This is a genomic window from Neobacillus niacini, from assembly GCF_036961885.1.
GTDB lineage: Bacteria > Bacillota > Bacilli > Bacillales > Cytobacillaceae > Neobacillus > Neobacillus niacini_H.
In genome coordinates this window covers 9,408-67,078 of record NZ_JBALNQ010000055.1, presented here as the reverse complement: position 1 = coordinate 67,078, position 57,671 = coordinate 9,408, and the positions used below count along the sequence as shown (strand labels likewise).

The window sequence follows — 57,671 nt, the reverse complement described above, 5'->3', positions numbered from 1 at the left end:
GAAATGCTCTTTCTTTAGGATTTAATGATTAAAGTTTTTAATTATCTTTTCCTGGCTCGTAGTAATAAGGATCATTTTTATGATTTTGTAGCTCATTATCGTCTATAAATAACTTTCCATTTTCTGAATAGGTGGCTAACAAAATATTTTCAACATTATTACCTGTTTTTCCCACCTCATTCATGAGCCAGCTTTGCTCTAATTGTAGATATTTTAAATTATGGTAAATGATTTGACCATCCATTATCAGTGGAATTGGAACATATTCTTTCTGTATCCTTAAATTTAAATCATTGGGCTGAACTGGACGATATTCTGACTTGGGGATAACGCTAATACTCCCCGTTTCCTCCATAGTTGCCATGGCAATATTTTGCGTATCTGTAAATCCTTTAACCCTTAAATGTGACAATAATTCATTCATAGGCATCCGCACTTTTTTAAGCCCTTTTCGGTCAATATCCCCATTGCGAATTAACACTGTAGGTCTTTCATATAGAATCCATCTTAATTTATTATGTAAGGATAAACGAATTAAAATTTTATAAAAAATTACAATTATAACAGCATAAGTTAATGCTTTTCCCATTTTACTATCCTCTACGGGCGTACTGATAATATTGGTTAAGACAAATATATACAATAAATCGAAAGAATGCATTTGGGATACAGCCTTTTTTCCTGTTACTCTTAACAACAAATATCCTGCTGTAAAAACAATAAATGGACGATATAACATTTCCAAATTTGCATCTCCCCCTAATAATACATTGTTACTACTGAACTATTCTGTCTTGACGAAACAAATATGAATTAATAACTTATACAAAAGCTGATTACTAGCTAAGACCTTTTTCATCATTTTCACTTAGTTTCTTGTTATTATCCTGCCCCGTTAGCCTAATAAGAATATGCAATAATTCATAATTAATGCAAGTGGTTATACTCATAATCTTACTGAGGGGCTCTTTTTTTTAAAACCTGATATTTAATGATCTACAGGAATGCTAAACTGCTAGGTACTTGAATTAGAAAAACGTTCCTTCCTTATTGAAGAATCGCAATTGCTGGCTGAATAAGGATATTATTTATTATAGAAACCATTCACCCTGAGCAATTTTTTCTACTTTTCCTCCAACAAATACGGTGATTTCCCCGGTATCTTCACTTGCTTTTAAAAACAATAAGGATGGTCTTTTAATTTCATATCCTTGTTCTACACTAATATTTATTTCACTTTTTCCAAAATATCGATATTTAACCAAGTAAGATGCTAAACATCCATTAGAACTACCAGTAGCTGCATCTTCGGGAATACCATAGTACTCTGCAAAGTCTCGAACATTTAAATCATTTTCCGAATTATATACTTCTGGACAAAAAACCAGAATAGCTTTTGCATCCGTATGTTCAATTAACTTAAAATATTTTTCTCTATTTATGTTTACTTTCTTTACAGCCTCTAACGATTTTAAAGGTACAATAATCACCGAAAGTCCAGTTGAAACCTCTTGGATAGGAAATCTATCATCTATGTATTCTTTATCTATATTTAAAACCTCGAAAACCTTATTTGTATCGAAAATCCGACCAAAAGTAGGTTTGTATTGTTTCATCCATAGTATTTCTTCTTGATTATCAAATGAGACCAGAATCTGTCCACCTTTAAAATTTAATTTAAGCTTATCAGATGGTTCGTTTAATATTTCATTTCGAATAATATATGCAGTCCCTAAAGTTGGATGCCCAGCAAAAGGAACTTCTTCGTTAGGTGTAAAGATACGAACGTCGTAACCGCCAGCTTTTTCTTTGTCAGATAAGATAAAAGTGGTCTCTGAGAAATTAATTTCCTTAGCTATTTGTTGCATCTCATTATCAGAAATGTTTCCTGCATTTTTGAAAACAGCAAGTTGATTTCCCGTATATTTACCTTGTGAAAAAACATCAACAATTGAATAATTAATTTTCCCCATAGTTCTCTCCCTATTTATGTTTATAATATTATATATAACATACCATTTATTTCAATTTAACCTGATAACTTTAGTGGAACAATTGTACATTTCTCTTATTTAATAAACGCACCCGTTTTTAAAAATGGATGATTATTAATATAGCATTCTTAAATGGTCGCTTTCATTCAAAAAGCATCAATCTTAAAGAGTAGGTTATATACAACATTTTATTAATAGTTTAAATATAATCCGCATTTTTTAAGCAAAAAACATTGTTCAATCCGAAAAACTTATTTACTATATATCCAAAGGAAGGCAACTCCCCCTGTGTACTGCACCCCCGAAAGTTAGAGTGAAATCTAATCTTTGGGGGTCACCTCCCTGTGGGCGTTGCCTTTTCATGCTTCTTGTTTGGAACGGGTCATACTTCGACAAAGTTGAAGCAATATTAAATGATAGTTTTGGATTTAAACCATTTGCTCTTTCTGTTGGCGAAGTTTCCGTGTAGCTGCCACCATGTTTTTTAGAGATGCAATGGTTTCATCTTCATGACGTGTTTTTAAACCACAGTCCGGATTCACCCAGAATTGGTCCTTTGGAATAATTTCTAAGCAGTCGTTTACTATTTTTTCAATCTCTTCAACACTTGGTACCCGTGGACTATGAATATCATACACACCCAATCCAATACCTAATCCATATGGATGATGTTTTAATGAGTGAATCAATTCCCCATGACTTCTAGACGTTTCAATTGAAATTACATCTGCGTCAAGAGCACTGATTGGATCAATAAAGTCATTAAACTCGCAATAGCACATGTGTGTATGAATTTGTGTTTCATTCTTCACACTGGAAGTGGCTAGTTTGAATGCATTAACGGCCCATGCTAAATAATCATTCCAGTTTTCTTTCCGTAGTGGCAACCCTTCCCGTAATGCTGGTTCATCCACTTGAATAATCGCAATCCCTGCATCTTCTAGTGCCTGAATCTCCTCCCTAAGTGCTAAGGCAATTTGGTTGGCTACTTGTTCACGAGAAAGATCATCACGAACAAAAGACCAATTTAAAATGGTAACAGGACCTGTCAACATCCCTTTAACATATTTTGACGTTAATTGCTGTGCCTCTTCTACTTCCTTCACTGTCATTGGCGATGTCCACTCGACATCACCATAGATAATTGGCGGTTTTACACAGCGTGAACCGTATGATACAACCCATGCTTTTTCTGTGAAGGCAAAACCTTTCAGTTTTTCGCCAAAGTACTCGACCATATCCGTCCGCTCAAATTCACCATGGACGAACACATCAAGGCCAATCTCTTCTTGAATTTGAATCCAGCGGGCTGTTTCATTTTTTACAAATTCAGCATAGGAAGTGTCCGTAATTTCTTTTTTGCGCCATGCTGACCGTGTTCGTTTTACTTTCTCGGATTGAGGGAAGCTGCCAATCGTGGTTGTTGGATAATCCGGTAATTGCAATGCCTCTCGCTGCAAGGATTGACGTTCTTTATAAGCCATTTGGCGTTTGAAATCCTCTGGCTTCATTCGTGATACAAACTCTTTCACACGGGGATTATTCCTCGCCTGATGTTGTGCTAATGCTTGAATCGCCAGCATACTTTGTGACACACTACTATTTCCTGTCCATTTATAGATAGAAAGATAGGATGTTATATGGGTTAACTCGATAATTTTCTCATCGGCAAAAGACAAAGCATTTAATAACGTGGCCTCTAGCTTCGTTTCAGATTTCGTGGTTACAGGTACGTGCTGTAAACTACACGACGACTGAATCCAGGCTTCTTTTACCCCGCTTAAAGAAATAATCGCTTTTGTATTCATAGCTTTTTCTGCCAAATGAGCCCGCCAAACATCACGTCCATTAACGATACCAATCCCTAATACTTTATCTTTTGGGAAACCGAATTTACGAAGTGAGGACATATTCTCTTCTATACCATGGATAAAATCAAGACCAATCCCTGCAACAGGTAATTGTGATAACTCCTCATATGCCGACAATCCGTCAAAATAGGTTTGTAACATGATTTGAGCTGCAGGTACTTCTTCCGCTATTTGTTTATATATTTGTTGTACTAGTTTTACATCTTCTTTGGCAAGTGACAGGACTAATGCTGGTTCTTCCACTTGAATCCACTGTGCCCCTGCATCGACAAGCTGCTGGAATACTTTTACATAAAGCGGTAAAAGTTTTAAAATAAACGATGCTTTCGATATGGCATCATATCCTTTAGATAATTGAACAAAAGTATATGGACCAATAATGGTAGGCTTAGTAATAATACCTAAATCTTCTTTCGCTTCTGTAAAATAATCTAAAATGTAGTTATGAGTTAATTGTAGTGTTTGTCCCTCATACTCCGGTACGATGTAGTGATAGTTTGTGTTAAACCATTTTGTCATCTCACAGGCCACAACATCGTTTGCCCCTCGTGCCATAGTGTAATACGTTTTTAAGTCTACTTTTTTCCCTGACCATTTATAACGAGCTGGAACTAGACCAAACATTGCCGAAAGGTCAAGCATGCGGTCATAAAAAGTAAAATCACCTACCGTTAGTAAGTCTAAGCCTAATGATTGCTGTCGCTTAAGTTGATTCAAGCGATTCGTTTTCATCTCTAAAATAAATGGATCCTCTGATTTTTCACCCTTCCAAAAGGCTTCTACACAACGTTTCCACTCCCGATTATCACCAATGTATGGATAACCGATTGCTGTACTAACTAAATTCATTTATGACTCCTCCTTTTACATTTACATATTTCCAAATACAAAAAGCCACTTCCACATAAGGAAATGGCTTTACAGTCAAGTTAATAGTAATCGAGAATACAAAAGCATTCCTAATTCATAACTCGTCTGTCGTACAAATGATTGTCACCACCTATTTCCACGTAGGTATCTGGTGTGTACTAGAGATTGGCAGGTCTCCTGGCTTATCATCAATGCTCCTCACCCCTTCCCGTCCATGACAGTGGTATTTTGTGATTTGCTCCGATTTACAGTTGCGGGACAGCGACGGAATTGCACCGTCTTCCCTATTAAGCCAAGCCGTAGCTTGGCACCAACTCTTACACGATATGTAATTTCCAACTACTATAGCATATTAAGAATCCGGAGTACATAATTTTCTGAAAAAAATATTATTGCTCATAAAGGGGGGTTGTCAAAATGAATATTGTATATTATATTTTGTGGTATACCATATTTAGTATTTGAATTTATTTAAAAACACTAAATATAGATAACAACCAATAATGATGGTGTCTTAATAGACTTAATAGGGAATCTGGTGAAAATCCAGAACTGTACCCGCAACTGTATGTGCTGACGAAATAAAGGATATCCACTGTCTTTCGGACGGGAAGGGATTAGAGTAGGGAGAAGCACAAGTCAGGAGACCTGCCATTTTTATCGAGTATGTTCTTCTTCGGGAGTTGGGAAGAAATAACGAGGGTATCCTACTATTACAGTAAAAGTGTACTGTTTATTAGATTATTCTACGTTATCAACCCATCTGTGATGATGGGTTTTTTGTTTTTAAAAATTATTCCACTCTCGAAGTTTTGTAAGTTAATTTACTACATTTAGAGGAGAATGAATGATGGGTATTAAACACCACACAGAAATGGATTCCGTTTTAGCAACAATCAAAGCCGCTTCGGAAAAATATAGCTTGGATACAAAAGAATTATTAGAAAAGATAGATAACCTAGAAGAGTTATCAGCATATGAACAATCCCTTTTTTATGCATTAAATCAAATTTCAATGGCTGACCCTGACTGGACCTTTCTGGCAGCAAATCTATATTTACATAAACTTTATCAGAATGCTTCAAATAGCAGAGGGTATGAGCCTGAAAAAAAATACGGAGATTTTTACACTCTTATTACGGAATTGACTAGCATTGGAATCTATTCTCAGGATTTATTACAAAGTTACACAAAAGATGAGATTGATAGATTAGGAGCGGAAATTGATTCTGAACGGGACCATTTGTTTAATTATATAGGGTTATTTTTATTAGCCGATCGTTATTTGGCTAAAGATTTTGAAGGGAATCTTTACGAGCTGCCTCAAGAACGGTTTCTCATCATTGCTATGACATTAATGAGAAATGAACCTAAGGCTACCAGATTGTGCTTTGTAAAAGAAGCATACTGGGCACTAAGCAACTTGTATATGACGGTTGCCACACCGACTTTGTCAAATGCCGGAAAAAGCTTCGGGCAGCTCTCTTCGTGTTTTATTGATACCGTTGAAGATTCTTTGGATGGTATATATTTGAATAATTGGGATATTGCCAGATTGAGTAAAGACGGTGGCGGGATTGGTATTTATCTAGGAAAAGTACGTGCCTTAGGTTCAGATATTAAGAAATTCAAAGGCAATTCATCGGGTGTTGTACCTTGGATTCGTCTTATTAATGATACGGCTGTGAGTGTAGACCAATTAGGCCAAAGACAAGGGGCTGTAGCCGTTTATTTGGATGTATTTCATAAGGATATTATGGATGGCTTTCTAGATTTAAAAACCAATAACGGAGACGAAAGACGGAAGGCTCATGATATTTTTACGGGAGTTTCAATACCTGACTTGTTTATGAAAAAATTACAAGAAGTAGATGAAAACGGTAGAAGTGTTGGAGAGTGGCATACCTTTTGTCCTCATCAAGTAAAACAAATCATGGGCTGGAAGGATGAACATGGATTATCTCTTGGTCTGGAAGATTTTTATGATGAAGACGAGGAAAAGTTTTTTTCTGTAAAGTATGAAGAAGCGGTCAAACATCCTCTTCTCCCTCGTAAAACCTACCGGGCAATGGATATCTTGGCAAGGATTATGATTTCTCAATTGGAAACAGGGACACCTTATATGTTTTATCGAGATGAAGTAAATCGCCAAAATCCTAATAAACACATTAGAGGAAAAGGACACACGTCCATTTATGGCAGTAATTTGTGTACAGAAATTACTCAAAATATGTCAGCGACGACGATTGTGAAAGAATATCAAGATGAAGATGGAAACATTGTCATTGTCCGTAAACCAGGTGAATTTGTTGTCTGTAATTTATCATCGATTAATCTGCCAAAAGCGGTAAGAGGAAATGTTCTAGAACGATTGATCCCGATTCAATTGAGAATGCTAGACAATGTGATTGATTTGAATACCATTTCCGTTGGACAAGCCGAAGTAACAAATAAGAACTATCGGCCAGTAGGATTAGGTACTTTTGGCTGGCACCATCTGCTTGCTTTAGAGGGGATTTTCTGGGAATCGGACCAAGCTGTTTCATTTGCAGATAGACTATATGAAGATATAGCTTATCTTACGATTAAATCGTCGATGGAATTAGCTAAGGAAAAAGGCAGCTATATGAAGTTTGAAGGTTCAGAGTGGCAAACCGGCAGGTATTTTGAGCGCAAGGGATATAAAACAAACCGATGGAACCAATTAATAGAGGATGTTGCAAAGTATGGGGTCCGAAATGGCTGGATGATGGCGATTGCTCCTAACTCATCCACGGCAAAGATTGGCGGGTCGACAGATGGAATTGATCCTTTGTATGCGGTTGAATACGCAGAGGAGAAGAAAAACTTTAAATTCAAAGTAACGGCACCTGATTTGAATCATGTCACGTACAACTATTACCGCCGGGCAAGACATGAGTTGGATCAAGTGTGGAGTATTAAACAGAATGCGGCTAGGCAAAGGCATATCGACCAGGCTATTAGTTTTAATCTCTATGTCAGACACGACATTAAAGCGAAAGACCTGCTTCAGCTCCATATGGAATCATGGAAAAATGGTTTGAAGACAACCTACTATGTTCGCAGTACTTCTCAAGCCGAAATTGCAGATTGCGCAGCGTGTCATAGCTAATGGCTGAAGGCAGCATTTATTTTAAGGAGGGTTTTATCATGGTACAAACATTAAAAAAGACAAAACTACTTGCTCCTGAGCATCCTAATAAATCAACCGGAATTATAAACGGGCAGTTTTCAGGAATCTTAAATTGGAACGATATTGCCTATCCGCAAATGTATGATTTGTATCAAACGCTTTTATCAAACTTTTGGAAAGCACAGGAAATCAATATGCAGGATGATATTAAACAATGGGATTCATTAAGTCCTAGAGAAAAAGATGTTTTCCTTCGCATTAATACACAACTGGCTTCACTCGATAGCCTGCAGACACCGACAATGAGTCAAGTCATGGATTATGTGACTGATTCCAGCTTTAAAGCGATTTTTGCGGTGATATCACAGCAGGAAGCGGTCCATAATGAATCCTATTCCTATATATTGAGTTCCCTCGTTCCTTTAAGTGAACAAAATATGCGCTTTAATCAGGCAAAGAATGACCCGATTGTTCGAAAAAGAAATCAACTTATATTAGATGCTTATGAAAAGTTTCGATATGACCCCTCTCCTCAGCATTTATTTGAGCTTGGTGTTAATTCAATTAACCTAGAAGGAATCTATTTTTATGCAGGTTTTGCCTTTTTCTATAATTTAGCCCGTCAGCAAAAAATGCTGAAAACAAGTACGATGATCAGCTATATCCAACGGGATGAAATGCAGCATGCTTATTTTATTGCCCAGTTTATTCGTATTTTGTTAACGGAGAATCCAGAACTTCGTACAGATGACAATATTAACTATGTGTATCAAACGATTCACGAGGCTGTCACACTGGAAAAAGAATGGGCTCATTATATTTTGAATGATAGTAATGGGATTGATTTAGTTGAGTTTGGAGGGTATGTCGAATATTTGGCAAACAAGCGTTTAAGACAGCTTGGCTTGAATAATCTTTATGAGGAAAGAACCAATCCAATGCCTTGGATTCAGGTATTTGGTGATGAAATGATGAATGAGACAAAGTCTGATTTCTTTGAGCAAAAATCTAGGACCTATTCGAAAGTCTCAAGTTCAAATGGATTTGATGAATTATAAAATGAAAGTGGCCATTTTATACAGTTCCGTAACTGGAAACACGAAAGAACTAGCAGAGGAACTCTATCAAATCTTGCTAGAGGAATTAGCCCACGTTTCCATTTTTAGAATAGAAAAGTTTCCATTGTCTCATTTATGCAAATATGATGTAGTTATGATTGGAACTTACACTTGGGGAAATGGCGAAATTCCAAAGGAAATGTGGGACCTCTATCAAGCATTTGAATTACTAAATACAAAAGACATTACTACTGCAGTTTTTGGAACAGGAGATAGCTTTTATCCAAAGTTTTGTGGAGCAGTTGATCAATTCCGCGATATGCTTTACGTTCACACGAGCTTAGCTGCGACCTTAAAGGTTGAGCTTCTCCCACAAAAACAGGATTTACAGCGTTGTCGAAAGCTTGTTGAAACGCTACTAAGGCGTGCAAGTATTAGAAATCAATAAAAATTGAAAGCTATAGGTGAAAAAAGTTTAATGTTATTAACTCAATCATAACATTAAACTTTAAACACCTGATGAAATCATACTAAAGAAGATAATTACTCCTCCAATAATAATAAAAATGGTTAGAAATAAATTAATTAAACCCCATAATATTAATTTCTTTGAAATTATTAAGTAAATTGAAAAAAGAAAGCCAATTAATAAAAAAACAAGTGAGAACTGGATTGTGTAGGAACCAAAGAAGCCAGTTGTTAAAAAAAGGATTGCTAAAATCGGAAAAATAAATTGAAGAAAACTGGGTAATGCCTTCATAAAATCAACTTCCTTTACTACAGGATTTAATATTATTTTACTTCAAATTCCCTCATTTTCCCATATGATTTTCATATCCTTTTTTAACATACCTCACCCATTGATGGAACAAGAAAATCTCAAAATGACAGCCTCGTACTTAAACTCTTGCACCCGGCGTTCATTATGAATTACAACAAGTAGGGGCACTAGACAAGGTAAAATTGACAATAGATAACTCTGCTGCTATTCCATACCCCAAACCTTCGTATACCCGAACAGCAGGTAAGTTATCTGCCAATACACCCAGATAGACATCAGGGGAAAGTTTTTTACCTAGGTATGTTAATTCACTTGTCAGGTGCTTAGCTAATCCCCTTCCTCTGCAATCTAACCTGGTTACAATGTTACCAAGCTCTACAAGCTTAGAGTCATAAAAATGATAGCCGCCGACAGAAATGAAATTCTCTCCTTCCTTAACTCCCAGAAAAGGACAATTCTCTAACTCACTCTTAGTAAAGAACCTCATCCCACTATTATGTATAAAATCAATTACTGCAGAAAGTCAATTATTCTGACTTTTTCCGTTATATGTGACCTAATAAGTTTTGATTCATCCTGATGCTTCATTGTGAAAAATTGTTTTGGATTTCCTGTGATGAGACCGTAAAATTTAAAAAGTTCAAGATCCTGTTTATTGAGTATGGTGCCACAAACAGCTTTTTGATCAAGTTTTAGAGTGTCTCTTGTGAATGCAACTAGTTCTTGAAAAAAGATGTTCTTTTCTTCAAGTCGGAAAAAGGAGAAGGCGGGGAAGGAAAGTTCGCTAAAGTAAGCTAAAATGGCAGTAAGATTGGCTTCAACGAACTGGCAAATAAATAGAGCTTTTTCTTTTCGTTGAGTTAAATAACTATAAAAAAGCAAATTTTGGTCTGGATTAATGCGAGGCAATAGTTCAATAATTGTCTCGTGTGTAAGTAATTGATGTGAAATCATTTTTAGTCACCTCTTAATCATATATTTCCATTTTAAAGGAATTGATAGGGGTGGCTTGGAGATATTTCAAATGTTTTGTTACAACTTCTTGGTAAACTAACCTCCCCCTTAGTGAATCCTTCCTGGACTACCGCACCTAAAGTTGAATAAAGTATTAAAGTGGAACATTTTTGAAGTGTTCTACTGTTGGTAATGGGTCATAGAAATGATGTAGTTGTTTTTTCCATTCTTGATACTCTTTCGATTGCCTAAATCCAATTGTATGGTCTTCTAATGTTTCCCACTTCACCAACAATAAATATTTTCCCTTAACTTCTATACATCGTTGTAATTCGTGAGTTATATAACCTTTCATTGATGGTATGATTTTTGATGCTTTTCTAAATGCTTCCTCATATTCCTCTTCCATACCTGGTTTAACTTGTAGCATAACTGTTCTATAATCAACTAATCTCCCCATTTTTAAAAGTATTTTATTTTGCTTGTAAACTCAACTGCCCCAATTACTTCAATAAAGTTCAATAAAAAGAAGCGTTAATCCTTGTTGGATCAACGCTCCTGTTCATGTTTTTTCTCACAGGTAACAATCGTTTAATACAAAATTCATATTAATGACTTCACTTGTTCCAAAATCAAAATCGTTTAACCTATGTGATCTAGGATGCTACTTCGACTGTTGTGATCTCCGTATCTCCATTTGACTCTTTCAAATATTCTAGAACACGCTTGGCCATAAGTTTATAACCACTTGTGTTTGGATGGAATTCATCCTCTGCCAATAAATCGATGGTAGATTGACTAAATAGGTCTATTGTTGGGATATAGTTTGCATTCTCATATTCTTCTGTAAGTTCTTTCCCAGCGTTGTTCCAGCTATCAATGATCATACTTAGTTCTTTAATTTCGCCAAAGTGCCGTTCAAACGGATTATAAAAGCCAATTAAATATATTTGGGTATCTGGATTCAAGTCATTAATTTTATCAAAAATAGCGGTTAATCGCTTAATATATTCCACCCGTTCTTCCTGAAAGGGTTCCATTGTCACGTTCATAAAATTTGATTTTAATACTTTCATAATATCGTTCGCACCAATCGTAATGAGAACTATATCAGCTTCTTTAATGGCAGAGGATATGTCGTCTTTTTCTAGCCGTTTTAGTAATTGATCAGACCGATTGCCTTTTTTACCGAAGTTATCTAGCGTAATATTTAGGTTATGGTCTTTAAAGGTGTTATTAAGGATGCCAACGTAGCCGCCATTCTCCGATTCATCTCCAACCCCTTCGGTTAGCGAGTCACCAACAGACACAATTCGTTGATCTTTTTTAAATAAATCTAATGCACCTTCTACGACTTCCCGAACCTTCGCCTTAATTTCTTCGGTTATGGAATGATCATTCTTTTCAACCAATTCTTTTTGTGCCTCGTCTTCAGCTGCTGTTTTTTCTGCACTAGTGCCTTCTTTATGTTCTACTTGTTCATTCTTAATAGAAGCAGTCGTCTCGACACTTTCTAGACTAGCTTGATTACGGTCTGGCAGAAGTAAATATAAAACCACACCGACACATATGATACCAGTAATAATAAATATCGCTGTCTTTATTCTACGCATAATTCCATCACACCTATTATTATTCTAAAATTTTAAACTATAAACAAAACATCTTAGTTCTATAGTTTATTCATTTTACCATGGCGGCGCACATTCTAATAGACAACAAATTTTAGAAAAAACAAAAAAGTGCCCGTGGCACTTCTTCATTACTTATATAAAATATACTTTGTTAAAATAATTCACCTAAGTTTACATAATATAATTATGTATTGAAATGTCCATTTAAGTAGAGTTTACCAGAGAACCGTCACCGTAGGCTCCTTATTTGATAAATCCGTTCAAGTATTGATAAAGTTCTTCTAGTTCTTTCTCTTTTGCCACAATACAATTTGGATACTGTTTGATTTCAGCTACACTCGTTAGCTTAAAATCATTTGGAGTTGGCAGTCCCGATGCACATATAACCATATAATCTGCAAAATAAATCAAACCTGTAACAGCTGACATTTTAATAGTCATTTGACCCATTGCCCTTCCTGCAAACAAACCTTTCATTGCACTTTTACCACCAGATCTTTCAATAACAATCTGAGTCTCACCAACCATTACGATTGTTCCTGATTTCAAATCAAATGTTTTCAAATATAATCGCCTCCCACTAAACTATAATGGTTAGAATTCCCAGTATCAGTGATAATTATCATTCACACAAAAAATGCCACTAATCGGTTATTCCAATGAGATTGTTTCATTTTCTGGTATGATAGAAAAAACACAATCAATGAAAGAAGGAACGAAAATCTATGAAAAAATCTTGCAGTGAATCTAGAACGATTCAAACTGACGGTGTTCTGCCGAATGATACAAATCCTCATCTTACTCTTTTTGGAGGCGCCTTAATGAGCCGGATTGACAGAGTTGCTGGCATAGCGGCAATCAAACACTGTAGAAAACCTACAGTAACAGCGAGCACTGATTCGGTCGATTTTTTGCATCCCATCACTCTTAAAGATGCAGTTACATTAGAAGCGTTTGTAACTTGGACCGGAACTTCCTCAATGGAGGTATTTGTAAAAGTGACTGCAGACAATTTATTTACAGGGGAAAGCCGTGTCGCAGCAACATCATTTTTAACCTTTGTTTCGTTAGATGAAGACGGACGTCCAACTCCTGTTCCCTCTGTTTATCCAGAATCGGAGGAAGAACACTATTTGTTTGATACTGGAGAAACACGGGCTATTGCTCGGAAGCTCAGAAGAGAGCAAAGCAAGCATCTCGCACATACATTTGGCCAGAAATAAAAGAAGGGACCTAGGGGACGTTTCTCTGTTTGTTAATGTCCCCTCTAGTCAGGTCCACTCATCCCATCGAGTAATACAAATAGGAAACTTATTTAATTTTTATCCGTATTACCTTTCATGGAAGTTCACAAATGATGATAACGGAGTGGAAATTTTGACAAATGTAGAATCAACTGAATTTTTAAAGGAAGAATTGAAGAAGATTGAAGCTTGGGAGAATGAGCAAAAGGATTTATGGTTTTGGGAGAAAATTGGCCGATTGCCTTTCCTCCTGCTTGATAAAATAACGCCAAAATTCATTCAAGAGAAAATCGGGATGGCGATTGATGAATTAGGAAATTATATTCAAACAGGTGGGCAATATTTAGTAAACGAGGAAACTATTCTAAAAAAATTTACTCCTGAAGGATCAGAATGGAAACCTGACGAAATTCGTGCTCACCTCCGTGATATCGTTCCAATACGTAAAATGGACGAAGCTGCAAATGAAATAGGAAACTCAAGAACAAAAATGGCCGCCATTCAAGGTGCCACAACAGGGATCGGCGGAATTTTCACACTGGCTGTAGATATCCCTGTTCTTTTAGGATTATCCCTTAAAGTTTTACAGGAAATTGCCTTATGTTATGGGTATGACCCAGAGGAAAAATCAGAAAGAATTTTCATCGTAAAATGTCTGCAATTTACCTCATCTGATATTGTCGGGAAAAAGGCGATTTTAGAGGACCTTGCTTCCTACAATCAAGGCAATCAGAACAATCAGATCGTTTCACAGCTTCAAGGCTGGCGTGAAGTGGTAACAACCTACAGGGATTCGTTTGGGTGGAAAAAACTTTTTCAAATGGTCCCGATTGCCGGCATCATTTTTGGTGCATTGATTAATCGCTCATCGATGAGTGATGTAGCCGATGCAGGAAAAATGTTATATCGAAAACGAAGAATCCTTGAGCGACTCAAGGAACTGGAATCCGTTCAGGAATAAACAAAGAGCCAGGAACCTCCCAAAAAAATTGGATGGTGCCTGGCATTTTTTCTAACTTTTAGCGACCATCTCTATCAATGGTTCACTCGTTTTAATGAGTCTTTCAATCGATTCTTTTATTTTTTCAACAAGATGCCCCTGCTCCTGCCCCGGTGTCAGCTCGATCAAGCCCACCTTATAATCAGGATAATCATAGCTCCTAGCCTGACCATACCGGTTAGGATAGATGGCCCAGACCTCTTGGACGGGGCTGATTCTGCTGATAATGGGATTCTCCCCTCCGCCAAATAGATAAGGAGAATGAATATGATCGCTATAGCTGACCAGCTGCCTCATGACTTCGTTTTGCTTATTCACAAGGATTAAGCTTTCATTCCAAATGGCACTTCTTGGCCGGTATTTAAAATCAAAAATAATGGTTCCGATGAATATTTCATCCTTGTAGACATCAAGCCTGCCATCTGGACAGGTATGAGTTCCCCTTGTATAAAGAGGATTTTTCATAGTAGTCTGCTTGCTCTGTGTCGGTAGCTTTGCTTCATTTACTAAATGAACCCTAAGATTGTCCTTATTGAACACAATTTCTGTGTTTGCTGGCAGGTCAGGAGTTTTTATTTCGGCATCTTGGCTATAGATCCAGCCGCTTTCTGGTACAAAGGATAATTCTTCCCCCATCAAGCACTTAATAAATTGAATATAACCCCATATCTCATAAAGCTTGTCTGATCGTTTCCATTGATATGAGTATGTTTGATGGTTTTGTAAGTGGAACTGCTCCTTGTTGAGTTCTCGGTAAAGCTGGTAGAGAGCTCTGTATCTAGGGTCACTGTTCATCACATGCGGAATACTTGTAGTTTGGTAGACTCCGACACGGCTATACCATGGAGCGGTTTTGATCCATTGAATTGCTCCCCGCATTTTACCGGCTACCATGCTTAGTTTTTCAAGCTCCTTTAAGGTTTTTTCCTTTTCTAAACCACTCGGATTATCCCAACTTTTTTCCAAATCATCTACACGAACAATAAAATCGGTCAGCGTTTTTGAAATCGATTCTATGATTTTCTTTGCCAAGCGGTTTTCAGGCAGGTCATACGTCACTGCACTAATCGGTGCCTTAAACGTATGATTATTCTCTGGATGCTTGGCAGCATGTCTAATGGTTTTCTCATCAATTATTCTCGACTTCTCTTTTGAGACAAATGTATATTCTTTAGTAATTTGCGCGTTTGCCTTTCGATATAAATCACTAATGGCCGCCATTACGGTTGAAAAATGGTTGTTAATCACGTAAAACTGTTCCAAGAGCCCTTGTGAAATTCCTTCCATCCTGGTATTCAGCCCTGTTTTTTTCAAAAGTAAGTCCTTAGCAAGACCCTTTAATTCCCTCTCTACCTCTTGCTTCATCGTTTCCCATTGTGCCACTTCCAGCTGCTTGGGCAGTACCTTTATCAAGCTATAATAGCGCTGTCCATTTATGACAACCATAATACGATATAAATCGGGAATAAGTGGATAGTATTTCTCACTGTGATCAAACAAGGTAATCGGTTCTTCTGCTGGTGATAAATATACTTCACCTTCAACAGGGTCAACAAGCAGCCTCGGCTCTGGCAGGGTTTCGAGACCGTCCATAAAGAACTGGGCATCTGCCCGCGATGAGCGAAAGCAGATCGTTACCCCAAGATTCTCTTTAATTTCCGCAGTCAGATCCTCCTTGTTTTCATAAAAATCCTTTTCATCCGTAACATATCGCTCCACTTTGATCTGTTTTTCTATTTCCCCGAGTTTCTGTGTAAAGATGACTTCAAATCCATTAGAGGGTATAGCCATTTAACTTCAACTCTTTCGCCTTTTGAATCAAGACATTCCTTGTTTCATAAAACTCCGAAACCTCAGCGTATCGATCAAGAATTTCGCCTAATTTACTGTTCTCAATGTTCTCTGTCTTTCGATCAAAGGATCCAATAAACGGTTTCAGTTGGTCTTCTGGCCCTCTTACTTTGGTCAGGATGCGCTGAACGATTTGGATATCAAACGCTTCTTCTCTTGTCAGAAGGCTGTTTTTGGGCAGGTTTTTCAAATACATATCGATTTGGCGAACAATTCTTGGACCGGCTCCTAGGTTTTTATTCACCTTTTGCAGTTCTGTATGGATTTCCCAAAGCAATGCCAACTCACTGTCCTTCATTTGAATAGCTTGGTTCTTTGTTCGAATGCTATCCAACACTTCCATGCTAATTTTTACATTTGTCATTTTTTTGGAACCTACTGTTTGAGACAATTTTTTTAGATTCTCAAATGGCTGCACAGTTGGCGTAAGGACGTTGGCACGGTCAAGGACCTTGTCCGAGAAATGGAATGTAGATTCATCTACGTTCACGGTTCCAACAAAAATGACATTATCCCCGATTGGAATGATAGGTGGATAGATGTCTGAATTTTTCAAGCTGGGTTTTAATTCTTCATTGTATAATCGCAATACCTTATTTGGCCCTGTTTCCAACTCTAAAATAGATAGGAATTGTGAAAAATAATGTTCCACTCTGGCCAAATTCATTTCATCAAAACATATAATATGCAGCTTGTTTTTGTTTTCCTTTGCACTAAGGAGCGCATTGATCACCCCTGAATCACCAGGACGATACACATGGTTCAGTGTATCTGGATAGCCGATGACATCGGCATCATCTGTCCAAGCCGGCCTTACAGGAATGTATGTCATTTGGTATTTATCAGTTAGACCAAGTGAGTCCCCATAGACTTGTACCAGTTTCGACTTTCCAATTCCGCTCATCCCAGCCAAAATCACTAGATTTGAAGACTTCATCGCTGTGTGAAAATTATAAAGATCCTTTTCAGCATATAGTAGACCGTGTTCCGTTGTACGTTGGACAAAATCAGCTAGCAATTGTTCTTCAATGCTTTCATTCCCTATTGGTACTATTTCTGCCGGAACAGATAAGCCAGCTGCTATTTGTTCTTCTGCTTCCAGCAATAATTTAAACGTGTTATGGTCGTTGGTTTCTGGAAATTTGGTTGGTTCCGGTTCCTTTTCTTTCTCATTTTTTAGTTTTGTCATATCTGTATTCAGCTTGAGAACTAGCGCATTCAGCCTTGCAATTTCTGAATTCTTGGTTTTTACTGCTTCCATTTGGTTTTGAAGCCTTTTCTGCAAATTCTCCTTATCGGTCATAAGGGTTGCTATCTTATTATTTATCGAAGTCTGGTCCCCTTTTTGGCCTTGAATGATTTTTTCCAGATTCTTCTTTTCCAATTTCCATTGCTTACGCTCACTTTTTAATGTGGTTTGGATATGTGTTTCCAACGCCTTTAATTCTTCGTTTTTCTGTTCAAATTTCTTAAGCCTTTTATCTTGCCGCTCGATGATTTTTTGTGCATCCTTTACCTCTTTTTTCAGCTGCTTTAAAGTATCCTTTTCGTCCATTTCTTCGGATTCAGGATTATTCCCTTTTTCATCGGCTGTTTTTTCAAGTAAATCAAGTCTGTCATCCTCTTTCAAGGTTGTAAAAATTTTCTCTGCAATCAATTGATCTTCCTCATCCTCACTGGACATTAATATTCCTAGTAACATGGATGGGTGTATTTCCTCTTCCGCCATATGGAATAATTCTTCAAAACTTTTACCCCTGATTTCATCAACTCGTGTTTCTTCTTCTGCGATTGTGTCGTAAAAAAGGACCAGGTTGTGGATGTTTTTTTGATGCAAAACCTCTTGAATAATCCTTTGTCTGAGGATTTTAAATTTCTTATGTTGATGATTAATTTGACGGAATCCCGGAATTTTTATCCCGAAATTAAAAGCCATATTGGCAATTCCTTCATCTGTAAATGTTTCCAGAATCCATTTCCATATTTCCTTATCCATGCTGCAAGCCTCCATATTTCACTCAATTTATATGTAAAAAAGGCACCTTACTTTTGAAAAATGGTGCCTTTTACGTTCCTATTCCGATGATACCCAGGCACTTTGTAGCATGCCTAGGCAATAAAACAACTAGATCTTAATTACTATTTTACTATAAATATATAAAGGTTTTTGTCGATATTTGTCTAAAAACCATTGCTTTTTGTCGTAATTCAAAAAATAACTTCAAAATGGATAGATTGGCAGCATGATCTCATGGATAGAGCCATTTATAAGACCTAAGACGTAGAGAAAATTCAGTCTCCTCAAAACATTAAAAATATGGGATATTTAGGTAGCAGAAACAAGGCTACCGTGCTAGTCAAAAAGCACTAATAATTTTGAGTAAAAAGGCGGTGTTTATTTTCAGATTTTTATTAAGAAATTGTAAAACCTCCGCTATTTTATGGTAAATAATGGTTGTTTTTTCAGAAATATGTTACGATTCAATTTGGTTTTTATATCTAATTCAAAGAGGAGATGTACCTATGTCAATGTTCACGAAATGGGCTTTCCGTAATAAAGCCGCTGTATCGTTAATGACGATATTAATATTAATCATTGGGGTCGTTAGTTATTTTCGATTGCCGATGGAGTTCCTGCCTTCCGCTGATAATCCGCAAGTAACGATTATTACAATGGGTCAGGGAACCGATTCAAAAACGATGGAAAGTGATGTCACTTCTCCAGTTGAACGGGCTGTTACCGGAATTATAGGAAAAAATTCTATTTATTCCACAACAGGAGACGGCTTTTCAAAAGTAGATATATTTTTTGAAGCTGGTTCCGACATGAAACAGGCAAAAGCAGATGTTCAAGAGGCATTATCAAATGTAGCTCTCCCAGGTTACATATCAAAGCCAATCATTTCACAGCTTAATACCTCGATGATTCCCATCTCCAACATCGCTGTAACCTTTACCGATGGCCTGACAACCGAAAACCTTGATTTTGTAAAAGAAAAAATTGAACCGTTATACAAAGACATCGACGGAGTTGCCCAAGTTCAAACCTATGGTTTAGTTGATCCTGTTATTTCAGTGAAAATTGATAATCAAAAGTTAGCCGAAAACCAGGTATCCCTACAGACCGTACTCGGCATTATTCAAGGTCAAAACACCGCTCTTGCCGTCGGCGAAAAGAATATTGATGGAAAAACAAGCAATATTAAGGTGATTGGCGACTTATCAAGTCTAGAAAAACTAAAGAACTTGCCCGTCGCACCAAATGTAACACTTGAGGATATCTCATCGGTTGAGGAAACAACACAATCGAATTTTCTTAATCGGTTCGACGGAAACGAAGCTTTAAGCATCAGTATTACGAAGGACAGCAACTCAAATGCTGTAACCATTAGTAAAGAAATTGAAAAAGTCACAAAGGAAATTAACAAAAAATACGATACACAAAAATCTACGATTTATGTCGCATCAGCTGATATGGTTAAAACATCTGTTGAAACGATGATGAAAGAAGTCCTGCTTGGTGCTTTATTTGCTACAATTGTCATTATGATCTTTTTACGTAATGTCCGAACAACGTTCATTACCATTATTTCCATCCCGCTATCACTCTGTTTTACCTTGTTCTTACTATCACGTTCCGGGGTAACGTTAAACATTTTAACCCTCGGCGGTGTTGCCGTTGCTGTTGGACGGCTTGTGGATGACAGTATCGTTGTCATTGAGAATATTTACCGCAAAATGCAAACAGAGAAATTTTCCGTTCAAATGGTGATTGATGCAACGAAACAAGTGGGTGTTGCGATTACTGCCTCTACGTTAACAACAGTTGCAGTTTTCCTGCCAATGAGTTTATTAAACGGTGGCCTTCGGGAATTCCTTTTACCATTTGCTTTAACGGTTACCTATTCCCTATTAGCTTCTCTTTTGGTTGCATTAACCTTGGTACCGTTAATGAGTGCTGGTTTGTTGAAAAATACCAAACTACCGGAGCATAAACCGGCGGTACGCTTTCCAAAAGCAGTCAAATGGTCTTTAAATCATAAATGGATTGTATTTACGATTTCTATCCTTTTATTTGCCGGATCGATCGGGGCTTATTTTGTTGTACCTAAGGGTGCCGTTGACAATTCTTCAGCCGATTATGTTTCAGCCATCTTGAAATATCCAAATGAAACGCCTTTTGAAACGGTCAAAGAAAAGGCAATACAGCTTGAAAATTCGATCGCTGAAATAGATGAGGTTGAATATGTCTTTAATCAAGTGGGTTCCTCGGCTGAATCTGCACAATTTGGTCAAGTCGGTTCTCCAACCGAAGCGTACATCAGTATTCTTTTAAAAGATAAAAAAGATACCGATAAGGTTTTAAAAGAAATCGAAAAGAAAAAAGATGACTATCATGATGCGGTATTAGAAGTTGCCACTGCTTCGTTTATGATGGGTGGAGCTGGCACCTCTATTACTATCGATGTGATTGGTGAGGATATCAATCAACTGGAAAAAACAGCAAACACGTTAAAAGAAACCGTAGCTGATATTGACGGTGTTGAAAAAGTAACAACGAATCAAGATGAAAAGAAAACCGTCTATTCTCTAGTCGTAGATCCTGCAAAAGGCAATACCCAGCAGATTGCCCAACAGCTTGGTGTCATGTTAAATCAAACACCACTTGGAACCATCATGGTAAATGAAAAACAAACAATGGTTGTTCTAGAACCATTCCTTAACACAGAATCAAAAGACGATTTGAAAAATATTCCGATTATGACCGAAAGTGGAATGGTGCCGGTTTCAGAGGTAGCCTCATTACAAAAGGCTGAAAGCTCGACCAGCCAATTCCATAAGGATGGTGAAACGTACCTCCGGATCACTGCAACAGTAGATCCAGCTAAACTCTCTGACATTTCGACGAAGATGAACCTGGAAATATTTGGTGACAAAAAGAACAATAAAGGAATGGATATTCCTGAAGATGTGGAAGTTCTCGTTGGAGGAGCAAGTGCGCAGCAAATGGAGGATTTCACCGATTTATTCTTAACAATGCTGGTTTCAATTGGAATTGTGTTCTTGATCATGGTCATCACGTTTAAATCGATTAAAGCACCAATCGCGATTTTAACCTCCCTGCCACTTGCAGCTATCGGCGCGATTTTAGGCATCTTAGTTAGCCGGATCTCGGTTGATATCACTGCCCTGCTTGGAGCGCTTATGCTGATTGGAATTGTCGTAACAAATGCAATTGTTCTGATTGACCGCGTTAGACAAAATGAAGAAAAAATGACAATTCGCGAAGCACTTGTGGAGGCAACGGCTACCAGAATGCGTCCGATTATGATGACGGCAATCGCCACGATCTGTGCGATGATCCCACTCTTGTTTAAAGCATCGCAAACTGGCAGCTTGGTTTCGCAAAGCTTGGCAGTCGTCGTTATTGGCGGTCTGGCACTCGCAACACTCTTAACATTGATCGTCATTCCATGTGTATACGAATTATTGTATTTTAAAAAATCAAAGAAACAAAGAATGGCAGAAACTACAGAACAGCCAGTTCAAATGTAGTTTACAAAAAAAAGGCAGGTTGCTTAAACAGCAATCTGCCTTTTACATATTTTCATTTACCAGGTCCAGTTTGTAATGGAGAGTAACATTAAAGCTGCTGCGGCTAATGCCAGATTCTTTAGGAATTGACTCTTCTCGCCTGCCTTTGCATTTTGATCCTCAACCTTCCAGAAATTATGCATCATAAAAGCTGTAACCACCAGGAATACCACTAATAAATAGAGACCCCATTCAACCCAATATGCCGTTAGGATACTTAACCCTCCCGCAAGGAGTATTAATCCAGTAACGACTACAGAAAAACCAGGTGCTGGGATCCCCTTATAAGAGGCATACTGCTTTAAACCTTGAAATTGGATGAAATGATTAAGACCAGAATAAACAAAATAAAGACCAAAAACTGCCCGACCAACCAGCCATAGCCAATCCATACAGACATCATCCTTTCATGAGGTTTGTTACTTCCACTATACATATATACATTTTATTTCAAGAATATTCCGTCTCTTTTAAATGTTTTTTGGGTTTTGTAGAACCTGTATGGTTTTTTGTAGAAGCTGTACGGTTCTTTGTAGAAGGTGTACGCTTTTTTGTAGAACCTGTACGGTTTTTTGTAGAACCTGTACACTTTCGCTTAGAAACTGTACGCTTTTTCCAATTAATTGTTACAATTACAATATATAAACAGAAATACTCTTCAATTGATTAGGAAGTGTGAACACATATGCCAGAAATTTATTTAGATAATTGTGCAACGACGAAACCATACCCAGATGTAACGAAGAAAATAGTGAAAATGCTTACAGAAGTATACGGTAATCCTTCTTCGTTATACCGTCTAGGTAAGGAGAGTAAGTTGGAGCTTGATCAGGCACGACAAATGATTGCTGATTCACTTAAAGCAGAGTTTGATGAAATCTATTTTACTTCAGGAGGAACTGAGTCTGACAACCTTGCTATCAAGGGAGCTTGCTTAGCTAATTCTATGTATGGAAATCATATAGTGACCACCGTTGCTGAACACGCTGCTGTTACGAAAACAATCAGGGATTTATAAAAACAAGGATGGACTGTAAGCTATATTTCAGCACCTAATGGAGTATTGGACATGGAAGAGTTAAAAAATGCAATTACTGACAAAACAGCCCTGGTAAGCTCGATGCTAGTCAACAATGAAACAGGCTGTATTTTTCCGATCAATGAGATTAAACAAATTATTAGAGAAAAACAATCCCCCGCCCTGCTCCATTGTGATGCGGTCCAGGGGTATGGAAAGGTTCCATTTACCGCAGCGAGTCTTGGTGCTGATTTAATTAGTATTAGTGCCCATAAAATACATGGCCCCAAAGGTGTTGGTGCACTGTACGTGAAAAATGGAACAAAAATGCATTCTTGCATTCTTGGGGGCGGACAGGAAAACGGTTTGCGTTCGGGTACAGAAAATACTCCTTTTATCAGTGCTTTTGGTGAAGCAGTACGAATTAAATTTTCCACTATTCAAAAGGATATTTTGCATATGAAAGAGCTCAGGGATTATTGTATGGAATCGTTAGTAGATCAAATTCCGAAAGCAGTATTAAATTCAAATAAGTTAGGAGCACTACACATTATAAATTTCTCTCTACCAGGGCTACCAAATAGAAAGGTAGTAGAATTCCTTGATTCTAGGGATATCTTTATATCTAGTGCAGCAGCTTGTAAGTCTAAATCTCCTTTTTCCCGTGGACCTTCTGTGCTCGAATCACTAGGAGTTAGTCGTGCTCTTTCAGACAGCGCGCTTCGGATCAGTTTCTCCTACCTAAATACTAAAAGTGAAATTGATACCCTACTGCAAACACTAGTTGAGTGTTGTAGTCTTGAAAATGTTGAGCTTTTAAAAAATAATTAAAAAACTTTTTCCGTTTGCGTGGTACTTAATTGTGTAGCTAACATAAAATTACCATTTATGATAAAAAATAATATAACGAATAAAGCGCCTGACACCAACCACAATGTGGAAGGTAACAAGCGCTTTTTTTTAAAAATAAATTCCAACTTATTGGCGGATGCCATTCAAAGTTCAATTATTCTTTATTCTGCCATTACAAATTCAGAATTTTTCCAACCCTAGCGAATAACCGGTATAAAGTCCTCCACCCGACAAAGAATACACGCCGAAAGCTCATCTGCCAGTTTGATTGCTGCTAGAGGTCTCTCGTTTCTGGATCTAAAAGGGATGTTGTTTCTATAATATGTCCCCAGTAAAGAAGATCTCTTGATAGCTGACGGATTATTTGACGTATATAATCATCGCTTACCTCTTGTCCGCTACCATTCGTAGCTATGTCTTGTAACTCCTTATAAGTCCTAAAACTTTTCGACGTTACGATTCCATACAAAAAGTAGATTTAACGAAATCTGCTCGAAATCTTGAAAAATAATTTCCATTCCTTGGTCTGTCCGTTTTAACAGTACTTGTTTTTTAAGAAGAAAAGATTGGAGAATATGAATTTTTCAACTTTAAACCTGATTAAAGTTTTACTAATGATTTGCAACAATTCAAATTCAAAGAGTCTTTAAACCATTAGCACCGGCCCCGCGGGTTCCCACTCTTATAGAAACATACTTAAATTGATGGTCCCTAATACTGCCTGATCAGGATAGATAATACGTGAGGCAACCTTCCATTCACCATTCTCTTTTCGAATAACATCCTCACGCGCTCCAAATAACTCCTCCGAAGTAAGTGAAGAACCCCGGTTTCGTTTAAAAAGGAAGTTGCTTCGAACGAAATATTCTTCATTTCCGTCATTCATCTTCCCACTTTCAATAAAAACGTTGCTAATAAAATGACGTTGTCGAGGCCCTGAGATTTCTGCCCATGCAGAAGAAGTCGTGTCCAACCTCTTCACTCTTGTAACGAGAGATTGTTTTGTCTCTTCAAAAAATCTTGACTTGTAATCAATATTTGGAGTATCGTGTTTCCCTTCATTGGTAATTCTCGCCGGCATTTGATAGACAATATCCTCTGCTAGTAGGTCCAGCCATCCTCGATAATTTCGGCTGTCCAATAAATGGGCTTCCTTGTATAGAAACTGAGTAATTTCATTTTGAATCTCAATAGTGGTGGTTAAGCCTTTTACAGCTTCCTGTTGTTTCATTATAGCACCTCCTCTTTGACAGCGGTTTCGTTAAGCAGAAGATCGATCCATCTCTTGTGCATACTTCGCGATAACGTATCTAGGAAACAGAGCGGGTATGCCACACCAGGACCAGGAAAGTCTTCATTTGGCTGCACACGATCCATTCCCATCAAGTAATTAAGGAAACTGTTATAACTTAGGTCTTTATCCTGGGCCATGATTCCATTACTTGCTTGAGTTACCCGACTCCAAATTTCAGCGTCATCTTGTTCCAGCAGTCCAGAAGGACCAAAAGTACCTAAAAAGGTCACATATGATTTTTCTTTGTATTCTGGCGGTGCTTCTCTATCAATCATGTGCCAGCTCCAAACCTCTACTTTATCTGGTGCTATTGGTCTCCAAACCCTGAAGTTCAAAAAGTTGTATAAACCGTTATCGGAATCGAGAAGAGGAAGGCTAAATTGCAAAAATCCTAGATTAGGATATACTCCGCCAACAAAAAAGGTATCTTTTACCATATCATTTTGAGCTTTGTTTAAATTCTTTTGAAACATCGGCCACATCGAATCCGGCATTCCTTGGTATGGAATCGGGGATACCCCCGTATCATCGAACTGGACAAGATTAATACCATGACCATTGTCTAAAACGACTTGATGACCATGACCTGGGAAGAAAGGATCATTTGGAGCTAATCCGATTTCTTTCGATGATTTATGGGTAAATTGAACATGGTATGGGTCTGACTCGAAATTCTCGGCTGTAACTTTCCAGTTCGCTTCAACCACATACCTTTGTGGAGATCCCTGTACCTCCATTCCTCCATCACTTCTGCCCAACATCATGTCTAAATACCATTTCATATTTCCAAGATAATCACTGAGAGATTCTGCGTTCGGATCTAAGTTCCCAAAAATCATTCCTTGGTAACTATCAACATTAGGTACTGGACGCAGATTCCAATCCTCCTTGTTCATCTCTTCCCCGTAAACCTTATTTCCAACAGCGATTCCAACAAGATCACCTTCATTATTATACGTCCAACCATGAAATGGACAGGTAAAGGATTTTTGGTTTCCTGAGTCAGCTGTACATAACAGTGTACCTCGGTGAGCACAGGAGTTGAGGAACGCTTTAATTTCACCAGATTTTGTTTTGGTAAGGAGAATAGGGTCGTTGGCAATCCATCGAGTAACGTAGGAACCGGGTTCCTTAAATTCTGATTCATGAGCCAAAAACTGCCACGTTCGACCAAAAATCTGATTTATTTCTAAGTCATACATATCGCGATCAGCTAACACCCACTGCGGCAAGACTCCATCCTTTAGTTTCTCCTTCAAATTCAAGAGAGTTTCCTTTGTGATTCCACTGTATTTTTCCATCCTTCAACCTCCTACTATTTCAATAATTAAGTGATATCTAATCACTTATATCAGCCTGTAAACTCTTTCCCAAATACCTGTCTTGCAATAATGACTTTTTGGATTTCGTTCGTGCCTTCGTAAATCTCAGCAATCTTACTATCTCTATAGATTTCCGCGACTTTGTAGGTAGAGCCATCTGCACCCAGTTCATTCATAAATCCATATCCACCGAATGCCTGAACAGCCTCTCGAGCGATGTCACCAGCAATTTGTGTCGCATAATACTTCGCCATCGCTGATTCTGGTTCAGGAAATTCTAGACCTCCATCTCGTCTGCGAGCTGCTTTATAGGTTAAATTCCGTGCATTTTCAATAGCCGTCATCCAATCTACGATTTTAAACTGCCAATACTGGAATTGACCGAGTTTCTTTCCAAATGCTTCACGCTTTTTGAAGTATTCTACGACTTCATCTAGAGCAGACTGCGCCATTCCAACGCCAGTAGCCGCGATTCCAATTCTGCCAAATGTTAATGTAGCAAGGGCAATTCGCAGTCCACGGCCTTCATCACCTAAGCGGTTTTCATCACCAACTATTACATTGTTAAAGTAAATATCAGCTGTTAGCTGTCCTTTATTCCCTATTTTTTTATCGGGTTCTCCAACTCTAACTCCAGTTGCATCCAAATTTACAACAAATTCAGTTATACTATCGCCTGTTCGACACAATAACACAACGGAGCTGGCTACAGGTGAATTCGAAATAAATCTCTTTCTACCATTGATAATCCATTTGTCTTCGGACTTTTCAGCCGTAGTAGTCACGGTACGAACACTTAAATCTGTGCTAGCATCAGGCTCAGTCGTAGCAAAACTTCCAATTTTTTCTCCTTTAATCAATGGTCTCAAATATGTATCTTTGATGTATTCAGAACCATAAGTAAGTGCATTTCCACATAGCATACACTGAACATCGAAGATAGCAGCTAAACTATTGCTTGCATAAGCTAGTTCTTCCATCGCGACGATTGTCCCACTCACAGGATACTTAAGTCCTCGCCCGCCTACTTCTTTCGCAAATGGGATACCCAAGATTCCACTTTTCCCCATCTTTTCAATCAGCTCAAATGGGAAATTATTTTTGTCTTCTGTTCGAGCCCCAATTTCATGTGCAAGTTGCATGACTTCTTTATTAACAAACTCCCTAACTTCCATCCTTATTTGCTGCGTTTCTTCAGACATAATCATATCATGGTAAATTTTTGGCATTAGCCTTTCGGGCATATCATTTTTAGTTATTAATTTTTCAACCAATGTCCGTTCCTCCTATAATATTTTTTATAAAACAAGAACAAATATATTAATGGAATATACAGAATATTGATAACGTTTTCATTGTATTCGGTATCAAATTCTACATTTGTTAAAAACCTGATGTATACACCTATCTTAAGGGGTTAGTGAGTACCTCACAATAAGAGTGTCCCTTTACGTGGGACATTTTCTAAAAATTTAAATCATCTTCCCAAAAAAAGTCCAGCACGAATTTTCCAATCATGCTTCCAGCCAAATCATTACACTTTAAAAAAACAAGTTTAGGCTGCGTAATTTTTTCCTTTCATCATGTCCGTTTTATAAACAGATGTCCTAAAAAGATCTTGTTACGATTAATAATGACCAGTGAAGAAGGAGACTTCTAAATGGAAATGGATTCATTCATTGCGGATTGATTTGTGACAATATGGCAAATGTTAATCCATGACTGTATTACAGGCGAAAGGGGTTTTTCAAGATGTATGAGCGAAAAAGGACGGAGAGTTTTCTCCAGCAACCAAGGTTCAGATACAATGAAGGGAATTGCTGTCAAGTTTAAGAGAATAACTCGTGCAGAACCAGGTATGATACTAACACCTAATCCGGCTGTAACCATCGTTTGCATTACACCCACATTATCAATTTCCATACACACCTTCATTTCTACGTTATTTGAAGCGAAAATTGAGTTAAGGTCCTGTCTTAAGGAAGCCCTGTCAGTCATAGTTATTAGCGGAACTTCTTGCAGATCTTTTGGAGAGATAATAGAGAGATTCGATAACGGATGGTTATTTGGGCAAATAACCCATAACCGATCTACAAACAAAGTTTGGTTAATTACGAACGGTTCGTTTCTGGGTGATGAAACAAAACCAATATCAATTTTCCCTTCTAACACAAAGTCATAAATATCTTGGCTTAATCCGGTTTGAATTACCAAATCGACATTAGGCATAGTGTTCCGGAAATGCGAAATAGCCTGCTGCAAAAAAAACGAAGATATAGTGGTAAGGCTCGCGCCTATCCTTATGATCGGCTTACTTTTATTTTCGTCCCCAATAATTCTCAGAATATCAACATTTTGGAGTATTACCCTAGCTCGGCTTACAACTTGATGCCCGAATGGGGTTAATTTGAGATATCTTCCTTCCCGAACGAAAATCGGTTGCTTAAGGTCTTGTTCCAGTTTGTTTATTCTGCGGGAAAGGGCAGGCTGCGCAATTAACAATGCTTCTGCGGCTCTAGACAATGTTCCCAGTTCCACAATTTTGACCAAACCCCTTAATGTTTCAATATTCATAGCAAGGCACCCCCCCATTATCAATTACAGTGGATTTTATCAAACCTTGCTTATTTTATCAATAATTTATTAATTATTCAGTCAATTTCTCTTGTTGAAAAAATTTTCACTGTCTGATTAAAAAGAGGAGCAATGAAAAATGCTCCTCATCAATTGGATAATACTTAATTTAAAGATTTTACAGACTCTACGGTTTAATCTAAAGAGATTTGTTTATAGTAGCTTCTTCAATATGTTCGATAGGAGCTTTCTCTTGATAAGTCTTTAGTAGTTTTGTAGCAACAAAACTGATAATTGTCATCAATAAAATATAAAACCCGATTGCATAAATACTGCCAAATTTATAAATCAAGAAAGTACATATCATCGGTGCGATTCCACCGCCAATAAACGTCGAGAGCTGCGAAGATATGCTATAACCGCTATACCTTAATCTTGGAGGGAAACTTAGAGCCATTAACGCCGATTGGCTGGCTTGTTGAATATTATGCGGAAACATTGATAAGATTGTCGCGAGAAAAATAACAATCGGAATTCCGGTAGAAATTAAGGAAACGTATGGAATTGCCCACAAAAACATCAATGTAACACCAATCATGTACAGCTTCTTAATTCCGACTTTATCGGATAAGTATGCAAAAAGAGGAATGTTGATCATCATCAAAACACTGGCTACTGTAGTCGCCAATACTAGAAACTGCTTATCAATATTGAACGTTCCGACGCTATAGCTGATCATAAATGTGATAAAAATGTAAAATGGTACATTTTCAGATAATTTCACTAGTGCGCTTAAAGCCATTTCCTTCGGATGCTTTATAAAAACCTCAACAATTGGCTTTTGAGATACTTGTTTAGTTTCTTTTATTTGGCTAAATTCCGGCGATTCATCGGTTTTTGACCGAATGAACAGTCCGATCACAACCAGTACCAAACTGAGTAAAAATGGTATTCTCCACCCCCATGTAAAAAAAGCATCCCCTGAAAATTTCATAACTAGCGATAGCGTAAGTGAAGATAATAAAAGGCCCATTGAAAATCCGATAACAGGTAAGCCTGCCATAAAACCCTGATTCTTTTTGTGTCCCCATTCCATGGAAAATATCCCAGCTCCGGATTCACCGCCTACTGCAATACCTTGCAAAAAGCGCAACAGAATTAAGCCAATTGGTGCCCAAACTCCAATACTTTCATAACCGGGCATTAATCCAATCGAAAAACTACAAAAACCCATTAATATCAACGTATAAACAAGAGGTGCTTTTCTACCGAAACGATCTCCGAAATGGCTAAAGATGAGCGCGCCGATAGGTCGTGCCAGAAAACCAAACGCAAACGTTGCATAAGATTGAATTTGGCTCACAAATGGATCGTCAGATGGAAAAAAAAGATTAGGAAAAACAATAGCTGCTGCAGTGCTGTACAACAGAAAATCATACCATTCCACTAATGTTCCGATGATCGCGGCAGCTGCCGCTTTTCTGGCCTTCTTTTTATCAGGAATTTGTTCCGGTATATTGTTTTTAGTTACGTCCATATTTGGCTCCCCTACACTGTTTTATTTTTTGCTCCTAACCTATTAATCTAATTCGAAAAAATGCTAGTTCCTATCTATTTTTTCCATATTGACGTATCCTTACGGAAAAGATTCTCCTTCAATCTTTCTTGAAGTTCATTGATGTTAATTTCATGAATGCTTCCAGTACCTGCAAGATCCAATGCATGGGCTGCAGCAGCCCCCATAGCAATACACGGGCCCATTACCCTTACACTTGAAAGAGCGGCAAGATCGCCATCGATACAACGTCCTGCTGCAACCAAATTATCTACATCAGGGGGAGTAAGGCTGGAAAAAGGTACATAATGTACATGATCATTTGAAAACGGTTCCCAAACAAAGCCATTCTTTCGATTGTGCAGTTCAATAGGCCAAGAGGTTCTGGCAATGGCATCGGAAAACTGCGTACCTGTCAAAACTTCCTCTTCCGTTAATTGATGTCGGCCGACGATCCACCGCGTTTGACGAATTCCGGGAAGACCATATGAACGAATTCGCGCATTTTCAAAGGCAGAAGGATACTCTTTCTTTAAGTACTGAAATACTTTATCGGCCTGAATTTTACCTTCCAGAGCTTTTTGAGCTGCAGCCAACGGTTCGAGAGGAGTTTCCACATGAGTCATATTGACCAGCGCTGTATTCCGTCCGGGAAATGCAAAGGCAAAACCATCCTTCCTTACAAGACCGTATTCTTCAGCGCGCTGCTTAAGCCGTTCGCCCACTTCCTCCATACTTGCCGGAGCATAATCCGCATTGACTCCTTCAAGCACGAACATGTGGGTACCATAAACCTTTCCTTCCGCAGGCTCTCGGCAAGGAAGTCCGGCTTCCCAAGCAAGGGCCGCATCTCCTGAGGCATCTACAAAAGAGCTAGCGTTAACCCTTAATTTTCCATAGCGTGTAACTATTTCAATTGACCTAATACGTCTGTCTTCTACTGTTACCCCACTCAAAGATGCCCCTAGTACCAATTTGATGCCGTTTTCATATACGGCATTTTCAATCCAACGGGATAACGCTACCTCATCATACATAACTACGTTATGCTTTTCAGGGCGGAAATAAAGAGCACCCGCTCTCCCTAAATCTCGGAGAATATCATCGGCAATACCGTGGGTAAACTGATAAGGATCGGACCCTTCAGAAAAAAGTCCGCAAAAAATCCCAATAATTGAATTAACCGCCTGTCCTCCTAGCGCGGGGAGGCTATCGATTAAAGTAACATCGCGCCCTAAGCGTGCCGCCTCCAAAGCAGCAGAAACACCCGAAATACCGGCACCGACAACACATATATCCGTATTCACCTCCTGCATTGAAGTTATATTTTCCTTCTGGACAGTACGAGTAATATTTTTAATTTTCACATTATTATTCATTTAACTCTCCTGCCTTTAACTTGAATTTTTTATTTAACGATTACTCCTCCACTTTCGGGTAACGGTCTCACCAAGCGTTGATAAATCTGCAACCATCCACGTTCCTCCGAAACTAAATTGTTATCCAACCGAGAGCGTCTCTCGGTAAGTACGCTTTCTGGGACTTCAAGATTTACAACCCTTTTCTCAACATCAATCGATATGATATCCCCATTTTCTACAAGCCCTAACAGTCCACCATCGGCCGCTTCAGGAGAAACCTCATTAACTACGAGACCCTTATTTGACAATCCCGACTGCTGCCCGTCCGTCACCATTGCAACCTTATCCGATAATTCCGCTCCGTCAAGTGCAAAAACTAGTGGGGTAGCCATACCCATTCCAGGAGTACCCTTCGGTCCTACACCACTTAGAACAACTACCTGTCCGGGTTTAACCTCACCCTTAAGAACGGCACTTACAGCTTCATCACTGGAATTGTAAACATTAGCCGGACCAGAAAACTGTAGATTGCGGTCATCCGCGACTGCGAGCTTAACAATACCAGTAGCTGGAGCCAAGTTTCCACGTACTATAACGATTGAGGGCCTATGAGCAAGTGCACGATTCACCGGCCGTATAATCTCATTATCCGTAACAGTTATATCTTTGAGATTTTCCTCAAGACTCTTTCCGGTCACCGTCTTTGCGCTTGTGTATAGAAACTTTTCTAGTTGCTTCATTAGACCAATGGCTCCCCCTGCGGTATCAAATTCCTCGACCGTATACTCCCCATTTGGACGAACAGCACTTAAAAGTGGAATTTTATCCTGATATTCCTCAAAGAGTTTGTAAACATCCAAATTGCACTGAGATTCTATCGCTACTGCCTGAAGATGCTTAACGGCATTTATGGAACCGCTTACGGACAAAACCGTCATCACTGCGTTAGAGAATGCTTCTGAAGTCAAAATATCGCGAGGCTTCAAATCCTCCCATACCATTTCTACAATTCTTTCACCTGCTTGACGTACTACTTCCCACATTTTTGGGCTGTTTGCCAGTACCGGTGTGCTGCCGGGCAATGACATTCCCAATGCCTCACAAACAACATGCATGGTATTAGCAGTTCCCATACCGGCGCAAGCACCTGGTCCAAGAATCGCATTTTTGCTCATTTCTCTCATATCTGATATAGTAAATGGTTTCTGTCCAGTTTCCCTATGTGCGGCATTTAACCAAAGATCTTCTATATCAATATGTTCACCTCGAAACTTACCGCTAGGTTGATAGCCGCAAGCCATAACGATGGTCGGAATGTTAAGACGTCCGGCAGCCATAAGCATACCCGGTATCGTCTTGTCGCACGATACTAAACATACCATTCCGTCCAGCATCGCTCCTTCAACAGCGACTTCAATATCATTTACAATAAGGTCCCGGGCAGATAAAATATACCCACCACTATGTCCTAGACTAGTAACAAAATCGACGGGTGCAGCAGTTCGCACTTCGAACGGCACACCACCAGCCATCCGAATTGCCTCTTTCATCTTCAATGAGATACCATCGAGATGGGCAAAGCATGCTCCCAGATCAGACGAAGCATTTACTATTGCTATTTTGGGCTTTTCCATATCCTCTTCCGTAATTCCGAGTACTCCCCATTCCGCACGTCTAATTGCCCAAAATACACTGCCTGTTTCAACATTACTCCGAAGTTTCCTTTTAGCCACCTAAACACCCTCCTTTTCAAGATAGAAAAATTTAATAGAGATAATTTTTATAGAAGGCTTAAACACCTGAATAATTTACATAATATTCATAATNNATTCATAATATTAAATGTTTACAGAATGTTCAGGTTCTATTGTTTTAAATTATATTATTTCAGTTTTATTTATACAAATACCATTTTTTATATCCATACATAACAAAAATGTTATATGTTACTTATAAGTAGATGTGTTTCTCACTTTAACGAAGCCAAAACATACAAGAGTAGAATATTGCATGTTTTCGGTTATTTGCACGAATCCACAAAAACAGGACTCCCCAAAGAAGTCCTTAATAACTTAGGCAAGTAACCACCTTCTCCTTATTTTTCCCATGGAGTTGTAGGTAGGGAAATTTATATTTCTAATCACCCACTCCATTGACTTGTTTTAGTATATTATCGGTCTTAACAATGGTCGCAAACTCCTTATGTAATGCAGCAATTTCATGCTTATGTACTGCCTCCGGAGGAAAGAACGTACCCATATGATCAGTGATTTCAAATGCTGCTGTAGCATCTTCAACAAGGAATGTTTCAAACCCTAAATTCTTACTCATCCTTGTAGTGGTGGACACACAATGTTGAGTAGATAGCCCGGTAATTACCACCGAAGTTATCAGCTTATCACGCAAATAGGTTTCTAATTTTGTCCCAATAAATGCGCTATTAACATTTTTTTGAAAAATCACCTCTTGTGGTAAGGGCTTAATGATTTCCTTGAATTCAGTGCCCACTTTATTTTGATAATGAAGAGGTGACTTAGGCAGCAGGGATAGATGCTGTGAATAAATGATTTCCCATCCCCTAGCTCTCCATTCTGTTAAAAGCTTTAAGATATTCAACTCGGCATCTTGGTTGTTCCGCCTCCCCCAAGAGGGATCTTCAAAACCTTTTTGGACATCTAAGATTAGTAGGGCGGGTGGATTTACTAGTGTCTTCATTTTGTTCTCCTAAGTAAGTATTTATTTGCATAGGATATGTAAATTTTTGGTATTTATACAAATAAATACTTCAACAAAAATGCCACCTTCCAAAAAAAAGAGACACATTAAACCGTATCTAATGTGTCTCTTTAGAAATCTATTCGTTCAGATAGACAGACCCTGATTCTACCAATTTCTGAAACTCAATAAAATAGTGTAATGATTTTGGATTTAGTAATGAATCTGTGTTAACAGCCTGATTGATGGGAATGCCCATTAGTATTTTCTTTATTGGTACCTCAATTTTTTTGCCGTTCAACGTTTTAGGCAATTCATTTACTCTAAAAATTTCATTCGGTACATGCCTAGGTGAACAGTTTTGTCGAATTGTTTTGTTAATATGCGTTTTCAATTCATCTGAAAATGGAGTACCCTCTCTCACAACAATAAATAATGGCATGTATGATTGCTCACTATTAATCGGTATGTCCACTATTAAACTATCATGCACCTCTGGAATACTTTCTAAAGCACTGTATATTTCACTGGTCCCCATCCGAATTCCGCCCCGATTAATGGTTGCATCTGACCGGCCGTACATGATACCAGAACCTCTAGAGGTAATCTTTACAAAATCACCGTGCCTCCAAATATCTGGAAAGACATCAAAATAACTATTTTTGTAGCGTTCCCCCGTTTCATCATTCCAAAAATAAATCGGCATGGATGGCATCGGTTTTGTAACTACAAGTTCACCAATTTCATCCACTACTTCTTCTCCTGCATCATTAAAGGATTTAACAGCTACTCCTAAAGTTCGAGCTTGTAGTTCTCCGGAGTAAACGGGTAATAACAGGCTTCCTCCTAGAAAACCAGAACAAATATCCGTTCCACCAGTCGTAGAATAAAGCCAGATATCCCTTTTTACTTGGTTATAAACCCATTCAAACCCACTTTCAGGTAAAGGTGAGCCTGTAGAACCAATGCTTCTTAAGTGTGAGAGATTAAATTCCTTTGGGTTCACATTTGATTTCATATTGGCCACGATAAAGCTTGCACTAGTACCCATCATCGTCATTTTGGTAGATTCCGCAAACCCCCACAAGGTTTCATCATTGGGATAGCTTGGATTTCCATCATATAATAGGACCGTCGCGCCAGTTAGCAAACTACTAACAACAATGTTCCACATCATCCAGCCTGTTGTTGTGTACCAAAAAAATCGATCTTCGTTTGTTAAATCCATTTGAAGTCCAAGGAATTTCAATTGTTCTAGCAGGATTCCACCTTGACTTTGAACAATACCCTTTGGTTTTCCTGTGGTTCCGGATGAATATAAAATCCAAAGCGGATGATTAAATGGAACAGATTCAAAGGTTAATGGTTCATTACTATGGTCAGTTATTACCTGATTCCAAAGAACGGATTTCTTTAAACCTGCCATTTCAGGTTGATCTTGTAAGTATGGAATAATGATTGTTTCTTCCAAAGTAGGTAATTCCGCTTGAATTCTTCCTACTAATTCAAGTCGATCGTATTTCTTTCCACCATATTGGTACCCATCTGTTGCAAACATTACTTTAGGTTCGATTTGTTTAAACCTATCAATCACACTCTGGATGCCAAACTCAGGTGCACAACTTGACCAGACTGCTCCGATACTGGCACATGCCAAAAATGCTGTTACAGTTTCATGTATATTGGGTGCATATGACACAACCCGGTCACCTGGCTTAACCCCTTTAAACTTTAAATATCCTGCAATAGCAGCTGTATTCTTTTTAAGTTCAGCCCATGAAAGCTCCTGTTGTGAACGTATTTCCGATTTATAAATGATAGCAGCTTTTTCTGGAGTTTCATTCCTAAAAATATGTTCTGCATAGTTTAATGTTGCACCAGAAAACCAATTGACTTCTGGCATTTTACTTCCAGACAATACTTCATGGTAATCCGTTTTGGCGATAATCTTATAATAATCCCAAATGGCAGACCAAAATCCCTCAAGGTCTGTAACAGACCATTCCCATAATTGATTGTATTGTTCAAACGTTAGCCCACGCGTTTCATCAAGCCAGGTCATAAACTTCTTTATGTTTGATTTTTCTTGAATTTCACGTGAGGGCTCCCAGAGTAAGTTCCCACTAACATTTGCGGTCTTCAATCCTATCCCCCCTATCAAAATCAATCTAGGCTTAGGTTAAGCCTCATATGCCTAACATTGCAGAATTCATATTCGCGGCAATTAGGTAATTGAATTTGAATTATTTTGATGAAATGGTTTCTTTTAAAAAAACAGCTTCACGTTTTTCTAGAAAGGCGGTAATCCCTTCTTTTCCCTCACTACTGCTTGCCCTCTCAGCAAGGACTAAAGACTCCTTACTCATTTGAGACTCAAGTGTTTCTTGTAGCGAGTGATAAAATAGTTTTTTTGTTTCTCCAAATGCATTCATTGGTCCCTTTGCAAGGTTCTCAGCTAACTCTAGGACAACTTCTAATAATCTTTCATCGGCAACAACATGGTTGATGATCCCCCACTCGCTCGCCTCTTTTGCATCCAATGGCCGATTTGTATACATTAACTCAAGTGCCCGTTTCATCCCGACAAGTCGAGGTAAAAAATAACTCCCTGATCCATCAGGTGTTAATCCAACCCGATTATATGCCATTACAAATTTAGATTTGTCAGAAGCATAGGCCAAATCACAGGCACATACGAGACTCATTCCTGCACCTGCTGCGACTCCATTCACAGCTCCGATAAAAGGTTTATTCATTCTCGTAAAATATGAAATGGCTTGGTGCAAGTAGGCTGTAACACTTTTTAGATGAGAACTAATTTGTTCACCTTCCTCGGCAAAGCTTCTTAAATCTCCACCGACTGAAAACTTATTTCCAGACCCTGTTATAACCACAGCTCTAATTTTTTCGCTCTCCGAACAAATATTTGCAACATCCATAAGTTCCTTTGCCATTTCTAAATTAATAGAATTTCCAGCTTCCGGACGATTTAATCTGACGATACCGACATGATTTTGGATCGTTAACTGAACAAGTTTATTTTCCACAATTCACCCTTCTTTCTTTTTTATAAAAGCTTTATACCGTTTCTAAAATCATGGCAATGCCTTGACCCCCACCAATACATAAAGAGGCTAATCCATATTTTACATTTCGCTTTTTCATTTCAAGTGCTAATGAATATGTAATTCTTGTACCGCTAGCACCAAGAGGATGCCCCAAAGCAATCGCTCCGCCATTGACATTCACTTTTTCCCTATCTACCCCTAACTCTTTCATAACGGCTAGAGATTGTGCAGCAAATGCTTCATTAAACTCAAACAAGTCAATATCACCTAAGGATAATCCAGCATTCTTTAGTGCTTTGATACTTGCTGGAACAGGTCCAATCCCCATAATTTTTGGATCAACCCCTGATACTCCCCAGGAAACAATTTTTGCAAGTGGTTTTAATCCATGTTCAAGGACATACTGTTCTGAAGCTAGTAAAACGGCTGCAGCACCATCGTTGATACCACTTGCATTTCCGGGAGTGACCGTTCCATCTTTCTTAAAAGCTGGCTTTAGCTTGGATAAGTTTTCAACTGTTACACCGTCTCTAATATATTCATCGACCTCAATGACTAACTCTTTTCCTTTTCTATCTTTCCTCACCATAGGGACTATCTCTTCTGCGAAACGTCCGTTATCTCTTGCCTTGATCGCCTTTTCCTGCGAATATACCGAAAATTCATCTTGTTCTTTGCGAGATAGCTCATATTTTGCCGCAAGATTCTCTGCCGTCATTCCCATTCCGCAACCAACATATTGGTCAATGAGTGACTCCCAAAGCATATCTACTACCACAGGTGCCTTATTTGGTGAACCAAAGCGGGTACCCTTTAAAATTTGAGGAGCTAAACTCATATTTTCAGTTCCACCAGCCGCAACGACTCTTGCATCTCCTAAGGCTATTGACTGTGCACCCGTTACGATTGACTGGAGACCTGAACCGCATAAACGATTTAAGGTTAGGGCGGAAGATGACTCTAGCATTCCGCTTTTTAAGCCAATATGTCTTGCCAAATAAGCAGAAGCCTCTCCAGTTTGGATTACGTTACCAAACACAATTTCATCAATATCTGATGCTGGAATCCCACTTCTTTTAATCGCTTCTCTCGTTGCTGCGACACCTAAATCAATATCGCTGACATCCTTTAATGAACCACCGAACAAACCAAAGGCCGTTCTTGCCCCATCTACTATATAAGTTTCCATCTACTCTTCCCCCACAAATTCAGTTTGATATGGATTGATTGACTCTGAAAATATGAATCATCGTTACTAGTTATTTGCTTCTAAACTCTTTACCTACTTATTTGGGACAGAATGAAATTCAGCAGGAATTGGACCAAAATTTCTGCGATGGTAGAGCATTGGTTCTTTTTCATGAACCGTTATATTCGTCACTTCTCCAATTAGTATTGTGTGATCCCCCGCTTCGACTTGCTTATACGTTTTGCACTCTAGAACTGCAAATGTATCTTCGAGAATTGGTAAGTTTTGTGATGAAAGGCTCCACTTACAGTTACTAAATCGATCTGTATTTCTGCTAGCAAATAGTTGACAAAGCTTTTGTTGGTCACCAGCGAGCACATGAACGACAAAACCGTCCGCCTTTTTAAAAGCATTCAAGGAAGAAACACGTTGATCTATCGACCATAAAATTAGCAGCGGATCAAGGGACACGGATGCAAAAGAATTTACTGTAAGTCCGAAGGGATTCCCATCTTCATCGCATGTCGTAACAATCGTTACTCCTGTCGGATAATTTCCCATAACTTCTTTAAAAAGGTTTTGCTGATTTTGTTTTTCCAACTCTTTCACTCCTTCTATATGATCGTTCAGATTTTCCCAACCTATGTTATTACAAAAAATTGAAAAGAAGGATCTGATCTCTACCCTTTCTAGGATATCAGTCAGATCCCAATTGAACAGACGGCTACTTTATGGTACTTGATAACCTAATTTTCAAAGTGATAATACGGTTTCATTTAGTTTAACAACCGTTATACTAGAACCGTATTAGGCTCCTGACCACAAAGAATTCGCCCATATAACTCAAGATTTGTTGAAGGAACAATAACTCCATGATTTGTTGCACCGCGTGCATCACGTATAATTTGTGAGAGAAGATTATTTTCTGCAATCAACGATCCACCACTTTCAGATGCGAGAATATCAATGGCTTCCCAGCATAATCTAACCGCATAGCCAGAATCCATTCGAACACGGGCTCTATTATGAAAATCCATATATTCACCACTAGCTGCCCAGCGGTCAATATCATCAGCAGCTCGGTATACATGCAGAAGTGCGGAGTCAATTTTCATTGCAGCTTCGGCCACCTTTAAATGGGTAACGGTCGCTTCAGCTTGCGAGTTGTGCCATGTATATTGAATTTTCCTATTGGGTAGTTTCTCCAAGAAAATCTCCAACGCAGCACGAGCCATGCCTAGCGGAGGCGATAACAGTACAAGTGCTAAGACTGGTACTATGGCCGAGTGATAAAGAGCTTCTTCCTTGGAATGCCCTGATTGATATTCCCCATTCATTGCCTTGGAAAGAGAAGCTACCCTTCTGTCGGGAACAAAGATATTCCGAACCTCAAGACTATTGCTTCCGGAGCCACGCAGACCCGTAGTGTACCAATCGTCTTTAATCTCAACATCTTTCATTGGAATGAGTGCTAGACCATTGTCAATTATATTGCCATTTTCATCAACGATTGGAATACCTAGACCTGCCCACTGTGCATGTAGTGAGCCAGAACCAAATCCCCAAAAACCATACTCAATGACATAACCGCCATCAACCCTACGAACCTCGCATTTTCTTGGTTCAAGTACCCCACAAGTACGGGCATTTCCATCTCCAAAGACTTCCTGTTGCACATCCTTTGGAAAAAGGGTAGCCACAAGCCAGTTACAAACGTTCGTTAATGTAGTAACCCAGCTGGCAGAACCATTTCCACGAGCTATTTCAGAATTAACATCAATAAATGTCCGAATGTTTACCTGATGTCCACCAAAGATTTTAGGAATAGTCAGATTGAACAATCCCGCATCATTTAGAGCTTCAATTGTCCCTTCTGGAATTCTACGAAGATCATCAATCTCCTTACCTTGTGCACGTAATTGGGGAACAAACTCTGCTGCGCGTTTTACTAGCTCCTCAGCCTCATTGGTTCGTTCTTTTACACTATTTTCATTTGTCACTATACTCAATTCCCTTCAGAATTTATTTATTTTGATAAAAATAATGACATTAATTTTGGTAATGGTTACGTAAGCTGGTCGTTAGTTGTAATCACTCATTTTGATCTATTATACCTTGGCCAAATCTACTACAAATTCTGTTCCCCAAGCACTTAATGATTCCCAAACTTTTGGTTTTAACGGCAGCTCCTCGTGCCATGGGCGTGGTTCGAAAATGCCGAGTTCTGGAATTAATACATCCATGTCTGTATACAATTCAACTACATTTTGGTCTGGGTCATGATGGTAGGTTGCAATATTATGACCAGCCGTATGGCGGGATGGTCCCCAAAGGACTGGATGACCATTCTTTGCTAAAATATCCGAACTTGCAAATTGATGACTGGCATCTTTTAATTGAAAAGCAATGTGGTGTAACCTTGTTTCATCCGATGCCACAATATTTAAAGTATGATGATCTGTATTACAAGATAAGAAATTGGCGAAAGCCTCTCCAATTTTATCTGTAAAATTAAAACCTAAAGCATCTCGGTAAAATTCTATGGTTTTTTGAAAATTCTTCGCATAAAAAGCAACATGTCCTAATTTATGAGGAACAATCCCAGAGGTGCCAAAGCCAACAATTGTTTGGTCCATTTCTGTAAATAATTCCAAGGTATTTCCTGCAGGATCCTGTAATTCTATCAATCTTGAAATACCTGGTTTAGCTTCTCTTTTAATCGTAGAGCTAATACCTTGTACATGTAATTGTTCCTGGACTTCTTCTAAGCTGAGATTTCCATCTAATTGGTATCCATAGCGGCGAATCCCTTTTTTGTCTGAAGGAGTAATGACGATATTGTGATGATCGAGAGCGTTGCTTAAATAAGTAACGCTGTCCACTTCTTCTGAAATACGATACCCCATTGTATTTGTATAATATTCCACCATGCTATCCGCATTTTTTGAATAAAAATCAACATACACTAATCTAAATACTTTTACATTTAACATATCCCATTCCTCCATTTGATTTACTAATAAATACTCAAACCCTTTGTTAAAGGTTTTTTAAAAGAATATGATATAATTCAAATCAAGACTTTCCGAGTCTGATAAAGTCTTACCTGTTTTTAATTTGCCCCCAAGCAAATTAAAAACGAACCATAATGGATGCCAGTCCATTGTCCTCAAGTCAGCAGCTGTATTAAAACAAGCTTTGTTTTATGCAGTTGCTGGAATCAGGAATCTACTCATTTGTTTTGACAAATCTTCAACAAGTAATGGTAAATCAGTTAAACTCTCTATCCCGCCAAAAAGATAGAAATCCGGGCGAACCACAACAGCTTCTAAACCCGTTTCTTTAAAATACTGTTTGTATTTTCCATCGATATCGACAACTATATCAGATCCTGCCTCTTTGGTTTCTGAAGTTTCCGAAATTTCAATAAATTTAACGCCTATCACCTCTAAAAACCCAATCTGTTCTTCACTCAATGCCTTCTTTGGATCATTTACTGGACTCATAATCGTCCAGCCATTTCCTACTACATCATCAAATAATCCTGTTTGCCCTCTATACTCAACCTGACCTTGAAATGAAAGTTTTCCCGTGTATTTATTATCTTTCCCGTCTTCTGATTGGTAAAGTATGCCTTCCGTTAGAAAAGGAAATTCCGGAAATTCAGGGACCCTACCTGTAAAAAATACTTCATCTCTTTTTCTAGCTGCTTCTGGATCTGTTACGCAAATGACATTTCCTAAAAATAAGGCTGCTTCAACAACTTCACGATTATGAGGCTTCCGCTCTGCTGTATACGTCTCTAAAATAGATTCTGCAGCTCTTCCACTTAGAATTAGGTCTAGCTTCCATGCTACATTCATCGAATCACGAAGACCAGAGCACATACCTTGACCCATGAATGGTGGCGTTAAGTGAGCTGCATCCCCTGCTAAAATGAGCCGTCCTTTTTGCCACTCATTCGCCCATAATGCCTTAAATGTATAAACTGCATGCCGTTCCAATACAGCGTTACTAGAATTTATATTCCAAGGTTCAAGCAAGCGCCAGGCAACATCTTCATTATTAAGATCTTCTTTTGTCTCACCAGGCAGAGCCATGAATTCCCAGCGTCTTTTCCCAGGACCACCTGAAACAACTGTCGTAGGACGAGCTGGATCACATAGCTGTAAATTCATCGGGTTCCATTCTCTTTCTTCTTTCGTAACAATATCAACAACAAGCCAATCTGCCGCAAATCCAAGATCCGTAATGGTAGTATCCATATTTTTACGAACAAAACTATTCGCACCGTCACAACCCACCACATACTTTGCATGAATAGTACGAACTTCCCCCTGTATGTCTTTTACAATGAGTTCAACATGATCATCAAATTCCTTTAACTCAATTGCTTCATTTCCCATTCGCACATTTACACTTGGCTGTTTACGACAAGCCACATCCATCACTCTTTCAAGCTCTGGCTGATTGAAAAATAAATGTCCTGGCCATCCAGAAATGCCAGCTTGAGAAAAATCGATGCCCAATAGTAAGTGCCGGTCTGCATTTCGCCATTCATATAAATCAGGGACTGGCTGTAAAATTCTTTCAAGTTCACTTTTTGGAATGATGGATTGCAGCATTCTAGCCACTTCATCATCCAAATGAACAGCCCGTGGAAGTGGAAAGGGTTCAGTAAATCTTTCATAAACCCCAACCTTCCATCCTTTTTGACCAAGTGATGTAGCTAAAAGCTTCGCTACCGGTCCATAACCAACAATTGCCACGTCAACCATTTCTTGTTTCATTATCATCACCCCTATACAAATATTCTAAAATTTAAACAAAACTCCGATTTGTAAACGCATACATTCTTATGAAAGAGTAAACCCTCATTTCATTTCTTTACATGGAAGTTAAATTTTTTATGTAAGAACTAGAGGTTGCTGGGATTTTTAATCCCAGCTGATTGAATAAATACAATTTTAAGAAATTGCTACTTTACTAGAAACTACTTTGTTTACTTGTTCACCTAGGTCAATTTTTCCATCTTTACTCTTGATTTGACAACGAATAACATCTCCATCTTGCAGATATTTACCGTTATTGATTTGACTTTCAACAAGCAAATCTACTTTTTCTGCGTAAGGTACCAGATGGCTTGATAGTTGTCCAAGTATCTCTGGTGTAAGACTGAGTGCTACTCCGCCAGTTGTACCTGTAATAACCAAATCACCTTTTGATAGATCCATAATTTCTGAAAGCTCTGTTAGCGTTTCAGCAGGTTTGAATAATAATTGATCTGTATTTGCCGATTGACGTAATTCATCATTTACCCATAAATTTAATTCAAGGTCATGAATAAGTGGAACCTCTTCTTTATCAAGTAAGTATAAAAACGGTCCTGTAGGTCCAAAAGTCCGGTAGCTCTTCCCTTTTAACCATTGCCCCTCAGTGAGTTGTACATCTCGGGCAGAAACATCATCCATAATGACAAGACCTGCAATATATTGGTACAAGTTTTCATCTGTCACTTCAACGGATGAAGAAATCTCCGTTCCAATGACTAGCCCCAGCTCAATTTCATAGTCTAATAGCTTAACATGTGACGGACGAATAATTTCTGTGTAGGGTCCACAAAGTGTGCTATCTGCTTTACTAAAAAACATATTATATGGCGGACGAGCTGCTTCCATTCCAGATTCAGCACGATGCGATGAGTAATTGGCACCCTGACATACAATTCTTGCTGGTTTTGTCACAGGGCTTAAGATCGTCACTTCATTTAATGAAAGAGATTCACCTTGTCCTTGTTCTTTTAAATTTCTAGCTGCCTCAACACCTTCTTCTAAAAATTGAGCTAAAGAAGAATAGGTATCTGTTAATACGAAAATTCTATTATTTGATACGACTCCCCATTGTTCTTTATTTTCCTTTTCAAATCTAACTACTTGGATTCCCACATTTAACGCCTCCAAAATTTATAGGTTCTTGAAGTTCAATGAAACTAAGAATACATTTTTTCCACTATCCTCTTAACCCGCAGGATTAACTCAATCATTTTATCGTGTGCCAATTTTTCATCACGCGCCATGACGGCATCATAAATAGAACGATGTCGTTCTAATACTTCGTTCGTCGGTGTATCAAAAGGTGATTCTGGATAATTCTTGGCTGCTTTTAATGTTTTTTTTCGGCTAATAACTAGCGCTTTACGGAGCGTTCTAACAGTGTTAATGATTAGATCGTTGTAAGAAGCCTTTAGTATACTCTCATGGAAATCATAATCGGCATTTGCCCATGCCTTTTCATCTCCGATTGATTGTTCAAGCCGAGTGAAAGCATCTTTAATGTCGATCAAATCCTGCTCTGTTCCTCTTTGTGCTGCTAGTGCTGCTGCCATGGGTTCAAGCCCCATTCTAACTTCTGTTAAGTGCAGTAGAAAATCTCGATTATACTCATCTTCCAGCACCCAGTTAATAACTTCAAAATTCCACCATTGCCACTCCGAACGTGGAAGTACAATGGTTCCAGCCCTTTGATTGGATCTAACAAGACCCATTGTCGATAGACTTTTTAAACATTCACGGACCACTGTCCGACTTACATTGTATATTTCGCCTAAATCCTCTACCTTTGGTAAGATTTCTCCTTGTTTTATCTCACCCGTTACGATTTTCCTTCCAAGCTCACTAACTAATTGCTCACTTCTATTTTTCAAAATGCGGTTATCCTCCTATCCTTACTATGTAATCATAATAATGGTCCGTTTTATTGGGATAGAAGGTTTAAAAACTGGGTTTCCGACCAACTTTGGAAACGCCTCCATTTAGTAAAAACCTTTATCACCCCCTTTAGATTTAAAAAAGTTAATCGTTACATATTCAAAATAAATATTATTTATCTGATAATTATAATAAATAATATTTATTTTTCTGTCAATAACTTTTTTAAATATTCAAAAAATAAAAAACAGAAAAAATGCAAGAGAAATACATACTTGCAAGTTTTCAGCTATTCTATTTTTATCAAGTTATCGATTGAAGTTTGAGAGCTTTATAGCTGGTGGTGCTTTTCTCTCCGTCGCAATCCAAACTAAACCAAAAATAATGACTACTCCACCAACTACTTGTGCTGCCCAAATAGGTTCATTAAAGAAGAACGCACCCGCTACAGTAGCTGCCGCTGGAACGAAATAACGGTAGAAATTCGCTTTCGCTGCACCCACATGTTTCATCGATATATTCCAAATCACTATGGCAAAGACTGTGCACATTAGCACATTGTAGGCAACAGCACCCCATGTGACGATTGATAGATTGTCCCACTGGATCGTGCTCCATTTATCTAATGTAATCGGAAATAAAAAGAGTGAACCGAAAAAAATAAACCATGTGGTTACACGAAGTGGAGAGTATTTTTCCATTAGCGGCATCGTGGCCAAATTAAATAATGCACCGATTAAACTAATGGATAGAGCAAGGTAGTTTCCTATCATATACTCAGAACCGAGATCAAAGCCGTCCTTTCCACCAAGGATGATCATCGTTACCCCGACTAAAGCGATTAATCCTCCCGTTACGACTCTGGCCGTTATTTTTTCACGTATAAATAACGGTGCAAAAAGCGCAGCAAAAATGGGCCATGGAGCGACATTTAATAAAGAAGCATTTGCTAGTGTTGTATACTTGATCGAGTACATTACCATGATTTCCATAGCAGTTATGCCAATTAATCCAATAAGGGCTAGTTTTAGCAAATCTTTTTTCTCTACTTTCACACTGCCTTCTGTCCACTTTAACAAAAGAAATAATACAGGCAAGGCTAGTCCAAATCTAAGAAATACAAATACCTCTGCAGGAAAGACTTCCATAGCCCAACGTGAAATCCCAAAATTGATTCCCCAAACAATCGATACAAAAATCAAGCCTACATAATAAAAAGTATTTCGCGCCATATTATCTCCTTCCAGACCAAGGGACTCCTTGTTATCTAACCGAGTATAAGCCATGAAAACCGCATTTGTGGAAACTTCAACACTCACATTTCCATACATATGCCCAAATTGTCTACTCCTAGAACAGATAAAAAATGGAATGTTTCTAATTTTACCATTAAAAAACGATTGATCGCTTTGGTTATGATCAAAGCTCCAAGCTCTATATAGAGCTTGGAGCTTTCCATTCTTAATGTGCAATTGTATTTTTGCTGCTATGGTTGGTTTGATGAATGATTAGTGCGGCAATACCCTGAATGATTGTTTTTACAAGCACTTGACCCATGATCGCGAATGGAACGGCTTCCCACGGTAAGAATCCCGCACCAAGTGGGCTTAGACCGATGACGACGAATATCGCAGAATCAAGTATACCGCCGACGACTCCACTATAGAGTACACGTAAGCTCATTGGTAGGTTTAAGCGTGTGTAAATCTCTGTATCGGTCGTTTCTGCAATCGCAAATGAAATGGCAGATGCCATTACCACGATTAATGTGTCTCCAAGCAATGAAGAAACAATTGCCGACAGTCCCAGCGCCAACCCAATAAACATATACGTTTTCTTTCTTCCATATTTGTTTTGAACTAAGTCACGGAAGATAAACGTTGCGCCGATTAGTAATGTCCCCATTGGAACGATAAAGATTCCTAAATTTAATGGGGCAAATGCAGCTGTTACGACGTTAGCTGCAACGATTGAAATTAAATACAACAAAATTCTCATGATGCTCACTCCCTTTGATTTTTTATCCGCAGTTCCTTAATTACCCGTTAAAATAGAAAAAACAGTACCTCTAAGAGAAGTACTGCTTCGCCTTAGTTTTTTTACCGAGGGGTGCTACAACCTCCACCGCAGGATGCGGAATTTATATATTATTATGTGCAATTTAGTTTACTATTTTTTTAGAAATCTGTCTAGATAGGCTTATCCCAGTTTATAGATTACAAATTGGTCGGCTCTATCATAATTTGCTAGTTTTTAGCGCGGCGACATCCGTATTCCACCATCTAAACGAATCACTTCTCCATTTAAATATTCATGTTCCATAATAAAGGTCGCCAGCTCCGCAAATTCTGATGGACGTCCTAATCGTTTCGGAAACTCCACACTATTCCCTAACTTTTCAATCACATTTGCTGGTAACGTATCAGCCATTGGTGTCATAAATAATCCAGGTGCAATCGTGTTCACGCGGATGCCTAACCCTGATAAATCACGTGCAATTGGCAGTGTCATCCCCGCGACCCCAGCTTTACTTGCCCCGTATGCTGCCTGCCCCATTTGACCATCAAAGGCAGCAACCGAAGCAGTATTAATGATGACACCTCTTTCCCCAGAGTCAGTGAGTGGTTCATTATTTTTCATTTCATTTGCTGCTAGTCTTAATACATTAAAGGTCCCAATTAAGTTAATTCCGATAACCTTATTAAAATCCTCTAGTGGTAAGACGCCCTTTTTACCTATCGTTTTCCCCGCTGTACCGACACCCGCACAGTTTACACAAATGTGGATCGCTCCAAAGGCTTCAATTGTTTGGTTGATTGCCTTTTGAACGGACTCATCATCCGCTACATTTACTAGCGCATACTGTACATTCTCACCTAATTGTTCGACTGCTTCCTTTGCTTTCGTTTCATTTAAATCAAAAATAACAACTTTTGCACCCTTCTCTACTAATCTTGTAACTGTCGCTAACCCTAAACCTGACGCTCCACCTGTGACCACTGCAACTTTATCTTGTAAATTCATCTTCTACCATCTCCTCTACTTTTTTATTTGTCTTCCAAAAATTCCTCTGTCTGCTAATGCTTCAATTGCGTGTGAATCAAAGCCAGCCTCTTTTAAAATTTCCTCCGAATGTGTCCCTGTCTTTACTCCTGTAAACTGATACTCTGCAGGTTGTGTAGAAAATTTAATTGGAAAGGCAATTTGCTTTTGTGACCCCCCTTGTAGTTTTGGTACTGAAACGACCAAGTTCCTCTCCTGTATTTGCGGATGATTTACCGCTTCTGAAAATTTCAATACAGGTTCCACACAACCATCAAAACCATCACCAAGAATGGTCAGCCATTCCTCAAATGATTTTTGTTTAATGGCCTCTGCTAGTATTCTTTTAAAAGCATCCTGTTCCTCAAGTTTCTGACTGCTGCTAAGTTTCACTAGATTACTATCCCCAATTAATTGACATAATTTTGCTTGAAATTGTGGTTCTAGACTACCAACGGATAAATAGCGATGATCCAACGTTTCATAGTAATCATAAAAGGACCCACCATTTAGCATCTCGGATTCTGGTTCAGGTTCTCTTCCTCCAGCTAAATAACCAGTACCATACATCGCATTTAAGGAAAAGACTGCATCTGTCATGCTGATATCAATGTACTGGCCTTCGCCTGTTTTTTCACGATGATAAACCGCGGAGAGTATCCCAATTACGGACGGCAGGGAGCCGCCGGCTAGATCGGCAATCTGAATTCCCGCCGGAACTGGGGGTTCATTTTTCCTAGCGGAGTAGCTTGCTGCCCCCGATAAGGCTAAATAGTTATTATCATGACCTGCCCGATTCCGCAGTGGTCCTGTTTGCCCATAACCAGTAATCGAACAATAAATCACACGAGGATTTATTTCCTTAAGCTTTTCATAACCAATGCCCAATTTCTCCATTACACCTGGGCGGAACTGTTCCACGACAATGTCATATTCCCGGACCAACTGATAGATTACTTCACGTGCTTCTGCTTGCTTCAAATCTAACGCTAATGACCTCTTAGATCGTTGCAATTGTCCAAATAATGCTGATACTTCACCATCCATCGGCTCAAGATGCTTAGTTAAATCCACACGATCTGGCGATTCCACTTTTATGACCTTGGCTCCCATATCTGCTAGCATCATTGTCGCAAATGGACCTGGTAAGAGCGTAGAGAAGTCCAAGACCTTTAAGCCGTTTAAAATCCCCATTTCTATTCCTCCTACTCTTCTTGGTTCATCGTTCATCGATTCTTCGCCATTTAAAAAACTCAATATCTATTTCTATGTAATTTCCGTGCCACAGTTGGGTTTCATGAGTTAGGAAATGAACAATTATCTCAGCTCCTATACATGGTCATTATACCAAAGGAACATGTAAGCGATAACAAATATCTGTTAATTATTTTATAATTAACAATTTTCTGTTATCGATACCTTTAAAAGAAATAAAATTATTTTTACAGACAACAAATTTTGAATGCTGCACGAAAGATAAAATTTTCCAACCCCTATTTTGGTCTAGGAGTATAGTACTTAGATTATCATTTAAATTTATGGGGAAAATAGGAAAGGTGGAGTTTGAAAGGAGACGAAAATGAAGGCAACTGATTTGCTCGTTCAGTGTTTAGAAAATGAAGGTGTCGAGTATATTTATGGCATCATGGGGAAAGAAACCCTTGACCTAATAGATTCCTTGTCAAAATCAAAACAAATTAAATTTGTGAATGTTCGTCATGAGCAAGGCGCAGCCTTTATGGCAGATATTTACGGCAGATTAGCAAAAAAGCCAGGTGTTTGTTTGGCTACATTAGGTCCTGGTGCCACAAACCTTTTGACAGGAATTTCAAGTGCCAATCTTGACCATTCTCCGGTCATAGCTATTACAGGACAAGCTGGCCTCGAAAGGCAGCATCCTGAATCCCATCAATATCTAGATGTCGTAAAAATATTTGAACCTGCTACAAAATGGAGCGTTCAAATTAAAGATTCACAAACGATCTCAACCATCATCCGTAAAGCGTTTAGAGTTGCACAAATGGAAAAGCCAGGTGCGGTGTTAATTGAATTACCAGAGAACTTAGCTCCACAAATGATTCCGAGTAACCCGTTACCCGTATCACCTATCCCAAAAAGCACACCGATATCACAAGCTATCGAATATGCTCGATCGCTAATAAATCAGAGCAATAAACCACTTGTCATTATAGGAAATGGGGTAATCAGGCAAGAGGCTGTGGATGAACTTCTCACATTCATGGAGAATCTAAAAGCACCGGCAGTCCATAGTTTTATGGCAAAAGGAGTTTTATCTAAGGACCATCCTTTAAACTATTTTACATTTGGCTTTACAAAGCAGGATGTGGTATTACCCATAATAGAAGAATCGGATTTATTACTTGTCGTTGGATTTGATTTTGTTGAAAAACTCCCTAAAGAATGGAATAAAAAGCAACGTCCTGTTTTACATATCGATCCCCTTCCGGCCGAAATGAACGAGCATTACCCTGTCAAGGGAGAATTAGTTGGTGATTTAAAGGAAACATTCAATGCCCTTAATAGCCTGGAAATACAGTCGAAGCCATGGGTTCCGAGCGGGAATCTAAAAGAACAGATTAAGGCAGCTTATCAGATTGATTTAGAGGTGAAAGGAAATCAAGCATTAACAGTAGAAAATATCTTAACCATTATTGAAAACCTTACAACCGAAAAGACCATCGTCATTTCTGATGTTGGTGCCCACAAAGTATCGATTGCCCGTACCTATCAGCCAAAACAAGCCGGTCGGCTCATCATTTCAAATGGATTGGCCTCAATGGGGATTGCTGTTCCTGGTGCCATTGGTGCTAAATTGGCTTGTCCAGACGACCCAGTCATTTGTATCACTGGGGATGGAGGGGCATTAATGAATATTTCCGAAATAGAGACTGCGAAGCGATTAGGTCTATCCTTTATCATCATTGTTTTAAATAATTCTGCTTTAAAATTAGAAGAACAAATGATGCAAGATAAATTCGCAAACAGCTTTGGTACAAGCTTTGGTAACCCTGACTTTGTGAAGCTTGCTGAAAGTTTTGGCATAAAAGGAGTAAGACCCAACGACTTGATTGAGTTTGAAACAGAACTAAAGAATGCTTTAAATCAGTCCCATGAGCTTACATTGATAGATGTTCATGGAATGAATGTTTAAGAAATTGGTGGTGCCTGTCACCCGATACAAAATAGCTCCAACCTCAAAAATAGAGCTTGGAGCTTGTCATTAGGACAAGTAAGATGTCCTTCCTTACAAAAAGGAAATCAACCTTTTAGCAACTGTTCAATCGATTCGATTGCACCGTTTAATCTATTTTCATAGCTTCCAGTCAATCGATGATATTTAATGTTATGTTTATCTAATAAAGTCTTTAAGTGCCTGTTGTTCTGGTACCTTTCCTCGTCTTCTCCATGAACGCGCAGCCCATCATCCACCCACTTAACATCCGGTTCCAGGAAAAGCCAAAGATCATAGTCTTGTAGTTTTGCTATTTCATCTAAGACGGGTTGATGTTCATCATTATATAGGTTTGAATAAAATTGTGTAACGATCGCTTCTGTATCGATAAAAACAAGTTTATTTGCCTTTTCAATTGCCTTATATTCTTTCATTTTGTGACCATAAGCTATTTTTTGATAATCCTCTTTAATCATGATGCCCTCACATCCACCTAACTCTTCACAGAGTGTTCGGCCATATTCTTCCACGTAAGTAGTGTTGTAGATTTTTGCAAGGTTTTTCGTCAAGGTTGATTTTCCACAGCTTTCCGTTCCTACCACGACAACCTTTTTAACAAAATAAGGTTTTACGAAGTCAGGAATGAACTCCCAATGGCGGAACACCCCATCCCTCCTTATCGCAGTAGCGGAGATATTCACATGTGTGCGCATTGGGTCAATCAGTTTGTGCTCAACGTTTGGATATAATTCTTTAAAAATCTTATTATAGTCAATTTCTGAACTAAACACGTAATCAATTGGTTTTCCAATGGCCTTTTTAATTAATTGCGCGCCTTCCGCCCAATTGTAATTGTCATTATCTTGATCGTCTTCGAGAAATATCACCTTTACATGAGGCATATCCCTTGTTAATTGGGATAGCCAACGCAAACGAATTTGAGCAGGAACATCGTTCATTTTCGTGTTCTGGCACAGTTCTCTATCACGTATTTCACTATGAGATAGAACCACATACAGTTCATCAACAATCGATGAAGCATAAACAATGGCATACACATGGCCAAGATGTAATGGCAGGAACTTTCCTCCGATAAATCCAACCGTCATTACGCCGCCTCCTGAATTTGTTTGGTGTGTAGTTTTCTCCAGTTGATATAGCCATAAATGCTATTGACCAGAAATGCTGACCACATCACTAACATCGAAAAATCATCCCCCCCTTGGGTAACCAGCGCACTTAACCACAAGAAAATTGATAAAATGTTAACGGCTATCCAAAGAAGCCATTGTTCGGTATATCGCTTTAACATCAATATTTGTGCTGCAATCGATAATACGTTTGTAGCTGAATCTGTCCATACAAGCTTGCCACCAAGGTATTTCAAGAAGATACCATAACCAATTGTGAGAATTACAATCGATAATACGGTATAAATCCAGCCTTTTTTACTCAGGCTTTGAACGGCGACGTCTTCACCTTTTACACCATGAGCTGTCTTGTTTTTATTCCACAAATAGATCCCGATAAATTGAACAGGGAAATAAAACAGAGCATTTAACATGACCTCTCCATAGAGACCATAACCGTACGCAATATAAGCATAGGTCAAAGTTTGAACGATCCCAAAATAGTAGTTTGCGATTTTCCCCTTCGCTACTAAAACCACACAAAGCATGCCACTTAATGACGAAATCAGGCCAATAAGCGAGTCCGCCCAAGCAAAGAACAAATAAATGTTTACCAGCGTGAAAGTGAAAAGCCAAAGAACTTCAAAACGCGTCCAATTCTTAAACATCCCCATTTTGCACTCTCCCTTACCCTTGTAATTTATTTCTATACACAGATACAATCGGTTGAACTTCATTAAAACGATAAAGCTGGGCAGGTGTTTTCGAGTAGCGATTTGATTTCTTTGGCTTGCCGTTTTCTGACACTGCTTCTAGGAACGGAAGTGTTGGTGCCTTTCTGAAAAATGCTGCATCTGTTGCAATTGATGGGTCATCCAACACCGTTAATAACACTCCTTGCAACTCAGAAAGAACAAACTCTTCAGGTAAAAAATGCTTTGCCAGAGTGGTTAGAGCCATATCCTTTTTTATAAACCAAATAGCGTCATCGATAATTTGGCGATGATCAAAAGCAAGTTCCAGTCCAAGTGCCTCTTTTATTGGAAAAAGTTGAATATCAGCAGCATCGTAGGTTATTTTTCGACTTTTTAAATCTGTTTCCTTTGCGATAACATAATGAGCATTTGAAATGATCCATCCGCGATTATCTCGTTTGGGTGAATCATAGATACCAAAATGTTTAATCCGTAATCCCCCTACACCTGTTTCCTCCAGTAGCCGACGTTCTGCAGCTTGAAAAGCCGTCTCCTCAGGGCGAACAAATCCTCCAGGTAACGCCCACTTCCCTGCTTCGATGCTTGGATTACCTTCATGATCAAATTCACTACGTTTAATCAACATGATTTTCAAGGTTTTTAGCGGTGGCTTATACTCACCAATTTGATCAGATGTAATCGTAAAGACGGCAATATCACTGGCGTAACCATCCGGTGTAGTAAATTTTTGATTTGTTTCCATTTATAACTCTCCTTTAATTAACAATTTGTTAATCGTTAATTAAAATATATTCCAATACTCTCACTAAGTCAATAAATTTTTGTAAAATTTATTTTTCTTTACATGTAGTTCTCTAAGAAATTGTAAATATACTGTATGGTCATGAATAATCAGTAAGAATGAGGTGGACCATGTATTTTTTAAAACCTATTTCTGATGAGGTTCGTTTAGCTCAATTAACCTTCAAAAAAAATAATAAAACAATGAAACTCATTTTATGTTCTATTTTTGCCTGTATTGCGGCTATTCTACAGTCTGCTGGTGGCTTTTTTCCAGGTATCGGATATTTTATAAGCCCGCTTGCCACAGGACCCATTCTGTTATTTTCGCTGTTATCTCTTCCATATGGAGTAATGTCCTATTTTCTGACCTTTATTTTGTTATTCATTCTACAGCCCACTGAACTATTTATCTTTCCTTTTACAACAGGATTGTTAGGAATTGGCATTGGAGCTTCTTTTTCCTTTTTTAGAAAGAGAATAAGTATGATTGCATCAGGTACCATTCTTTTATTGATAGGATTGACTGGTCTGCTATTTATTTTTCACTTTCCAATTTTGGGTCCCGCTGTTTCCGATTCTATTTCAGTTCTTACCACAGTAAGTATCTTTTTATTTTCTTTCCTTTATAGTTGGCTATGGGTTGAAATGGCTTTAGTCATTTTTAAAAGAGTAAAAATGATTTTCATTAAGTGATCGCCGGCAAAAAAATAACCAAGGGAGCCTAATCGCCCTCTTGGTTATTCATGGACCTATTTCAAAAACAGTACCTTGGTTATAATCAGTGACATTCATAGAGCCAAAAACCCCCAAATATAATTGGGTTTGATTTAGGTTCGTTCCTAGACATACATAATAAGCGGATTGCGACCCAAGCTGATAATCAGTTTCTATTACACTAAAATCATTTGATTTCCCGTCTGTTCTTACGCTGGTATAAGCTAAAACACCTTGCGTTTTTCCGCTTCGAAGCAGATCCGTAAACACAACGCTCCCACTTAAATCGGGTATTCCACTCCCCATATAGGATTGCACTCCTGTAAGTGCGGTTCCTTCAAACTTACCAGGACGGGGATCTTGATGAAAATAACTCGTTAAGGGCTGAATCCGCAGTGGTGAAGTTTTTACTGTTTCATTGTAATAGGCCATTGTTTTCTCATTCAAAGCCGGATTTTCAGAGCAGCTTCTTATAATCGAAGTTGGAATAGAACCTTCCCATCCTCGCCAGCCAAAATTAATAAATCCTTCTTCTTCAGGCTCAGAATTCATTAAAGAAGCTTGAACTAGCTTAGTAACTGGTATTGATTTATACTGAACGAATGAAAAAATGGACTCTGCCAAATCCTGTCCGACATTTCCCACATATTTAAGATACTGATTATAATACCTTTGAAAAGAAATGCCTACCATATTGCGAACCCCTTTCGCCATAACCGAAAGAGTTTCCTGAATAGGCTGAGGAATTTCATTAAAACGAGTGACCACGGCTGAATTATTGAAAGAGGAATTTTTGCCTACATCGATTTCGATTATTTTTCCAGCGACTTCCAAGTTGTCCTGGCTTAAATTAAATGGATCATAAGCTGATCCACCATCTCCATTGGTTAAAACAAGTTTTCCTGTTTCAGGTGAAAAGTTTAAGCTATTAATACCATTATGATTCATAAAGGGTCTTCTTACGTTAAGTATTGTCCGCCGTTTTTGAGGTTGACCATTCGATTGCAGGATCCATTCTTCAACAGTATCAATATGATCAAATTGAGTTTCCCTATTGGTCCACCTTAGCTGTAAAGTGCTGGTATTACACGGGTTAGGGATAAAACCGCCAGCAAGAGCACCAGGACCTTGTGTTCCAGCTACTGAATAATGAAGATAAAACAGACCGTTATAATAAAATTCGGGATGAAACGCTAACCCCAGCAATCCCCGTTCATCATATCCACCAGAAGCACCTAGTTTTAGAATTCGCGGGCGAATATCTAAAAAAGTCCTAATCACTCCATTCCCTATGTAAAAGATTTCCCCTACTTGGGTTGCAATAAATAATCTTTCCATTGAGTCACCAGGAAGTATAGCCGTTTTCAAAACAGTGGGTAAATTTATCTTACTGACAATCAGTCGTAAACTAACTTTAACTTTTTTCACCCAACTAGCCCCCCTTTTATCATTTTCTATTAAAAGAATATGATTAGCGGGGGGCTATAAGAACTGCTGCAGGGCCAGGTGCCTGGCACTAGATTATGTTTTTTCATTCAGAATTGAAGTGACAATATGCAGAGCATCCCATTCTCCACCAGAAAATTTTACAATCGGGTATTTTTTTGGAAACAGCTTATTACGAATTTCTTCAGCCATGTACCCTTCTTCAAATAAAGTTAGTACCTCACGTTGAATGGATAATAAATAGTCACGTTTCCGTTCAAGTGCTGTGCGGCCATCTTTTAAAAACCCAGCATGGCTGCAAAAAACATCTTGAAAATCATAGGTTAAAACCCGCTCTAGTGAATGAATGATCTCTGGAATACTTTCTTCTGCTAATAGGACTTTTGTCCGCTCACTTACAAATAAATCGCCAGTGAATAGTTGACCAGTATTCCGGTTTAAGAAGACTTTATGGTCATGACTATGACCAGGTGTATCGATTACATCCCATGTCGCATTTCTAGATGAAAACATTCGCGGCATAGCTTTAGCTTGAAATGGCTTTCTACTCCCCCAAAATAGCTTCCGATACATAGGATAATCAGCCCGCTTTGTACAATAATCAATGGTTTTTTCATTTAAGAAGATTGGTAGGTTCTTAGTCTTTTCTATATAAGCGGCACAGCCAGTATGATCTTCATGAAAATGAGAAATCATAACTTGATCAAAATCTGTTTCAGCTATGAAGTCTTCAAAAAATTTATGTAATGACTGTGAACCCGTATCAATTAAAACGCCATCCATGGAATAACTGTAAACATTTAATGAAACCCCTTGGAATTTCACTTTTCCATTCAAGTAAGCAACTCCATTTTTCTCTCCTACATCGGCTGTTTTCTTCAAGAACAAACTATCACCCACTTTCTTTTTTAAAGGCTGTGTTAAATTTGGCTGTTGATTTACGCTACAGGGGCTACGCTTTCCGCGGGCTCACCCGTGAGCCTCCT

Annotated in this window: 46 protein-coding genes, 1 pseudogene and 2 riboswitches; of the genes and pseudogenes, 9 read left to right on the top strand and 38 right to left on the bottom strand. The window is 38.5% G+C overall.

From position 1 onward, the window contains the following. Positions 1-37: 37 nt before the first annotated feature. The 3 genes from V7124_RS20685 to metE all read right to left on the bottom strand — a co-directional run bounded on the left by V7124_RS20685 (position 38) and on the right by metE (position 4,714). A complete protein-coding gene (locus V7124_RS20685; protein WP_335493031.1) occupies positions 38-739 on the bottom strand; it encodes a DUF421 domain-containing protein in 702 nt (233 codons plus the stop codon). Between the two features lie 352 nt (positions 740-1,091). Next, entirely contained in the window at positions 1,092-1,973 is an 882-nt protein-coding gene (locus tag V7124_RS20680) for a PhzF family phenazine biosynthesis protein (RefSeq protein ID WP_335492989.1), read from the bottom strand. A gap of 449 nt (positions 1,974-2,422) precedes the next feature. Next, positions 2,423-4,714 (bottom strand): 5-methyltetrahydropteroyltriglutamate--homocysteine S-methyltransferase, encoded by a 2,292-nt coding sequence (gene metE, locus V7124_RS20675; protein ID WP_335492986.1) that lies wholly within the window; start codon positions 4,712-4,714, stop codon positions 2,423-2,425. A gap of 171 nt (positions 4,715-4,885) precedes the next feature. Continuing rightward, positions 4,886-5,065, bottom strand: a riboswitch (cobalamin riboswitch). A 160-nt stretch (positions 5,066-5,225) separates the two neighbouring features. Further along, positions 5,226-5,405: riboswitch (cobalamin riboswitch) on the top strand. A 180-nt stretch (positions 5,406-5,585) separates the two neighbouring features. Between metE and V7124_RS20670 the strand changes: the two genes are divergently transcribed. From V7124_RS20670 to V7124_RS20660, 3 genes are read left to right on the top strand one after another with little or no spacing between them, the layout of a single operon-like run. Further along, positions 5,586-7,868 (top strand): ribonucleoside-diphosphate reductase subunit alpha, encoded by a 2,283-nt coding sequence (locus V7124_RS20670; protein WP_335492984.1) that lies wholly within the window; start codon positions 5,586-5,588, stop codon positions 7,866-7,868. Positions 7,869-7,906: 38 nt separating this feature from the next. Then, entirely contained in the window at positions 7,907-8,947 is a 1,041-nt protein-coding gene (locus V7124_RS20665) for a ribonucleotide-diphosphate reductase subunit beta (protein WP_335492981.1), read from the top strand. Further along, positions 8,937-9,395, top strand: coding sequence for a flavodoxin domain-containing protein (locus V7124_RS20660; RefSeq protein WP_335492978.1), 459 nt, complete (start codon positions 8,937-8,939; stop codon positions 9,393-9,395). Before V7124_RS20665 ends, V7124_RS20660 begins: the two co-directional genes overlap by 11 nt. A gap of 60 nt (positions 9,396-9,455) precedes the next feature. Here the strand turns inward: V7124_RS20660 and V7124_RS20655 are convergent, their stop codons facing one another. The 6 genes from V7124_RS20655 to V7124_RS20630 all read right to left on the bottom strand — a co-directional run bounded on the left by V7124_RS20655 (position 9,456) and on the right by V7124_RS20630 (position 12,880). Next, on the bottom strand, positions 9,456-9,707 hold the full coding sequence (locus V7124_RS20655) for a hypothetical protein (protein WP_335411534.1): 252 nt from the start codon (positions 9,705-9,707) through the stop codon (positions 9,456-9,458). Between the two features lie 163 nt (positions 9,708-9,870). After that, the gene (locus V7124_RS20650; RefSeq protein ID WP_335492976.1) at positions 9,871-10,215 is read right to left on the bottom strand and encodes a GNAT family N-acetyltransferase; all 345 of its coding nucleotides are present in this window, start codon (positions 10,213-10,215) and stop codon (positions 9,871-9,873) included. Positions 10,216-10,238: 23 nt separating this feature from the next. Further along, positions 10,239-10,682: a hypothetical protein gene (locus V7124_RS20645; protein ID WP_335492974.1), complete on the bottom strand. Its 444-nt coding sequence runs from the start codon at positions 10,680-10,682 to the stop codon at positions 10,239-10,241. A 154-nt stretch (positions 10,683-10,836) separates the two neighbouring features. After that, on the bottom strand, positions 10,837-11,142 hold the full coding sequence (locus tag V7124_RS20640; protein WP_335492972.1) for an antibiotic biosynthesis monooxygenase family protein: 306 nt from the start codon (positions 11,140-11,142) through the stop codon (positions 10,837-10,839). Positions 11,143-11,338: 196 nt separating this feature from the next. Continuing rightward, complete coding sequence (locus tag V7124_RS20635) at positions 11,339-12,295, bottom strand: SGNH/GDSL hydrolase family protein (protein ID WP_335492970.1); 957 nt, start codon at positions 12,293-12,295, stop codon at positions 11,339-11,341. 264 nt (positions 12,296-12,559) lie between these two features. Beyond that, the gene (locus tag V7124_RS20630; RefSeq protein ID WP_335492968.1) at positions 12,560-12,880 is read right to left on the bottom strand and encodes a hypothetical protein; all 321 of its coding nucleotides are present in this window, start codon (positions 12,878-12,880) and stop codon (positions 12,560-12,562) included. A gap of 161 nt (positions 12,881-13,041) precedes the next feature. Here V7124_RS20630 and V7124_RS20625 point away from each other — a divergent pair, with 161 nt between their 5' ends. Further along, on the top strand, positions 13,042-13,539 hold the full coding sequence (locus V7124_RS20625; RefSeq protein WP_335492966.1) for an acyl-CoA thioesterase: 498 nt from the start codon (positions 13,042-13,044) through the stop codon (positions 13,537-13,539). A gap of 151 nt (positions 13,540-13,690) precedes the next feature. After that, positions 13,691-14,521, top strand: coding sequence for an EcsC family protein (locus V7124_RS20620; protein ID WP_420490576.1), 831 nt, complete (start codon positions 13,691-13,693; stop codon positions 14,519-14,521). A 51-nt stretch (positions 14,522-14,572) separates the two neighbouring features. Here the strand turns inward: V7124_RS20620 and V7124_RS20615 are convergent, their stop codons facing one another. Both V7124_RS20615 and V7124_RS20610 read right to left on the bottom strand, forming a co-directional pair. Beyond that, entirely contained in the window at positions 14,573-16,351 is a 1,779-nt protein-coding gene (locus V7124_RS20615; protein ID WP_335492961.1) for a DUF2357 domain-containing protein, read from the bottom strand. Beyond that, complete coding sequence (locus V7124_RS20610; RefSeq protein ID WP_335492959.1) at positions 16,335-18,407, bottom strand: McrB family protein; 2,073 nt, start codon at positions 18,405-18,407, stop codon at positions 16,335-16,337. The genes V7124_RS20615 and V7124_RS20610 overlap by 17 nt, the downstream gene beginning before the upstream one ends. A 527-nt stretch (positions 18,408-18,934) precedes the next feature. On the opposite strand from V7124_RS20610, the gene V7124_RS20605 reads away from it, so the two are divergent. Further along, positions 18,935-21,967: an efflux RND transporter permease subunit gene (locus tag V7124_RS20605; RefSeq protein WP_335492957.1), complete on the top strand. Its 3,033-nt coding sequence runs from the start codon at positions 18,935-18,937 to the stop codon at positions 21,965-21,967. A 56-nt stretch (positions 21,968-22,023) separates the two neighbouring features. On the opposite strand, the gene V7124_RS20600 is transcribed toward V7124_RS20605, so the two are convergent. Beyond that, the gene (locus V7124_RS20600) at positions 22,024-22,398 is read right to left on the bottom strand and encodes a DoxX family protein (RefSeq protein WP_335492954.1); all 375 of its coding nucleotides are present in this window, start codon (positions 22,396-22,398) and stop codon (positions 22,024-22,026) included. 293 nt (positions 22,399-22,691) lie between these two features. Between V7124_RS20600 and V7124_RS20595 the strand changes: the two are divergent. Then, a pseudogene (locus tag V7124_RS20595) lies at positions 22,692-23,855 on the top strand (cysteine desulfurase family protein). 703 nt (positions 23,856-24,558) lie between these two features. On the opposite strand, the gene V7124_RS20590 reads toward V7124_RS20595, so the two are convergent. The 21 genes from V7124_RS20590 to V7124_RS20490 form a co-directional block, all read right to left on the bottom strand. After that, positions 24,559-25,107, bottom strand: coding sequence for an aromatic-ring-hydroxylating dioxygenase subunit beta (locus tag V7124_RS20590; RefSeq protein ID WP_335492951.1), 549 nt, complete (start codon positions 25,105-25,107; stop codon positions 24,559-24,561). Next, positions 25,107-26,471 (bottom strand): aromatic ring-hydroxylating oxygenase subunit alpha, encoded by a 1,365-nt coding sequence (locus tag V7124_RS20585; protein ID WP_335492949.1) that lies wholly within the window; start codon positions 26,469-26,471, stop codon positions 25,107-25,109. Before V7124_RS20585 ends, V7124_RS20590 begins: the two co-directional genes overlap by 1 nt. A gap of 50 nt (positions 26,472-26,521) precedes the next feature. After that, complete coding sequence (locus tag V7124_RS20580) at positions 26,522-27,766, bottom strand: acyl-CoA dehydrogenase family protein (RefSeq protein ID WP_335492946.1); 1,245 nt, start codon at positions 27,764-27,766, stop codon at positions 26,522-26,524. A gap of 382 nt (positions 27,767-28,148) precedes the next feature. Beyond that, a complete protein-coding gene (locus tag V7124_RS20575; RefSeq protein WP_335492944.1) occupies positions 28,149-29,066 on the bottom strand; it encodes a LysR family transcriptional regulator in 918 nt (305 codons plus the stop codon). 199 nt (positions 29,067-29,265) lie between these two features. Beyond that, positions 29,266-30,603 carry an MFS transporter gene (locus V7124_RS20570; RefSeq protein ID WP_335492942.1) on the bottom strand — a complete coding sequence of 446 codons (1,338 nt, stop codon included), beginning with the start codon at positions 30,601-30,603 and terminating at the stop codon, positions 29,266-29,268. Positions 30,604-30,677: 74 nt separating this feature from the next. Then, on the bottom strand, positions 30,678-32,000 hold the full coding sequence (locus V7124_RS20565) for an FAD-dependent oxidoreductase (protein WP_335492940.1): 1,323 nt from the start codon (positions 31,998-32,000) through the stop codon (positions 30,678-30,680). Between the two features lie 29 nt (positions 32,001-32,029). Next, positions 32,030-33,715, bottom strand: a complete 1,686-nt coding sequence (locus V7124_RS20560) for a dihydroxy-acid dehydratase (protein ID WP_335492938.1) — start codon at positions 33,713-33,715, stop codon at positions 32,030-32,032. Positions 33,716-34,118: 403 nt separating this feature from the next. Beyond that, positions 34,119-34,697, bottom strand: coding sequence for a cysteine hydrolase family protein (locus V7124_RS20555; RefSeq protein WP_335492936.1), 579 nt, complete (start codon positions 34,695-34,697; stop codon positions 34,119-34,121). A 139-nt stretch (positions 34,698-34,836) separates the two neighbouring features. After that, positions 34,837-36,840, bottom strand: a complete 2,004-nt coding sequence (locus V7124_RS20550) for an acetoacetate--CoA ligase (protein ID WP_335492934.1) — start codon at positions 36,838-36,840, stop codon at positions 34,837-34,839. A 100-nt stretch (positions 36,841-36,940) separates the two neighbouring features. Beyond that, complete coding sequence (locus V7124_RS20545) at positions 36,941-37,744, bottom strand: enoyl-CoA hydratase/isomerase family protein (RefSeq protein WP_335492932.1); 804 nt, start codon at positions 37,742-37,744, stop codon at positions 36,941-36,943. Between the two features lie 31 nt (positions 37,745-37,775). Then, positions 37,776-38,954, bottom strand: coding sequence for an acetyl-CoA C-acetyltransferase (locus tag V7124_RS20540; RefSeq protein ID WP_335492930.1), 1,179 nt, complete (start codon positions 38,952-38,954; stop codon positions 37,776-37,778). A 93-nt stretch (positions 38,955-39,047) separates the two neighbouring features. Next, positions 39,048-39,554, bottom strand: a complete 507-nt coding sequence (locus V7124_RS20535; protein ID WP_335492928.1) for a flavin reductase family protein — start codon at positions 39,552-39,554, stop codon at positions 39,048-39,050. 191 nt (positions 39,555-39,745) lie between these two features. Further along, entirely contained in the window at positions 39,746-40,954 is a 1,209-nt protein-coding gene (locus tag V7124_RS20530; RefSeq protein ID WP_335492926.1) for an acyl-CoA dehydrogenase family protein, read from the bottom strand. A gap of 108 nt (positions 40,955-41,062) precedes the next feature. After that, complete coding sequence (locus V7124_RS20525) at positions 41,063-41,947, bottom strand: VOC family protein (protein ID WP_335492924.1); 885 nt, start codon at positions 41,945-41,947, stop codon at positions 41,063-41,065. A 210-nt stretch (positions 41,948-42,157) separates the two neighbouring features. After that, positions 42,158-43,744, bottom strand: a complete 1,587-nt coding sequence (mhpA, locus tag V7124_RS20520) for a bifunctional 3-(3-hydroxy-phenyl)propionate/3-hydroxycinnamic acid hydroxylase MhpA (RefSeq protein ID WP_335492923.1) — start codon at positions 43,742-43,744, stop codon at positions 42,158-42,160. A gap of 177 nt (positions 43,745-43,921) precedes the next feature. Further along, positions 43,922-44,899 carry a fumarylacetoacetate hydrolase family protein gene (locus tag V7124_RS20515; RefSeq protein WP_335492922.1) on the bottom strand — a complete coding sequence of 326 codons (978 nt, stop codon included), beginning with the start codon at positions 44,897-44,899 and terminating at the stop codon, positions 43,922-43,924. 44 nt (positions 44,900-44,943) lie between these two features. Next, positions 44,944-45,657 (bottom strand): FadR/GntR family transcriptional regulator, encoded by a 714-nt coding sequence (locus tag V7124_RS20510; protein ID WP_335492920.1) that lies wholly within the window; start codon positions 45,655-45,657, stop codon positions 44,944-44,946. A gap of 312 nt (positions 45,658-45,969) precedes the next feature. After that, positions 45,970-47,133, bottom strand: a complete 1,164-nt coding sequence (locus V7124_RS20505) for a DMT family transporter (protein ID WP_335492918.1) — start codon at positions 47,131-47,133, stop codon at positions 45,970-45,972. Beyond that, positions 47,123-47,659, bottom strand: a complete 537-nt coding sequence (locus tag V7124_RS20500; RefSeq protein ID WP_335492916.1) for a VUT family protein — start codon at positions 47,657-47,659, stop codon at positions 47,123-47,125. The genes V7124_RS20505 and V7124_RS20500 overlap by 11 nt, the downstream gene beginning before the upstream one ends. A 255-nt stretch (positions 47,660-47,914) precedes the next feature. Next, a complete protein-coding gene (locus tag V7124_RS20495) occupies positions 47,915-48,685 on the bottom strand; it encodes a 3-hydroxyacyl-CoA dehydrogenase (protein WP_335492914.1) in 771 nt (256 codons plus the stop codon). 15 nt (positions 48,686-48,700) lie between these two features. Further along, positions 48,701-49,897 (bottom strand): CaiB/BaiF CoA transferase family protein, encoded by a 1,197-nt coding sequence (locus V7124_RS20490; RefSeq protein ID WP_335492912.1) that lies wholly within the window; start codon positions 49,895-49,897, stop codon positions 48,701-48,703. A 385-nt stretch (positions 49,898-50,282) separates the two neighbouring features. On the opposite strand from V7124_RS20490, the gene V7124_RS20485 reads away from it, so the two are divergent. After that, positions 50,283-51,875, top strand: coding sequence for an acetolactate synthase large subunit (locus tag V7124_RS20485; RefSeq protein ID WP_335492910.1), 1,593 nt, complete (start codon positions 50,283-50,285; stop codon positions 51,873-51,875). Positions 51,876-51,982: 107 nt separating this feature from the next. On the opposite strand, the gene nadR is transcribed toward V7124_RS20485, so the two are convergent. From nadR to V7124_RS20470, 3 genes are read right to left on the bottom strand one after another with little or no spacing between them, the layout of a single operon-like run. Then, positions 51,983-53,005 (bottom strand): multifunctional transcriptional regulator/nicotinamide-nucleotide adenylyltransferase/ribosylnicotinamide kinase NadR, encoded by a 1,023-nt coding sequence (nadR, locus tag V7124_RS20480; protein WP_335492908.1) that lies wholly within the window; start codon positions 53,003-53,005, stop codon positions 51,983-51,985. Beyond that, positions 53,005-53,700, bottom strand: coding sequence for a nicotinamide riboside transporter PnuC (pnuC, locus tag V7124_RS20475; RefSeq protein ID WP_335492906.1), 696 nt, complete (start codon positions 53,698-53,700; stop codon positions 53,005-53,007). The genes nadR and pnuC overlap by 1 nt, the downstream gene beginning before the upstream one ends. Positions 53,701-53,713: 13 nt before the next feature. Next, a complete protein-coding gene (locus tag V7124_RS20470) occupies positions 53,714-54,484 on the bottom strand; it encodes an NUDIX hydrolase (RefSeq protein ID WP_335492904.1) in 771 nt (256 codons plus the stop codon). Positions 54,485-54,654: 170 nt separating this feature from the next. Here V7124_RS20470 and V7124_RS20465 point away from each other — a divergent pair, with 170 nt between their 5' ends. Then, positions 54,655-55,218, top strand: a complete 564-nt coding sequence (locus tag V7124_RS20465) for a hypothetical protein (RefSeq protein ID WP_335492902.1) — start codon at positions 54,655-54,657, stop codon at positions 55,216-55,218. 48 nt (positions 55,219-55,266) lie between these two features. Here the strand turns inward: V7124_RS20465 and V7124_RS20460 are convergent, their stop codons facing one another. Both V7124_RS20460 and V7124_RS20455 read right to left on the bottom strand, forming a co-directional pair. Next, the gene (locus V7124_RS20460; RefSeq protein WP_335416869.1) at positions 55,267-56,667 is read right to left on the bottom strand and encodes a PQQ-dependent sugar dehydrogenase; all 1,401 of its coding nucleotides are present in this window, start codon (positions 56,665-56,667) and stop codon (positions 55,267-55,269) included. 93 nt (positions 56,668-56,760) lie between these two features. After that, entirely contained in the window at positions 56,761-57,573 is an 813-nt protein-coding gene (locus V7124_RS20455) for an MBL fold metallo-hydrolase (protein WP_335492900.1), read from the bottom strand. Between the last annotated feature and the right edge of the window lie 98 nt (positions 57,574-57,671).

Bases quoted from the DNA above. Each gene is read 5' to 3' on its own strand.
- V7124_RS20570 (WP_335492942.1), bottom strand. From the start codon at position 30,603: ATGGACGTAACTAAAAACAATATACCGGAACAAATTCCTGATAAAAAG.
- V7124_RS20610 (WP_335492959.1), bottom strand. From the start codon at position 18,407: ATGGATAAGGAAATATGGAAATGGATTCTGGAAACATTTACAGATGAA.
- V7124_RS20685 (WP_335493031.1), bottom strand. From the start codon at position 739: ATGTTATATCGTCCATTTATTGTTTTTACAGCAGGATATTTGTTGTTA.
- V7124_RS20565 (WP_335492940.1), bottom strand. From the start codon at position 32,000: ATGAATAATAATGTGAAAATTAAAAATATTACTCGTACTGTCCAGAAG.
- V7124_RS20660 (WP_335492978.1), top strand. From the start codon at position 8,937: ATGAATTATAAAATGAAAGTGGCCATTTTATACAGTTCCGTAACTGGA.
- nadR (WP_335492908.1), bottom strand. From the start codon at position 53,005: ATGACGGTTGGATTTATCGGAGGAAAGTTCCTGCCATTACATCTTGGC.
- V7124_RS20555 (WP_335492936.1), bottom strand. From the start codon at position 34,697: ATGAAGACACTAGTAAATCCACCCGCCCTACTAATCTTAGATGTCCAA.
- V7124_RS20645 (WP_335492974.1), bottom strand. From the start codon at position 10,682: ATGATTTCACATCAATTACTTACACACGAGACAATTATTGAACTATTG.
- V7124_RS20495 (WP_335492914.1), bottom strand. From the start codon at position 48,685: ATGAATTTACAAGATAAAGTTGCAGTGGTCACAGGTGGAGCGTCAGGT.
- V7124_RS20525 (WP_335492924.1), bottom strand. From the start codon at position 41,947: ATGTTAAATGTAAAAGTATTTAGATTAGTGTATGTTGATTTTTATTCA.
- V7124_RS20540 (WP_335492930.1), bottom strand. From the start codon at position 38,954: ATGGAAACTTATATAGTAGATGGGGCAAGAACGGCCTTTGGTTTGTTC.
- V7124_RS20585 (WP_335492949.1), bottom strand. From the start codon at position 26,471: ATGGAAAAATACAGTGGAATCACAAAGGAAACTCTCTTGAATTTGAAG.
- V7124_RS20465 (WP_335492902.1), top strand. From the start codon at position 54,655: ATGTATTTTTTAAAACCTATTTCTGATGAGGTTCGTTTAGCTCAATTA.
- V7124_RS20625 (WP_335492966.1), top strand. From the start codon at position 13,042: ATGAAAAAATCTTGCAGTGAATCTAGAACGATTCAAACTGACGGTGTT.
- V7124_RS20665 (WP_335492981.1), top strand. From the start codon at position 7,907: ATGGTACAAACATTAAAAAAGACAAAACTACTTGCTCCTGAGCATCCT.
- V7124_RS20640 (WP_335492972.1), bottom strand. From the start codon at position 11,142: ATGGGGAGATTAGTTGATTATAGAACAGTTATGCTACAAGTTAAACCA.
- V7124_RS20490 (WP_335492912.1), bottom strand. From the start codon at position 49,897: ATGGGGATTTTAAACGGCTTAAAGGTCTTGGACTTCTCTACGCTCTTA.
- mhpA (WP_335492923.1), bottom strand. From the start codon at position 43,744: ATGAAACAAGAAATGGTTGACGTGGCAATTGTTGGTTATGGACCGGTA.
- V7124_RS20590 (WP_335492951.1), bottom strand. From the start codon at position 25,107: ATGAAACAACAGGAAGCTGTAAAAGGCTTAACCACCACTATTGAGATT.
- V7124_RS20615 (WP_335492961.1), bottom strand. From the start codon at position 16,351: ATGGCTATACCCTCTAATGGATTTGAAGTCATCTTTACACAGAAACTC.
- V7124_RS20485 (WP_335492910.1), top strand. From the start codon at position 50,283: ATGAAGGCAACTGATTTGCTCGTTCAGTGTTTAGAAAATGAAGGTGTC.
- V7124_RS20635 (WP_335492970.1), bottom strand. From the start codon at position 12,295: ATGCGTAGAATAAAGACAGCGATATTTATTATTACTGGTATCATATGT.
- V7124_RS20650 (WP_335492976.1), bottom strand. From the start codon at position 10,215: ATGAGGTTCTTTACTAAGAGTGAGTTAGAGAATTGTCCTTTTCTGGGA.
- V7124_RS20600 (WP_335492954.1), bottom strand. From the start codon at position 22,398: ATGGATTGGCTATGGCTGGTTGGTCGGGCAGTTTTTGGTCTTTATTTT.
- metE (WP_335492986.1), bottom strand. From the start codon at position 4,714: ATGAATTTAGTTAGTACAGCAATCGGTTATCCATACATTGGTGATAAT.
- V7124_RS20655 (WP_335411534.1), bottom strand. From the start codon at position 9,707: ATGAAGGCATTACCCAGTTTTCTTCAATTTATTTTTCCGATTTTAGCA.
- V7124_RS20670 (WP_335492984.1), top strand. From the start codon at position 5,586: ATGGGTATTAAACACCACACAGAAATGGATTCCGTTTTAGCAACAATC.
- V7124_RS20680 (WP_335492989.1), bottom strand. From the start codon at position 1,973: ATGGGGAAAATTAATTATTCAATTGTTGATGTTTTTTCACAAGGTAAA.
- V7124_RS20500 (WP_335492916.1), bottom strand. From the start codon at position 47,659: ATGAGAATTTTGTTGTATTTAATTTCAATCGTTGCAGCTAACGTCGTA.
- V7124_RS20470 (WP_335492904.1), bottom strand. From the start codon at position 54,484: ATGGAAACAAATCAAAAATTTACTACACCGGATGGTTACGCCAGTGAT.
- V7124_RS20605 (WP_335492957.1), top strand. From the start codon at position 18,935: ATGTCAATGTTCACGAAATGGGCTTTCCGTAATAAAGCCGCTGTATCG.
- V7124_RS20575 (WP_335492944.1), bottom strand. From the start codon at position 29,066: ATGAATATTGAAACATTAAGGGGTTTGGTCAAAATTGTGGAACTGGGA.
- pnuC (WP_335492906.1), bottom strand. From the start codon at position 53,700: ATGGGGATGTTTAAGAATTGGACGCGTTTTGAAGTTCTTTGGCTTTTC.